Raw genomic sequence first — 57,671 nt, 5'->3', positions numbered from 1 at the left:
TTTTCAGATCCGTAACAGTACCGCTACCTTGTCCATCGCGCTCGCAATGGCGGCCGTTTTCCTGCCGGGGAAATATTCCTTTTCCCAGAAAGCCGGCAACCAGGCAACCGTCGCCGCGGGGGTGGCCAGTACCGATATCACACCGCCATTTCCCATTCGGATGGCCGGGTATGCGGCACGGCTCAGCACTGATGCCGACAGCGTATTGCAGCCCATATCCGCCAAGGCGCTCGCATTGGGCAGCGATGAGCAGCACCCTACCGTCCTTATTACCGTAGACCTGGTAGGCATTCCATGGCGCATCACTAAAAAGGTCACCGATTTCCTTGCAAAAGAAAAAGGGATCGATCCTGCACAAATTGCGATTTATGCATCGCACACGCACGGAGGTCCCGAGGTCGGCAACCTGATCAATATCCTCCAATACAGGAACGGGCACTTCAGCGATTCGCTTTTAGCCTTAAAGCAGCTCATCGAGATCACCCGGTATACCGAACTGCTTACCCAAAAGCTGAAAGACCTGGCGGTAGCAGCCTTAAACAACCGCCAGCCCGCTCTCGTATCCTGGGGGCAGGGACAGGCGCAGTTTGCCGCCAACCGCCGCACAAAAGACGGCCCTGTAGACCTGGCGCTGCCCATACTGAAAATAACAGACCCCAACGGCGGATTGAAAGCCGTTTTCCTCAACTATGCCTGTCATGGAACAACCCTGGGGGGTGAGGAGCACAAAATTCACGGCGACTGGATCGCGGAGGCACACCGGCTGATCGAGGCAAGACACCCCGGCACAACGGCGCTGATCGCATTGGGCTGTGCCGGAGACGCCAACCCTTCGCCACGCGGAGCCCTCGAAAACGTTCAGCAGCATGGTAAAGAAATTGCCGACAATATCGACAAGCTGTTAACAGCGCAGCTGCAACCGCTCCTTACGCCACCATCCGGCTCTATGAAATGGATCCGGTTACCCTTCTCCAAAGTGCCTTCTGCAAGCGAGCTGGTGGAATGGACAAAAGATGAATCGGTGAAAGGGTACTATGCACGCCTTGCGCTTGAAAGACTCGAAAGAGGCGAAGCCATTCCCCCCGTTGTTGATTATCCCCTGCAGGTATGGAACTTCGACAATAAGATGGCAATGGTGAACCTGGCGGGCGAAGTAGTGGTCGATTATTCCATAAGGCTTAAAAACGAGTATGGTGCAGAACGGCTTTGGGTAAACGCTTACGCCAATGATGTACCCTCCTATATTGCTTCCCGCCGTGTGATCGGCGAAGGTGGTTACGAAGCAGAAAGCAGCATGTACTGGTACAACAAGCCCTCGCCTTTTGATCCCGGGGTAGAAGACATGATCATAACCGCCGTGGGTGCCTTAATGCCCGGCGCATTCAAAGACAAAAGACCCGGCAGTAATCAGCCGGAGCTGGTTCAGCAGGAGGCAGACGGGTCCTATCGCTTATCATCCTGGCTGGCCGCCGCCGAAGGCAGCCGCATCAAATACATGCCCGAATGGAGAGCCTTTGGCTGGTTTGACGCAAAGGACAAAGCCATATGGAACGTAGATATTGCAAAAGCCGGCAAATACGATGTTTACCAGGTGTGGTCCGTTGCGGATGCCGTTGCAGGCAAATCGTTCGAACTGACGGCAGGCAAGAAACGCATAAAAGGCAAAGTAGATAAAACAGGATCCTGGTACACCTACCGTACAAAAAAGATAGGCGCCCTGCGGCTGCAGCCGGGCACAACAACCCTGGTATTGCAATCCGGTGCCGCAGCAGATACTGGCTCCATGTTTGATCTGAGAGAGTTAAGGCTGGTGCCTGTAAAATAAACGCACAACAATGAATCGCAGAAAATTCATGACGGATACGGTCACCTCAGGTGCAGGTCTTATGCTGGGCAGCCTCCTGATGGGATCGACCGGCCGGGAAGCCCCTCCCACGGATACCGGGGCACGGACAAGAGATTTTATGCAGGAAGTGCTGAAATACCGGAAGATCGATGCACATGCCCACGCAGACGAAAACCAGTACAAAACCGAGGTGAACCTGGATTTTGCAGACCGGCTCGGTATTGACAAGCTGATGATCTCCAACTTTGTCCGGCCCTTCAGCGAAGGCAGGCCCGACGATTTCAGATCGAAGAACAATTTCATCATAAAGTGTATGAAGGAGCACCCGGGCAGGTTTATCGGTACGGTGGCGCTGAACCCGGCTTTTCAGAAGGAATCCCTCGAAGAGATCGACCGCTGCCGGGATGCCGGCATGACGGGCCTGGGAGAGCTTTACAACCAGGTAAAGATTGATGACCCGCTCTATTACCCGGTCATTGAAAAATGCATCGACCTCAACTGGAACATCATGATGCACTCCCCGGTGGGGCACTCCCGCGTAAAGCTATATCCTACCGAACCCAGGAATATTTCCCTGCCGGAAGACTTCGCACGCATTGCCAAAAGATATCCCGAAGCATTATTCCAGTTTGCCCATATCGGCGGCGGCATTGACTGGGAGTATGCCTGCAAAGTGCTGAAAAACGTACCCAATGTGTTCATCGAAGTGTCCGGGAGCAACAACGCAGCCGGCATGATCGATTTTGCACTGCAATATGTGGGTGAAGACCGGCTGGTGTTTGGCTGTGACTATAGCTTTTACCAGGGCGTGGGCCAGCTTTTTTCCGCCAACCTTACGGATGCACAACGGAGAAAGATCTTTTTTGAAAATATTGCAAAACGGTTAAAAAAAGCAGGTATCCATGTTGATTGACAGCAATGCATATATTGGCCACTGGCCGTTCCTGAAGTTGGAATACAACACACCCGAAGCCCTGCTGGGCAGGATGCAGGAGTTTGGTACGGACGTATCAGTGATCAGCAACCTGAACGGCATTTTCTATAAGAACACGCAGCACGCCAACGAAGAGCTGCGGGATGCCATCCGCAGCAAAAGGGCTTACCGCGACCGGTTCATTCCCTTCGCGGTCATCAATCCCATATACGGCGGCTGGCGCGATGACTTTGAAACATGCGCCACCACAATGGGGATGAAGGGGGTCCGGCTCTATCCCCAGTACCACGGTTATGACATCGCTGCTCTCCCCTGTATTGAACTGGTGAAAATGTGCCGCGATAAAGGCTTACCCGTTGCCTTTTGCCTGAGAATGGTAGACAGCCGGACAAGCTCATGGATGGATCTTGATAAAGAGTGGACATTAAAAAATATAGTACCCATTGTCAAAGCGGTTCCGGACGCAAAATATATGATCGTGAATGTAGCCGGCAGCATGGCGCTGAGCGGGGAAGAAATGAGCCTTTTCAGAAAGGCAGATCTGCTGATGGATTCATCAGGAAGAAGTATGACCAACTGGAGCGACCTGCTCAAACAGTTTGGAACCGGTAAATTCTGTTTTGGTACCCACTCCCCCATCCTGGATTATTTCTCCGGCCTGCTGCGCATTGAATCGCTGAGAAAAAACGAGGCAGACGAACACACAAAAGAGCTGTTGCGGTCCGGAAATATAAAAGGATTGCTCGGATCTTAGCAGGTGGATGCTTCCTTATTTAGAAAACAGGAGCAACCGCAGGTTTTTAATAATAATCATCATCACTCATGAATATTGACCGAAGAAAATTTGTTACCCGGGGCGCGGCCGGTATGGCGGGCATGCTGATAGGCGGCAGCTTAACGGGAAAATCCGCGGCCGGCATACCCGCAGCAGCAGCAACGCCTGCCTCAGGCCCCCAGCCATACGACCTGATGAAGGAAGTAATGCAATACCGGAAGATCGATACCCATGCACATATATACTGGACGGACGACAGCCCGGAAACACAGCTGGATTACGGGCGCCGATTGGGCATCGACCGGCAGGTCATTTCGCGATACCTGGATGTGATGCCCGGCACGCCGGATCAATTCAGGAAGTTCAATGATCTTACCATAAAGGCCATCAAAAAATATCCCGATCACCTGATCGGCGGCTTTGTGCTGAATCCCGTTTACAAACAGGAATCCTTAGATGAGATCAAAAGATGCACTGACGCGGGAATGGTTGGCCCCGGAGAGCTCTACTACCAGGTAAAGATCAACGATCCCAGGTATTACCCCGTCATCGAAAAGCTGATCGACCTGAAGATGATCATCCATTCGCACGGAGAGTGCCAGCTCGGCGTAGGCGGATACCGGATGAAATACAATGGCCATAAGCAGCCGAATACTTCCATCCCCGAAGACTTTGTGGCGATCGCCCGGCGCTATCCCGAAGGCATCTTTCAATATGCCCATATCGGTATGGGCGGCGACTGGGAATATGAATGTAAGCTATTCCGGGATTGCCCCAACATCTATGTAGACACTTCCGGAAGCAACAATGCCGAAAACATGATCGACTTCGCCGTTGAACATCTTGGCGAAGACCGCCTGTTTTTTGCGTCGGACAATTCTTACTACCAGGGCGTGGGGAAGATACTGGCAGCCAACCTAACCGAGCGGCAAAAGCAAAAAATATTTTTCGATAATTATAATAATCTTTTAAAAAAAGGAGGTAGAGGTGTTGATTGATATTAACGCATACACAGGACACTGGCCTTTTATGCAGCTGCAGTATGGTACCTGCGCAACGCTCCTTGCGAGGATGAATAAATTTGGAGTGCACCTATCAGTGATCAGCAACCTGAATGGCATCTTTTATAAAAATACTCAATCCGCCAACCGGGAGCTGTATGATGAGCTGAGGTCACTGGGGCAGCACAGCAGCCGATTCCTTCCGTTTGCCGTTATCAACCCCACCTATGCCGGCTGGCAGCATGACCTGGAGGAGTGCGTGAAAAAATTCGGTATGAAGGGCGTGCGCGTATATCCGAAATACCACGATTACGAAATAAACGACCCATCGCTTGTTGAGTTGGTGAAAAAGGCGCGGGATATGGATCTGCCGGTGGCTTTTAATTATAAAATGGTCGACAGCCGCCAGCGATCCTGGATGGACATCGACTATGTAGCGTATACGCCCAAACCGGAATGGTCCTTAAAAAATATCTTCCCGATCATTAAGGCGGTTCCTGATGCAAAATACATGATCCTGAATGTAACCAACAGCATGCAGCTGGAGGAAGCAGACGCCGCCTTATTTCGCAAGGCCAACGTACTGATGGACACTTCCGGAAGAACGATCAACGACCTGGGGAATCTTTTAAAAACACAGGGTACCGGGCGTTTTGCCTTTGGAACCCATGCACCCATACTGGATTACCTCACCGGGATGTTGCGGATCGAGGCCTTGCGGGAAAGCGAAGCCAGTACAGTTACAAAAGAGCTGTTACGGTCCGGTAATGCAAAAAAGTTCCTGGGGTTATAACGGATCGTGCAAAATAGTTTTTATTATAAATAGCGACCAGCTTATTTCCAATACAGTCGGTGAGGACATTGACCGGGACAAAACAAAAAAGGGGTTTGCCACCGCGCCGCCGTGGTTCCTGTCCCCACGAACCATGAGCTGCAAATAAAAAGACATTATTTTCGGATCATTTCAGGATTACGGAGAGGATCCCATTCATTCATCTGCAAAACAAAAAGCATAATGGCAAAAAAACTATTCCTGCTAAAATTGGCATTACTGGCATTATTGCTCCCTTCCCCGGCACAGCATGCGCATGCCACGCGCATCTTCGGGGGACAGTATTCAGAAGCGCGCATTCGCAACCTCCGGAACAATTGCCACAAATATGAATGGGCGCGGCAGCAGCTCAATGAAGCCGTTAAAAATGCCCGGCCCTGGCTGGCCAAAACCGATGAAGCCCTGTGGGCAATGGTGCCGGGCCAGGATCTGCCAAGGACCATCGATGTAGGATATGATAAATTTGCCAAAGGCCCCAAATTTGTAGGATGTGTTGTTTGCGGGGATCAGATCCTCCAATACGGCAATTACCCCTACAATCCCGATTTCGAAAAAAAACCCTGGAAACTGACCTGTCCCTCCTGCGGATCCGTTTTCCCGACCAACGATTTCGGCAAATATTATCAAAGCGCCCTGGATGAGCACGGGCTCTTTGATCCCGCCAAAGGCGATACCAGCCTGCTGTTCAATACCGATCATCCGGATCCCAAAGACCCGTTACACAAATATGGCGTGGATAACGGCTTTGGCTACGTTCACAACGGCCGGGCTTATAAATACATCGGATACTATACCTGGAAATACTGGCGGTACATCCACGGCGGGCTAACGGCGCTTGCCAACGCTTTCCTGTACACCGGCGATCAGCGTTATGCCCATAAGGCGGCCATTTTGTTAGACCGGATCGCTGACCTCTATCCCTCTATGGATTGGAAGCCCTATGCCGACCGGGGATGGTATCACTCAGACGGATCAACGGGCCGTGGAAAAATAGAAGGCTCTATCTGGGAAACCGGAATCGTACAGGGATTTGCCGATGCTTATGATAAGATCCTGAGCGGCACTCAAAATGATCCGTCGTTGTATGCATTCCTTAAACACCAGGGCGAGCGATACAAACTGCCGAATCCCAAAGGCACACGGGAATTGTTTGTTGCCAATGTTGACGAGGGCATCCTGAAAACCACGTTCCAGGCGGTGCTGGACCAGCGGATCCGTGGCAACCAGGGAATGTACCAGCATACGGTGGCATTGTGTGCCCTGGCGCTGAATACCGAGCCGTTCACCACCAGGTGGCTGGATTGGCTGTTTGCACCCGATGGAGGGGCGATCCCCGAACTGATGATTAACCGCTTCGACCGGGATGGCACTTCCGATGAAGGCGCGCCGGGCTATGCATTTATCTGGGGCCGGCACGTTTCCGCACTGGCGGCGCTGCTCCTGACCTATCCCGGGTACACGAATCATAATATTTTCCGCGATTTTCCGCAATTCAAAAATGCGTATACCGCCGCCTATCGCATGGCCGCTCTTGGCAAAGCCGTTCCCAATATCGGAGATGCCGGATCAACCGGGCTGGTAAGCCTGCAGGGCGCCGATCCTAAATTTATGGCACAGGGATACCTGTACACCCGGGATCCGGCCATCGCTGTTGCCGCTTATCGCGTAAATGGTCATTCGGCAAAAGGACTGGGACTGGATATTTTTTCAGAAGATCCCGAATCAATAAACCGGGAGATACAAAAATTAGGAGAGCAGGCAGGCGCACGCCCCATCGGCGGATATCTTATGAGCGGGTTCGGGCTGGCCCTGCTTGAATCGGACGCAGGTGCATCTGGTATCGCTTTAGCCAATAATTATGGGCGCACCATGCATCATGCCCACAGCGATATGCTGAATTTTGACCTGTTTGCATTCGGGCACTGGCTAACGCCGGATCATGGCTATCCGGAATTTGCAACCAATATACCCAACGTTACAGAATGGACCAGGAGTTCTGTTTCCCACAATCTGGTATTTGTGAACAAACGGCCGCAAAAAGCCGTTTGGGGAGGACATACCCGGCTGTTTAAACAGTTAAAAGGGTTTGGCGTATTTGAGCTGGATGGGAAAGCAGCTTATCCCGATATACAGGAATACAGCCGTACCATGTTCCTGGTAGGTGGTACCGGCAATGGCACTGTCGACAGCAATGCCTATGTTGTCGACATCTTCAGGGTAAAGGGAGGCCACGATCATGTCTTCAGTTTTCACGGCCCCCCGGGCACCGTCAACACCGACGGGCTCCGGCTCCAGGTTCAGGAAAAAGGCACTTACGCCGGTGAGCAGATCGCCAAAGGCACCAAGGCCGCCGGATTTCCTTACGGCTACTCTTTCCTGTACCATATAAAAAAAGATACACGCCCGCCGGCCCGTTTTATGGTAGACTGGAAAGCGGCACCGGGATACCGCGGAATAACCGACAGGGACAATATTCATATCCGCATGCACGCAATGAGCCCCGCCGATGATGTGGCGCTGGCCGACGGCGATCCTCCTCAAAATAAGCCGGGCAACCCCAAAAAGCTCAGCTATGTGCTGATGCACCGAGCGGGCACAGATCTGAACAGCAGCTTTGTCTCCGTTCTTGAACCTTACCGGGATCAACCATTTATCAGATCTGTTCAGCGCCTGGATACCGGCAACGATGAAACCATCGCCATCCGGGTAGAGAAAATGAACGGCGCTACCGACTACCTGTTATACAATCCTTCCACAAAAAAAGAGATGCAGCTGCCCAATGGCATTGCAATGAACGGTGCCATCGGTTATATCCGGGAGCAAAACAACCATGCTGCCAGGGCTGTTCTCGTAAACGGCGCATCGCTCAGCTATAAAAAAATAAACCTCAAATCGGCCGGTGCAATCGGGGGCAAGGTTGTAAAGATGTACCGGGGGCTTGGCGGCGAGGGATGGATACTGGCAGCGGCAAAACAGCCCATTGATAAACGTCTGATCGGCGAGCAGATCGTTATCGAGACAACGGGAGCGCGCGACGCAAGCTACCGGATCCGGAACGTCAAAAAGGAAGGAACATTCACCCGGATATTTTTTGGTCCGGCAACTTTTGTAAGTACGATAAGGAATGGCGGCAAAGAGAAGGGCCTGACAGCGCCGGGGAGCGTGCAAAAACGCAGTTACGACTTTGAAGAGGGCGCACGGTTTAAGATCGCCACCCATACTTCGTGGAGCTCAAAAAAATAAAGACAAAGCTGTTCCGGAAGGATATATCCTGTTTTCCGCACCGATATTCCCTGACCTGCAGGCAGCGATCAGGGCGGTTGGCCGGAACCTGTGGAGACACGCGCCACCCGGGAAATAAAAATGTTGTGACGCTTTTGGAAACTGCCCCGTCAAATCTTATCTTGTATGCTGTAATTCTATAAAAATGTTTTTACTGATCTTTAATATTCTTTTCTGCATCGCCTTTATCGGCTTCGCCTGGGTGAACCTGAACGACAAGGATGCCTGGCTATGGGTAAGCATTTATGGCATCCCGGCAATCCTTTGCGGACTTGCTGTATTTCACAGATATTTTCCGGGAACATACCTCGTAATCGCCGCGCTCTGTTTTGGTTATGCAGTAAGTATCTTCTTTTCAAAAGATGGCGTAAAAGACTGGATACAAAAATACAATGCACCAAGTTTGGTAGAATCGATGAAAGCGAGCAAGCCCTATATCGAAAAGGCAAGGGAGTTTTTTGGCTTGCTGATCGTTGTGGCGGTCCTGCTCGTCAACTATTTTATAACACGTTAACCAGGTACGGATGTTTTCCTTTAATATTGCCCTGTTGCGCACAACGCTGTCGGAACTGTTGCAGAAAGAAAGCGGTGCTGAAAGTTTTGACTGGCTGATCGCCCAGGACGTGACCCCACAAAATATCAACCGGAATTTTTCCCTGGCGGGAAGAAAGTTCTCCAGAAAAAAACCGGATAGTACCCCTGATCACTTCATTTACATAACCGGGAACTTTCCCCAAACCAACTGGAACAGCTGGAGCATACTGGATATGGCCAGGCTGTACCAGCTGCTGCAACTCGAAGCGATCAGCAGGCAGGATTACATTCCTCTCATAGAAGCGCTGTTCCGGCAGGCAGATCTGGGAGAGCTCACCCTTTTATACAAAGCACTGCCCTTTTATGCTTATGCAGAGGAATGGATACCGCGTTGTGCAGAAGGCATCCGGAGCAATATGGGGACCGTACTGGACGCCATCATGCAGGAAAACAATTATCCTTCCGAACAGCTGCCGGAGGCGGCATGGAACCAGATGATCTTAAAAGCCGTGTTCACCGGCAAGGACCTCGCCCGGGTATATGGTCTGCAACAAAGGAACAATCCGGCATTGGCCACTTCCCTGTTCCGCTATGCCGAAGAAAGGCTGGCCGCCGGAAGGGATATCGACGGGGAAATATGGGGATTGACCACTCCCTTTTTTCCGGGAGAGACAGAAACTTTAAAATCAAAATTCTTAGAACAAACAAACGGATATGTGCTGCGGAAATAATGAAATTGAAAAACGGACGGAGCTCCCGGACGCTGTAGATACGGAACTGATAAAAGGTATGTGCTTTTTTGATCCCCATGTACACATGACCTCCCGTACCACGGACGATTACCAGGCAATGGCGGATAACGGGATCGTAGCGCTGATCGAGCCTTCTTTCTGGCTGGGCCAGCCACGCACCCATGTAGGTACCTTTAACGATTATTACAGTTCGCTGTTAGGATGGGAACGCTTTCGCTCAAGCCAGTTTGGCATTAAACACTATTGCACCATCGGGTTGAACTCAAGAGAAGCCAATCATGAGGCCCTGGCAGAGGAGGTAATGGCGGTGCTGCCCAATTTCATTTATAAAGAAGGCGTTGTGGGCATCGGGGAAATCGGCTTTGACGACCAGACAGCGCTGGAGGAAAAATATTACCGGTTACAATTAGAGCTGGCAAAACAAGCCGCATTACCGGTACAGGTGCACACGCCCCACCGCGACAAAAAGAAAGGCACGCAGCGAAGCATGGATATTGCAATAGAGCACCAGCTGGATCCGGCTATGGTCATTATCGACCACAATAATGAAGAAACCGTGGAAGCAGTATTAGACCGGGGATTTTGGGCCGCTTTCACCATTTACCCGTTTACAAAAATGGGAAATGAACGTATGGTGGAGATCGTAAAACAATATGGCGCCGAACGCATCATGATCAATTCCGCTGCCGACTGGGGAATCAGCGATCCCCTGGCTGTTCCCAAAACGGCCATGCTCATGAAGAAAAAAGGCATTCCTGAAGCAACCATAAAAGCGGTCACCTATAGCAATGCGATCGCGGCATTTGGACAAAGCGGGCAAATAGACCCCCACGATTTCGCCGATGGCATGGCCATCAACCAGGCCGAAAAATTTGAGAACAACTCGGTTTTAAGAGGCGGACAACAGCCCCGTATTGACAAAAACTCCATCATTATAAAGTAATGCATCCTTAATGTGAAGCGGCTATTTCATTACATAACACTGTGCCGTCCGGCCAATGTGATCACCGCTATGGCGGATGTGCTGGCAGGCATCAGCATTGTACTGTTTTACAGCAACGGTGACGGACCCGCCAACTTTTATTTCAAGGCGGCATTGCTGCTACTGACAACTGCAGCCCTGTACGCCGGGGGCATCGTTTTCAACGATATTTTTGATGCCGACACAGACCGGGTCGAACGGCCGGAACGCGTTATTCCAAGCGGCATCATATCCAAAAACGCGGCACTCCTGTTCGGGATCCTTTTATTTGCGATCGCTTTGATCAGCAGCGCACAGGTCAATGCGACGGCATTTATGGTCACCTTCGCCATTGTTGCGTGTGCACTGCTGTACGACTACAAAAGCAAGCACCACCCTATTCTGGGTCCGTTAAATATGGGGGCATGCAGGGGGCTGAACCTGTTGCTGGGCATCTCGCTGGTGCCCGGTGTCCTGTACTCCAATATTTATTTGGGCATCGGTCCGCTCGTTTACATTTTTGCGGTCACCACCATCAGCCGGGATGAAGTACATGGCGGTAAAAAGAAAAACCTTGCCATTGCCTTTATTCTTTACCTGCTCGTTTTTATGATCCTGTGCATCCAAAGCAGCTATACCCGGGTATATACCGGGCTTTGGCTGTTGCTGCCGTTTTGCATCAGCATCCTGCGGCCGTTATATAAGGCATGGCAGAATCCTTATGCAAAAAATATCATTAAAGCAGTAAAAGCAGGCGTGCTCAGCATCATTTTTTTAGATGCTACCTGGGCCGCTATCCATCACCAGTTCCTTATTTGCGGCATCATTCTTTGCCTGCTGCCGATCTCAATCTTATTAGGAAAATACTTTGCCGTTACATAACTTTATGTATGATTATTGAACAACGATTTACAATACGCTATCATTACAATATCCACTTCATTACCGGTGTTTTTAATGCAGACAACCCTACATTTGGAGACATACTATCCGCCCACTCCAACAGCGGGTTTTCACCTTCCCTGCTGTTTGTAATTGACAGCAATGTAGGCGCGCAGCATCCGCAGCTGCTGTCCGCTATAAAAAACTACCTGTATCAAAACATGCCTGGCAGCAACAGTCCGCATTTTCTTATTATACCTGGTGGCGAAAAAGCCAAGGAAAGCAGCAACGCCTACCAGGCCATACTCAACGCGATCCATCAATACAATATTGACCGGCACTCATTTGTGGTGGCTATCGGCGGCGGAGCGGTTTGTGATGTAACCGGGTTTGCCGCAACCGTGGCACACAGGGGCATCAAACTGATCCGCATTCCCACCACTACGTTGGCGCAGAATGATGCGGCAATTGGGGTAAAAAACAGCATCAATGCATTTGGCAAAAAGAACTTCTTAGGCACCTTTTCCACGCCAGTTGCGGTGATCAATGATGGCGCATTTCTTAAAACGCTTTCCTCAAGAGTATGGATATCCGGGATCTCCGAGGCAATAAAAGTAGCCCTGATCAAAGATGCCCGGTTTTTCGAGCGGATGGAGCAGTTAGCGCCTGCCTTAACGGCAGGCAACGAGGACGCCATGCTGGAAACCATTATCCAATGTGCAAAACTGCATTTACAGCATATCGCAAGCGGCGATCCGTTTGAGACCGGTTCATCAAGGCCACTGGATTTCGGACACTGGAGCGCACACAAGCTGGAGCATATGTCGGGTTATAAATTATTACACGGGGAAGCCGTTGCCATAGGTATGGCGCTGGATTGTACGTATGCAAATATGATGGGCTATTTAAGCAGCGATGCACTCAACAGGATCCTTGATCTCTTATCCGGCCTGAACCTGCCGGTAACCCATCCCCTGCTGGAGGACACAGAAGCATTACTGAACGGGCTCAACGAATTCAGGGAGCATCTGGGAGGGGTATTGACCATCCCTTTATTAAGAGATATTGGTGAAACCTGTAATGTTTCCATTATAGACGAACCGACCATGCGGTGTGCTGCAAAAAAATTAGCAGCCGTTTCACAACCCACTTCTTTAGTATAAACAGCATGATCACCGATTACGGGCATCTTACCTATTGCAGCAATATTCATTCCGGGGAAGATTGGGCTGCACATTTTGAGCAGCTTCAAAAATATTTTCCGGAGGTCAAAAAAAAATGCAGCCCCCGGTCTGCTATGGGTATCGGCCTGCGGCTTTCTGCAATGGCAGCCCAAACGCTTTCCCAAAAAGGAGCATGCGCCCGGTTTAAGCAATGGCTGGATGCGCAAAATGCCTATGTATTCACGATCAATGGATTTCCCTACGGGGGCTTTCATCAAACGGTTGTAAAAGACAGTGTACATGCTCCCGACTGGACCACTGCAAAACGGGTAACCTACACAAAACGGCTGGCCGGCATATTGGCAGCATTGATACCGGCAAAAATGGAAGGGAGCATTTCCACCTCCCCTTTGAGCTACCGCTACTGGCATAAAACAGAGGCAGCAACTGCCCGTGCCATAGAGCGGTCAACATCCAACCTGGTTGCCGTTGTGGAGCATTTGATACTGCTGGATCAAAAATACGGGAAAACCATTTTTATCGCGATCGAGCCCGAGCCCGATGGTATTTTAACCAATACCCAATCCTTTATCCACTGGTATAAAGAAGTATTAATGCAAACCGGCGCAAGCCAGCTGGGTCAAAAACTGGATATACCGGTCTCAAAGGCACGTACCGTTTTAAGAAAATATATCCGGCTTTGTTATGATGTATGTCATGCCGCCGTTAATTATGAAGACCATTTTACCAATATCCGCCTGTTACAAAGATCCGGGATCAAAGTCGGGAAGATACAGATCAGCGCTGCGCTGAAAGCGGTTTTCACCCGGAAAGAAGAAAACAAAAGCGCCCTGGTAAACGCAGTTAAGAATTTTTTGGAGCCCACATATTTGCACCAGGTTATCGGCCGCCGTGATGGCAATGAGCTGGTATCCTATCCCGATCTGCCGGAGGCGTTGAAAAAGATCGATACTACGCCGGTTAAAGAATGGCGCATCCATTACCACGTACCTATTTTTACCAGAAGAATAGCACCGTTATCCACTACACAGGAGGATATCCTGACCGTTTTAAACATTCATAAAAAGATGCCGCTTACTCAACACCTGGAAATTGAGACCTACACATGGGAGGTATTGCCGGCCTCTCTGAAAAAAGACATCGCAGGCTCCATTACCAGGGAAATGAAATGGGTAATAAAACAATTGAGCACATAATTAATCTAAAGTCACCCGCTCATTGATTCAAATTGAATTGTATGAATTTGTGTAACCCATACTAATTGGACATTTAAAGTACACTTAAAAATGGTATCATCCAAAAAAGGACCTGATAATGAACCGGCATCAAAATTATTTTTATCAATTTACGGGCCCGGCAATGAGGACCCTGCCCCAGAACGCGGGCCAGGGTTTATGTCTCCACAAACCATTTTAACAGGACAGCCATTTTAATAAAACAGATACCGGTCTATTATAAAAAGGACGCCCGGAATCGGTTACGGCACGATGCCGGTAAGCAATTCTATTGGATTCAGTACAAAGTTGCAGATTCCGCTTTTAGCGGACCGTTGAGCTGTATAATTTCTATTTTTGGTTTTATACAACTTGATCAAAATGAAGTCGTAATTTATTCAAAGATGAAAGATCCGTTATGGCCGCGATGATTGTGTGTCGCACAAGTTTTTTACCCGGCATGATATTTCTTTGAGATCTAATTCTAAAGTCGCTCCTATGTTATTAATTATCATCTCACCCCAGGGTTTACAGATGTTGCCAAATAATATCATAAATGGCCGTTGGCTCCACCTCTTGTTTTGATGAAAGATCTTTTGTAATCAATATTGGTTTGTACTCATCTGCGATAAAAGGGCTTCCGTGTGAGCCTTTAACTAAAGAGGCATCTAAAGGAATGACGTCCATTACATAACGTATTCCCAGTTTCTTTCTAAGCAGTTTGTAGGCTGCCCTTGCTTTTGAAGTCATGAACATTTCTACGGGATCGTAACCGGGTTTTTTATGTATGTCAACACATCTTGCATAGTCAGGTGCCAGTTTATCGTTGTTCCAAAAATAATAGGTAAACCAGCTACTGTTGTCTGCCACTACTACCAGATCGCCGGAACGCTCATGATGAATATGATAGTTCAATTGTTCTGTTTTATCTAATACACAGGCGATTCCGTTCGTGGTTTCAAGCAGGCCTTTTATTTCGGTTATCAGTGTTTTATCTTGAATGTATACATGTGCTACCTGGTGATCGGCTACTGCAAATGCTTTTGAAGCGCCGGCATCTAACAACTCCAGCCCGCGTTCATTTCTTATAGCTATATAACCGCTACGGCGCAGTATCCTGTTTATATGTATGGGGTTGTCAACAGGGGTAATGCCATATTCCGACAACACAATGACAGACGCATTTTGTTGCTGGTAATAATTGATCAACCGCATCGCCACTTTATCTATTTTGCCGCATTCATCTTTTATGAGCGCTTCATCTGCACCAAATTTTTGCAGGCAATAATCTAAGTGTGGCAAATAAATCAGTGTTAATGTAGGATTGTGTAACTGATCTGTTTTTATTGATGCTTCAGCGATCCACTGTGAGGATTTAATATTTGCACCCGGTCCCCAGAACTGAAAGAGCGGAAATGGCCCCAACTCCTGCTGCAGCCTATCCCTTAAAGAAGCCGGATGCGTATAACAATCAGGCAGCTTACGTCCGTCTGCAAGATAGTTGGGTCGTGGGGTAGCGCTATAATCAACCGATGAATACATGTTGTACCACCAAAACATATTGCTAGTTGTGAAACCGGCATCCCTTTCCTTTGCTGCTTCCCAGATCTTTTTCGCCTGCACCAGTTTGTTCGATTGCTTCCAGAATTTTATTTCGCTATCGATATGATCATACCAGCCGTTGCCTACTATGCCAGTATCAGACGGCCACTTTCCGGTGAGGTAGGTAGATTGAACAGCTGTGGTTACAGCGGGCAGCATAGGCTTTATTATGCTCAGGTTGTTCTGCGCTGCATACCTGTTAAGCGACGGGAGCAGATGAAGAACAGATTTTGATAAGCCTACAATATTCAGTACAACGGTCTTTTGCATTATTAATTCAAGTTAATCGTTAAACTGGAGGTTTATTCAAAGCAAATGTGGAAATAAACATTACCAGTCCTAGCTGTTGTCATTACTACACTGTCATTTATCATTCTCCGGCGATCCTCTTACAACCTGTTTCTTTTAAAATATCATCCACAATACAGTAAATTCTTTGTACCAATTAATCATTTAATAATCACTCCTTATACGGGACTACATTGTTCACGTATAATATTTATTCGCCTGGTTAACGCTCCATGGACAATATAATCATTTTCCCGGTGCTTGTATTAACAGCAACCTCGCCTTTCGGAAGGCTTATCAACTGGCTGATTGACCCGCTGGTAGTCCAGTGTGCAAAGGGCTGTCCCTTCTGATCCAGAGCTATAACATGCCCGTCATCAGTTCCAACTACAATATCCATTCTGCCGTCATTATTCAGATCAGTTTGTACCATAGATAAAACGGGTTCGCCAAGGTCACGCCGCCAAACCGGTCTACCATCAGGTTTAAGTGCCACAATATTTGAGCTCAGCGTACTCACAAGGATTTCCTTTTCCCCATCGCCATCTACATCCATAAATCCAACGGCTGTAGCGCCGTCACCTGTGCTATAGGTCCAGCGGCGTTTGCCATCGGCTTCTACCGCATAAAGGTTTCCGTCAGCTCCGGCAATATAAGTAGTAAGTTTTCCCATACCTGATAGGTCGGCTGCAGCTACGGCATTCGCACCAGGGCCGCCACGGACGGTCCATTTTTGTTTTCCATCAGAAGTAATGGCGGGCCAGCTGTAATAACTGGTGCCGGCAATTACTTCTTCTCTGCCATCTCCGTCAAGGTCTGCTGCAGCACCAGTGGTAGAAGGATGAATGCTTAAGAACTTCCATAAAACCTTTCCGCTATTATCGTAAGCATAATGATACCAGTTGGCAGCACCCACGATCAGTGAACGGTTTTTATCACCTTTAAGATCGGCAGACATAAAATAAACAACGGCCTTTTCTTTTCTGTATACAGGGATCTGACCTTCCCATATAACCTTGCCAGACTGATCCAGCACAACAAAACGTCCGTCGGTATTTCCGGCAACAATCCGTTCAGCGGCATTCTTCTCCAGTTTTCCGGCCCATACTGCACTAATATTGCCACCCACATTATATTTCCATCGCACCTTTAGGTCCGGTGATAAGGCATAAAGCATTCCGTCACCTCCGGCAGTATACAAGCCTTCTTCACCCGCAGCTGCAGGGCGGAACACAGTTGCTTTTTCAGGAGTGAACGCATACTTTTCAACGATCTTGCCGGAGCCCAGGTTAACCGAAACTTTAGCCGTAACCGGTGAAGGTTCGGGGAACTGTATATTAAATTGTTTTGGCAAATTTATACCTTTAACAAGGTGCTTTCCTGCACCGATACTAACAATAAAGCTACTGCCTCTTTTCACCTCACTAACCGGTTGTCCATCCAGCAATATACCACCGTTTGCATTATTATAAAAGGTGATTTGTGTTTGTTTATCTGTTGTCAGGGTAATTCCGTCCGCTGAGAGTTCCGCTGATATGGAGTCTGCAGCTTGAAATATTTGTTTATCTTTCAGGATAAGTGTTCGGGCTCCACCTAGTACAATGCGCTCTTTTGTGATCCAGTATAGCCTGGCATCTGTTTTCAGACCGGCCAGTTTAACAAAGCCTGTTCCTATCAATGCCTGGGCACTTCCGGTACCTAATAATAATGACGCCTCGGTTACCCTTACTGCCTTTATTGGGGTTTTGCCTTCTGCGCCTGCGCTCATAACATTCATCACATACAGTTTATCCCCCTTCTTAAGGGTAGCAGTACGGGTTTGCTGTAATGAATTAACTATCGGATCCGCATATGGATAATCGGTCCAATTTTTGCCTACTGCAACATCTCTGAAATTTCTCAAGCCGGAACCATCCAGGTTTTGAATATGAAACTGCACTCCCTGTTGTGTCAGGCTAAAGGTATTATTTTTAAATGAAGGTTTTCCAAGCGTATGCCATAATGTGCGCACACTATACGATTCCCCGCTGTTTGCTTTTACTTCGTCAATAAAAACAAACGCGCGTTCTTTGTCCCAGATAATACTACGCGTCCAGTCAGTACCTCCATAAGCGGGGGTGGTGGTGCGTGTCATACCCACGCGGGGTAAATCGGCAACCAGTTCCCGTTTAATGAATGGAGGCATTTCCGTTGCCTGGCCATCACGGAAGATCAGCAGGGTATTGTGGTATTTGGGAGAAGACTTTATATAATCTCCATCGGCCAGCCAGATGCGGCCATGATCTGATAGCCTTAAAACTGAATTTCCATCCTTATGTCCATGGTAACCAACATTGATGCCATCAATGACCATATATTGTTTTTGCGGATCGAAAGACGACCGGAACGATATTTTATCAAAAGTCTGTTCTCTGGGAACAGTTCCTTTTCCATTCAGTGAAACATAAAACAATGAATCTAATGGCAGGCATTTGGTACCTAACAAATCAACCGGCTCAACAGGGATCACATTAACAGGTAAGCTATCCCTTTCAGTAAGCGATTTTCTGATAGTCTCCCTGCTTTTGAGAAGCGCCCAGGAATATCGGCCATCACGTTGTACGGTAGTCAGAAAGGTCCATAACGCAAAATGGGATTGCGGATTAGAACCCGCCATATCTCCATACGCACATTGGCGCCCAAGGTTATCCATCGTCATAATGGGAATGTCACCGGCAATTTTTGCATAGCCCGAATCAAACCAGCTGAAATCAGGTCTCGTTGTTGTATAATAGCCTATATGCCGCATGGCAAGCCCGAGGTAGGCGCCACAATCTTCCTGTGATTTCCATGATCTCATCTGTATCCGAAAACAATCATCACCCATGCCTAACCATTTCGGTCCACCGGCATAACCGGGATAATATTTACTGAAATACCGGCCTGCGGCAGAAAAACCCTGCCCGGGGAAAGTGTGATGATTATGTCTTATAATTGATGTTTTGAAAGCGGGGATATATGCATACTTCTCATAATAGTGAATGTAGTTCAGCATAATACCCATTATTTTCCGGCGATCCTCATCGCTTAATGAGCCGCTTTCTTCTACATTATCCCATGCTGTCATAAATGGTGCAAACTGCATATCGGCCCCGCTTCCCCAGGGGCTGTCAAAGTCGTTCGGCTTATTGACCCTAAGATCATATTCCAGAAAAACCAGTTCACGAAAAAGCTTTGCCTGTCCTTCTTTACCATATAGATTGTAGGCATTAGCCGCCTGTGCAATAGTAGGAAAGAGGCCGTTATGCTTACCGGCAATAAATTCAACAGTAGACCTATCAAGTATTTTTGCAATATCATCGTCAGTCAGATCCGGAGATTGATCCCTGATGCCTTCTGCCTTCAGTATACGGGATATATTCAACGTAGCTCCTTTAGGAAGGTCTGCACAGAAACGTGTAGCAGCTTTTTTAATACCGTTTATATTGCTGCCGCCCAGAACAATTACGTTAGCACCGGTACCCCAGGGATCTGAAACAGTTTGCACTACATATGCATTTGCACCCGGATAGTTATTGTCAACTGCACAGTAACCACGGAAATAGAGATGCGCAACCAGCCCGTTTGTCTGAAGGTTTCCAAGAACGACCATATTTTTATCAGGCGTTGATCCCCTCAGCTCACCACGCAAATTTGCTATTTTTTCCACAGGAATAATCTCCAAGGTGGCGCCGGCAGCAGTTTTGATGGCAGATTGTACTTTTTTGGCCAGTTCCAAAAACCCAGGTATAGCTGGCGTAACAATAATCCCGTTAGGCCTGCCCTGGTCCGCTAATAATGTCTGAACTAATAATGGCTTCCGCTTTGGAAGATCATCTAAATATGTATTTTTATCTATTTCTTGTGCAACAACGCAATCGCAGGAAATGAAAAACACAAGCGATATCAGTGTAAAGAGCTTTTTCACTAATTTATCACAGTTAAATTAAGCCTACCAATCATCCCTGTTTTGCGGCCCAGTACGGGCAATAGCCACCCGGGGATATGGGACCACGCAGCAGCTGGCAACCACCGTATTTACTGTCCCCCTCCGGTTTTAAATAAAGGGCACAATTGTCGCAGCGGTTATCCTCCATCGGTGTTTTTTCCACATACCCGAGATTCTTCCTTTTGTCAAAATCCTCCTGTGTCATTTCAGAGCTGTCGATGATCGCGCTGCCCTGCTGCTCGGGTACGGTAGCAGGTTCGCCTGTCTTTGGTGCTTCCGCCGGCTTTTCGGCAGGTTGCTCATTATTGCCACATCCCTGTAGCAGCACTGCACCGAAAGCTGTTGTAGTTGCTGAAAAAAGAAATCGCTTCAAAAATTTACGTCTGTCTTGCATAGAACTTTTAATTTAATTGATAACTGCACAAATGGGAGTTACTCACAAAATAGATCTTGTTATTGTAATAAGCGCCGCCAGCTTCGATCATCACCGGCGACAGGGCAACGGTTTCCAATTTATAGGAGGATCTGTTTACTTTTAAGATCCCCTTTCTGCAGATCAGGTAGCGTTCCCCGGTAGAAGGATCCTTCACAAATACCCTCGGCGATTGCACGGTTACCACCGGGCCCAGGGCATCCGGTAGCGTCTCTTTATAGATAACGCTCCGCTTGATGGGGTCGAAAACAAAAAACAGGCGACTATCTGCAATTCCAAATACAACCGCACCGGCCTTGTGTAGATCACTATAGGTTTGGGTACCCGGGAAAACAGGTTCCTGCCAGATGGGTTTTAGTGTTTTTGCATCAAAAAGATACAGTACTGCTTCTTTCGCCTTTTTCAAACCGCCGGTACCGGGCGCAGTCGTAGTGCCGGCAAGTACCCTATGGTCGTCCAGGGCGGCCATACTCATGGTAGACTGATCGGGGATCAGCTGGCTGTCCGCCAGCGTGTTTATGGTTCCCCCGCCCTTATTATAGATCAGCATGCCGCCTCCGGTATAGCCATACTCCGGCGTACCGGTCATCAATACTTTGCCCAGCTGATCCAGTACCAAAACACGGTGCGGCCGGTGAACATTTTGTTTATCGGCGCCCAATACCACGGGGTTTGCCGCTGTGCCATCATTGCTTACCGGCTGATCCGTATTGTATTGTACCAGCGCACCATATGGATACGAAGCAAAATAAACAGCATTCTTAAATGCCGCAGAAGCATTGAACTGCCCGTAAGCCTTGTGACGTTTAAATGTATTTGCAGCCGGGTCAAACTCAAAGAACCGCATGGGGAATGTAGTACCGCCGATCAGTTTTCCACCTAAGGTTACGTCCACCGCCATTACAAGACTTCCCTCGCTGGCATATTTAAAGTTCACTTTCTTTTCACCGGCGCCATGGGTCACCACCAGCTCGCGAAGACCAAAATCGATGCTTTTGATAACCGATCCGTCCGGAAACTTTTTATAAAAAAGAGATTGACTTCCGGCGATATACGGTTTCTCGTTGGTCACTTTAAATTCTTCAGTGGTAAACACCGCAACTCCATCGGAGAGCTTTATGCGCTTCCCGCCTTCTTCCATCGATGCTGTTCCATATACGGCGCCATCCCGCGACCGGTACAAGGAGGGCCATCCCTTCAGCCGTTTATCTCCCTGCAGCAGCTTCCGGGTCTCTTTTGTTTTTGGATCAAAGGCAATGATCTGCGTTTCCGTAGACCCGATCCCTATATATATCCACCCATCCGCATCCGCTGCAATGGCCCTGGGATATTGCTTCCAGGGCTCTTTGTTCACAAAACCATAATTCACCAACTGCCTGGTCTTGGGATTGTAGGCAACCAGCCCGCCATTGGGATAGGTGGCCGCCCAGATCAGGCCCTGATCGTCCTCCGTAAAAGCCATCGCCGTAACATCAAAAGCTTTTTGCGAAAAGGTAAATTCATTTTTTACCGGGTCGAATGCCGCAAAATGATTGTTGAAATAGGCATAAAATTTATTATCGGAAGATAAGATCGATGCATAGGGCGCATCGCCCGGAGGAAACGGCAGATCAAACAGGCGTGAAGCCCCTGAAGCCACATCGATGGACAATAATCCATATCCGCCCCGGTGATCAAACAGCCAGGCCAGCACAACATTCTTTCCTCCGGCGCCGGTGGTGGCCACTACGCCCCTGTCGTTGCTTTCGGGGCAGGCAACACCATAATCATAAAAACCGCTTCCCAGGTCCTGTGCGCTGCTGCAATAACAGCCTACAAGGCCAAAAAGAAAAAGGCAAACGGACCGAAGACCTATATACATTTCAAACAAATTAAGATCAATGATGAACCGGGTTATCTATTTTGCGATGGGGCGCTGTCGATGAGTTCTGAAACATCCGTCCCACCGGGAGCTCAGAACGACATCCAAAACCTGGAGCCGCCGGGGGCCGTTAAACAGTCCTTTTTTACCTGATAAAGTGATGAGACAGCAAGTCCCGACGACTGACGAACAATAACTTTCCGGATTTCCGGTTCATCTTTCGTTCGCGGCTTTTGGTCAGCCCTGGTAAAAATATTACCCCCCTATTTTTTTGCCTCCTTTATTTTCAGGTATTTCGCTACCGTATCCGCAACATCCTTTGCAGGGCTGGTCCGCAGCTTTTCGATTGCGGATAAGGTTGCCGGGCTTGCTTTGATTTTTCCGGTACGATACACTTTACCCATACCTTTGATGATGGCATACTTCCATCCCGGGTTACCGGCCAGTGCCGCGGCATCCATCTGCTTGAACAGTGATGCCACTTCCTGGGAATTGTTGCGCGCAGCAATGATGCTTGCATAATCTTCTACCAGCGCCCCTTTATCCGGAACAAACTCATTAAAAAACGTTTTACGGTCCATCAATGCGTTGAAGAACGCCGTAGTACTGCCATCCGGGCTGCTCAATATGGCCGTTTTGTACCAGGGGTTGCTTCCGCCATACTTTTCAGCAACCTGCAGCAAAACATCCCTGACCAGCTGTTTGTTCTTTGCATTTCCGATACTCAGCGTAGCCTGTAAAGAAACCCTTGTCGAGGGATCATTAACGGCGATCTGCCCGATCTCCGGGGCCAGCTCGGGATAGCGTTCCGCCAGGATCACACCATGCTCCCGCACACCCGGGGTTGCATCTGCCAGGGCGATCTTTACAGCAGCGGCATCCAGGGCTTTTAATCCATCCAGGGTATAAAGGGCATGCAGCCGCTCCAAAGGATTATTGGTGGTTTTCACCGTTTGCTTTAAGGCATCGACGACCGTTTGATCCTGTTTTGCAATGATCAATCGCTGCGCCTGCAGCCGGTACCATTGGTTACCATTACCCAGGTAGGGTAAAAGCTGGGCCGCGGTCATCGAAGACAATTTTGCAAAGTCGGTGACCGGTTTCTTCCCTTTAGGCACGATCCGGTAGATCCTTCCCATATCACTGCCGCGCATAAAGTCCATATCTTTTTTCAGGCTGTCCGGGATCGACATCGGCGTTTCAATATGCTGCCGGTAATAATCGATAACGTACAAGTACCCGTCGGGTCCTACGGTAAAGCCAACAGGCCGGAACCAGGAGTCGGTGGTCGCCAGGAATTCCCGGTCCTTTTCGCCCGCCGCCCGCTTAGCCGTATATACCGGGCTCTGCATATCCAGGGTTAAAATATCCCGGTGCACCAGGCTGCCCGCAACATCGCCGGTGAACACATTCCCGTAAAACTCTTTAGGGAAAGCATCAGCATCATACACAGTTCCGCCGGAAGCGCCGGTAAAATGATCTCTTGCATATTCGATCTGCTTGGAACCCTGTTTTTTAAAGTTCACATTGCGCGCATCGGTACGCGCCTGGCGCCAGTACGGCGTTTCGGTTCTTTGATACATGATGGGATCGTGATCTGAAATATTGATGATCGCCCTTGGATTTTTTAAATATTCAATGCGATGCGTGTATCTCCAGGGGATCACCGACTCCTGGATGTGGATGGAATTCTCCGTAAAGAACCGGTGGCCCCAGTCGTTAATGGTTTGTCCAAACTGCCCCGGGCCTGTTTCCTGCTCAAATTTTTTCTGATCCAGCCGGAACCGGAAATCGGCCCCCTGCATATTGATGGGCGACACATTGGGCTCATCCGGAGCGCTTACTTCCCCCGCCTGTCCGCGATTATTTGCATAGATCCAGTTATCAACCGAGTAACGCAGGCTGGTGATCTGCGCTTCCGAATTGGCTTTGTAAAAGCCGGTGTACAACACCTCTTTTATATCGGCCTTATAATCACTGTTGGTGTCTTTCAAAAACAAAATATCCGGCGCTGCTGTTACGATCAGCCCGCCGTTCCAGGGTAGTACACTGGTCGCTTCAGAAAGTTTATCAGCAAAAACGACGGAAGAATCGATACGTCCGTCCTTATTCAGATCCAGCAGCACCCGCACATTCCCCTTTTCTTCTCCGGGCTTGGGTGGAAAAGGATAGTCGGGCATCCCAATGGCATACGCGATCCCGTTTTCATCAAAAGCAAGATCCACCGGATCGGTAATATAGGGCTCTGCCGCAAATACCTGTATCTCAAAATCCGGGTCCAGTTCAAACTTTTTCAACGCCTCATCGGTAGTAAGCGGTTCCGCATACAGCGGTTTTGAACCCTGTTTTCCGTCGTTGTTCTTACAGGAAAAAAATACGATCAAACAAAGGGAACATACTACTGAAAATAAACTAAGCTTTCTTTTCATAAACTACTATATTGAATATAAATTTTTGACCAGGGAGTCAGGAACCGGAGACCAGCGCGATCTTCTTTCCGGATCACAAAGCAGTATTTTTTGGCAACAGAAACTACAGCTTCCGTTTAAGTATAAGATTTTAGCGGTGATATCGGCAATCATTATATCTTGTGGTATTTTAGTCCTTTTTTCAACTAAAATCGATACGCAATATAATTGCAAAAGGTAGAAAAAACAATTATTTTGCGGAATTTTTGCGGATATTTATTTTATTTTACGCAAACAAACCGACTAAATAAGGAAACGATTCTTTTAGAGACCGCATAAGAAATACAATTAATTTTTTAAAAATCAATTGTTTACGAAAAATCAATCACACAGGGGCTGTAAAAATGAATTTTTGCGGTTTTTATATGCAACTGGATTGACAGTTTACCGGATGATTTCATTTTCAAAATACCTACAACAATGATCCTGATTGCAGACGGAGGCGCCACAAGGACCTCCTGGAGTTTTCTCAATGACCGGGCGGTCTTTAATTTTGAAACAGAAGGATACCACCCTTTTTTTGTAGACGCGGGGTATATGGCACAATCTTTAGAAAAAGCGCTGCCGGACACACTGGCCCTGCAGCGCGATCAAATAAAAGAGGTTTGCTTTTACAGCGCCGGTTCCGGTTACTCAAAAGAAGCCGATGCGGTTTTGGAGAACGGGATCGCGGCAATATTTCCCAATGCCGGTATTTCTCTTGAAACGGACCTGCTGGCGGCCGCCAGGGCGCTGCTGCAAAAAGAAGCGGGCCTTGCCGCCATACTGGGAACCGGCAGCAACAGCGGGCTCTATGACGGAACCCGGATCACCTGCAATATCGAATCCGGCGGGTTCCTGCTGGGCGATGAAGGAAGCGGGGCCCATCTTGGAAAGATGGTCATTACCGGCTTTATCAGGGGCGATATGCCGGACGGTCTTAAAAAAAATTTTGAAGGCCGGTACAAGCTGGCACCCGAACAGCTGATCAATGAAGTGTACACTTCAAAAACGCCCAACCAGTATTGTGCCCGGTTTGCGGAGTTTGCCGGTGACCATATTGACGATCCCTATTGCAGGGAGCTGGTCATTGCCAACTTCGACGATTTCTTTAAAAAGATCATCACCCATTATCCGGACTATCAGAACCATTCCATCAACACAGTGGGATCCGTAGCCTATCACCTGAAAGCTGTTTTTGTTGAGGTGGCTGCCCGGTACGGGTTAAAGGTGGGCAATATATTGCGTTCCGCTATTGAAGGGCTTGTCCGTTATCATCATTATATTCTTTAAAATCAAAGATCAGTTTCAACTGTAATAAATCGCCGTAAAGCTTATTTGCATTAAAAGGATTTAGCGCAGCCTGCGGCCCCTGCTGGGTATCGAATTTTGTTCCGATCGCATTGATGCTGTGTAAAAAAGAAAGATCACCGGGCGGGTATTCGATTGCGGTTTTACCCGGAAACTTTGGTACACCCGGGGTAAACATGCGCAGGAAGATATCATCCGATGCCACATACACAGTAAAGCCTTTGCCAGCTGCCGCGCCGATCTCCGCCCAGTATGTGCCTGAATGATACCCTTTAAATTCCGGATATACAAAACCCGATTCGCCGGTAATGGTATTGTTATATGCTTTTTCCCAAAGCCCGAAAGCAGCGCCTTTCAGCCTGTTCTTATATACACGGTAAGGCCCGTTGCCCAGCCAGCGCATTCCGGTCACTTCCTTTTCAGGAAAATCAAAAGAAATACCGGCAAACAGGTTATTGTTCTTTGGCTCATAATTCACTTCGAGCCGCAGCAGACCATCGGCGGTAAGGATCCATTGAAAATTGTTGCCGCTTTCATATAAAGCCGAGAGGTACACGGTATCCTGCCGTTTGTACCCCGTTACATTTTTCAAGATCTGCTCCCTGCTGATCAATACCGGGCCGTTCGACAGCGGGATGACCGTACCATTCCTCATTACACGGGTGAGCAATGCCGTCTTCTTATCAAAGTGGAATTGAAGCGCCCCTATGGTTGCCAGCCAGTGATCGCCGGCATCCGAAAGCTGCGGGACTCCGTAATGGGTTATGGGAAGCATTGCAGTAATGCTTTGCTGCGCTTTTTTTACCGGCCATGTCCATTTATTGATCAGCCGTCCATAGGGATCCGTCGCCTTTATAAACAGCGCATCATATTGCTGCCAGTCCTGGGGAAGCGGCACCTGTAACACCGCTTTCTGTCCCGGCCCGGCTACGACATGCAGCTGTTCCGTTTTGCTTGTCGTCGTTTTTCCTTTCCGGCCGGGATAAGGATAGATGATCCAGCCGGCCTCTATACGGCATTGATCCAGGTTTGTAAAATCGTACCGGTTCTCAATATGAAACTGCCCGTTAAAATCCGGAGTAATATATCGTTTCTCAAAAAACAACGGTGCCCATATTTCCCGGACCGTATAGTAACTTCCTTCCTTTTCAAGATAAGGCCCCAGGATGCCATCCGGTGCATGGTTCCCATCCGTATCCAGGCTATCCTTCCGATCCCTTCTTTCTAACGCTTCATCGGCATAGACCCAGATAAAGCCCCCTGCACAAAGTGGATCATCCCACATTTTCTGCCAGTAATCTTCCAGGCCCGCTCCTGCGCCGCCATCATACAGGCCATGCAAAAATTCCGTAGGTAAAAATATTTTTCGCCGGCTGTGGTTATCATGTGCCAGGTAATTGTAGCTTATATAATGCGCAGTATTGAATTTCCCGAACTGCTGCCAGGGATGCAATACCTCCCTCCGCTGGATATCGAGCTTACCAAACACATCATCCAGCTTATAATTATTACCGCCCTCATTGCCATTATCCCATAATATAATACCGGGATGATTGACATCTCTTGTGACCATCTCCGTCAATAGCTTCAACCCGGTCGTATCATCATAAGGCGGCTTCTGCCAGCCGGTCAGCTCATCCAGAACAAAAAGCCCCAGCGAATCACAGGCATCCAGAAAATGTTTCTCGGGCGGGTAATGCGACATCCGCACGGCATTCATGTTCATGTCCTTTATGGTATTCACATCACGGATGCTCAGGGCTTTTGAAGAAGTGCGGCCATACTTCGGATGAAACGTGTGGCGGTTGACCCCTTTTAGCCGGACGCGCTTCCCGTTCACATAAATACCGTCCTCCGCGCGCACCTCCACCGTTCTGAAGCCAATGGTTTCTTCATAATGATGCAGCAATTTTCCCTTCCGGTCCAACAACTCGAACGCAGCACGATAGCGATTGGGAAATTCGGGCGTCCAGGACAGCACATTGCGGACCTTACCGGCAACGCGTACCGTTGCCCCATCGATCGCCGCGGTCAGAACAGACGCTTTCATCACGCTGCCCCGCTTTACCGGCAACGGGGTCAGCTTCACCCGTACCTGAGCCGCCTTTTGGAAATTGGTCAAATAAACATCGGAAGCAAAGGTCCCATCCCCTCTGGCATCCACCGCAACGCGCCGGATATTTACCTCAGGCTTCGCTTCCAGGTACACCGGCCTGAAAATACCGCCAAACATCCAGAAGTCTGCGGTACGCTCCGCTTCGTTGACCGAAGCATTATCCGAATTTTTTTTCACCTGTACCTCCAGCTCATTCCTGCTTCCGAACTTCAACAGGTCACCGATCGCATACCGGAACTCATAAAAGGCGCCCTGGTGCACCGGGCCGGCCGGCTTCCCGTTGATACGGACCGCGGCATCGGTCATCACGCCTTCAAAAACGATATGGACGTCCCGGTGCTTCCAGTCTTCCGGAACGGTAAATGCGTACCGATAGGTGCCGGTTTCGTTCAACCGGTCTTTTAACGGAACATGCCCGTAATTGTAAGCGCCGAATCCCTGTTGCTCCCAACAGGAAGGCACCGCAATGGTGGTCCACTTACCGCTGCGCTGTCCTGCCGAACAAAGAAAATCCCAGTCAACGGTGTTATCCGCACCGGTGCCCGATAAATATTTCACCTGCGTTTCCTGTGCCCGCAGGCTGGTCATGCCCGCAAACGTCAAAAACAAAAAACAAACAGAACGCGTTAATTTCATTTGTATCTTTTTATTCGGATCATCATCAAAAAATTTCAGCATCAGCCATGGCGCATGTTCCCGCGCCCTGTTTCATCATCCTGTCATTTGCTATTCCCGGTGATTGAAATCATTGGGCACTAAATCCAGGCTACCCAGGAAATCCATACAGGCGGCTTTGGCAGCGTAACTTCTGCCCGGCATTGCACGGCATTGCTGAACCGGTTCAATAAACGGTTTCTTATCATGACTATAAAGCAAAAAATTTAGGCTCATCAGCGCCCAATACTGATTTTCGCCCAGCAGATAGCGGGTCAGGCAATCCTTCGCTTTGGCATCCTGATCCAGTTCGTAGAGTATGGCGGCAGCCGTTACCGCCACCGGCGGATACACATCATCCAGCAGCGGCAGCAACCGGGCCTTACGGGATTTTAAGGCAGCCAGCGGTTGCGCGCGCAGGCCGGTCACCGCCCAGTAACGAACGATCCTGCCGGTATCATTCAACAATGCCAGCTGCTTTTTCAGCGCGTCTGCAGTGCGAAACCCGGACAGCGAAGCCGCGGCATAAATCTTATGAAAGGGATATGCATTTGCGTCTAAACGATATTCATACGGCGTGGTATATGTTGAAAGGGTATCCATCTCTCCTTCGGGCAGGAGCAGAATATCTTTGACTGAAAGCATTTCTTCTTCCAGGTGACCACGCATTTGCTGCAATCGTGATCGCATATCCGTTGCTGCCGAAAGATTCCGCGTCTCCCAGGGGTCCGTTTTTGTGTCGAACAAAAATTCGGCGGGCCTCGGCTCAAACAAGCTTTTTTGCAACGGATCCAGAGCGCCTTTCTCCAGATCACTTCTCATCAGCTGCTTGATGGCGCCGATCTCCATATACCGGATATAACGCAATTGCGGCATCCAGGACATAAAATTCCTTGCATAGAAATAGCGGCCATCCGTTACGGCCCGCACCAGGTCCGGGCCATTGTCCGACCTGTCTGAAGAAAGCACCAGGTATTCCGGCGCTTTTGTTCTATCGGCACCCAAAAAAGCCCTTCCCGTCATATGCGCGGGCTTTATGCCTCCGGCCAGTGAGATCATGGTTGGCGCAAGATCTGTAAAATCGATCAGCTCATCGGTAACGATACCCGTGCCCCAGGGGGATAACTGCTTGTACATCTCGGGGAACCAGATCACAAAAGGAACCCGAAAACCGAAGTCGATACCGTTCGTTTTTCCCCGGGGTATGCCCTCCCCGTGATCACCATAAAAGACGATAATGGTGCTGTCTGCCAGCCCATCTGCTTTCAGCCGCGCCAATAATTTCCCGATCTGTTTGTCGGTGAGCGAAAGGGAATTGTACACCCGTGCCATTTCCCTTCTCATTTCCGGCGTATCGTGGTAGAAAGGAGGCATTTCAAACGCGTCATCGGCAATGATCGCTTCTTTATCAAGGTTACTCAAAACGGCTTTTACATAACGATCGTAAGGGTTCGTCATGGTATTGGACTGGTGCGATGCATTGAAATTAAAAACCGCGAAAAAGGGTTGACCCGGTTTCCGGTTCCACCAGCCTGCTTTTCCGCTGCTTTCGTTCCAGGCCTCTTTTATATAGGCGGGCTCTTCTCTTATATTGTAATCCGTCTTAGCCGCATTGGTGGTGTAATAGCCTGCCTGCTGCAGATAATACGGAAAACCTTTCATAAACCCGGGCACCGGGAAAGCGCTGCGGTGATGCCCTGTTCCCGTACAATAGGTTTTTACACCGGTAATGATCGCCGTGCGACTGGGAGAGCAAACCGTACCCGTTGAGAACGCATTGGAAAACCGGACGCCCTGTTTTGCCAGCTGGTCTATATTGGGGGTATGTGCCGTCTTATTGCCATAGCAGCCAATGAACTCCGGCGAAGTGTCTTCAATGGTGATCCAGAGTATATTTGGCTTTTGCTGCGCCCACCCTGTAAGGCCCCTGCAACAAATCATTAGCAAAAGACAATATTTCAAATATGGATTCATACAATTTTAATTAAGCTTTTATTGAACCGTTAAGAAATGAAGGTCGTTACATGACGCTAAACTTCCCAATGATCCGTTATACAAAACACCTGCGAAGCTCCGCTAACCGTCGATAAGATCCCTTTCTCTGTGTCCGCACAGGCCAGGGGCGAAAAGCCCGTTTGTATCTCACGAAGCGGATAAATATTATTTCCCCGCTTCAATATATTGCTTATTCATATTTAATACTGTTTTTTTCTGGGTTCAGTTTTTGCATTTTCCCTTTATATGCAAACACCCCGCTCAATCCTGGGGCAGCATTACTTCACCTTTTATTCCCTTTGCTGACCGGGCCAGGTCTACTGATATTTCACCGGCCGGACGCGGCATTTTTGCTTTTACTTATTCCAGGTTGCCCAAACAGGAGCAATACGCACCGACCGGAACCCCGGGCTGGCCGGCTCTATTCCGCAAACAAGTGCCAACAGATCATAATTCGGACTGGCGCTCCAGGCATGGCAATCGGACCGTGCCGGCCCCGGCTTTTCAGCAAAAGTAGTCAATCTCCGCGCCAACATGTCTTCCAGGGTTGCAGCATTTTTAAATAATCACTGCCTTGGCCTGTTTTCTTTAACGCCCGGAACAAATAAAAGCGGTAATACAGGGTGGCCCGCACCAGGCTGGTATCGGTAATAATTTTATTAAAAAGCGTTGCCTGCTTTTCCGCAGGCAGGGCATCCTACAGGATGGCCATCATATTGGCAGGCCGGCTGAAACTGCTATGGGTGATATCATCTGCAAACAATTGTTTGGGCTCCTCCCAGCATTGCCTTCTTACCGCGTTCAGCAGCGACTGATACAGGGCGGTATACAGCTCGATTGATATTGCCACTACAAATTTAAAAAGGATCCTGTTGCGATTTCTGACATCCCTCACTGGTCATCCGTCTTTGTTGTCAGGCCTGCCGGAAGATCATTTTACCGGCTGCAGCCAGATCGCCTGTCCGCCGGAAGCCGGCAGCGGCGTATCGATCACGGATGCCGCATCTACCACTACCTGTTTTATAGAAACCCTCGTGCGCACCGGCGATGCCGGATCGTCGTAGTAGATCTTCGCCCGGTATTTCTTTCCGGGAGGAAGGAAGGAACAGGAGATCCGGAGTTTCCGGGCATCGTTGTTGGTAATGCTTCCCACAAACCAGTCTTTTTTACTTCTGCGGGCAACCGTCACATATTGACCAATGGCGCCATCCAGCACTCTTGTATCATCCCAAACAGTAGGGACCCGGTCAAAAAATTCAAGCTCAGGTTCGTCCCGCGAATCTTCCGGCCGGTCGTACCAGTACATGAATTGCAACGGGCTGTAATAAACCACCGACAAGGCGATCTGGTGCGCGGAAGTCGTCTTTAGCACACGCGCATTCTGCGTCTTCGCCAGGCTGGGTTTTAATTCCGGGCGGTGGTAATAGCAAATGGTATAGTCTGCCGGTCCGCATAAGAACCGGGTAAAGGGCAGGATGGTGTTATTGGTAGCATCGGGCATTTCTTCATTGCCCCTTACGCCCTCCTGCGTCAGCAGGTTCGGGTAGGTTCTGCTAAAACCCGTGGGGCGGTATTCGTCGTGAATATCGACCATCAGCTGATACCGGGCGCATTTTTTTACAGCCTCATGCAGCCAGCGCGTCCAGCGATATGAGCCTACGTTTACAAAACCGAATTTGATCCCCGCGATCCCCCATTGGTGATACAGGGGCAGCAGCTGGTCCAATTGCTTTGCCAACGCGATCTGGTTCACATATAAAAAAACGCCAATGCCCCGTTGCCGGGCGTAGCGGATCACGTCCTCCATGTTCAGCTCATTTACAGGGTTGCGCAGGGGGTCCACATTGACCCTGGAAGCATCGGCAGCGGAATCATACTCATGGCCATACCAGCCCGCATCAAAATGAATGTATTGCAAATGCCGCTTTACAGCAAAATCTACCAGCTTCTTTGCCCCGGATGTAGACAGCGTTATTTCGCGCATTACTTTTCCCGGCCGTATCCAGGAGGTATTTGCTATTTCATTGGGCGGGTTCAGGTTCAGGAACAGGTCGTTGTTCTCCAACAGTGCCCCGGGTTTTTCAGCCAGCAGGATCATCCGCCAGGGTGTGGAAAACGGAATAGAGCGTTCTACCGCATCAAACATGGCGCAGGCAATGGTATTGGGCTTGCGGGCATCCAGTACAAATTTTGTACGGCAGTAATCCACCACCCCTGCCCCGGCCAGCGCTGCATACAGTCCGTTACGGAGCTGCAATGTAAGCGGGCGTTCTGCTTCTCCCGGCCACTTGTTCAACGGCAGCAGTTGGTAGGCAGCCTGGGCTCTGCCCGCGAACCAGGCAAGTGTGCCTTCGGGCAACTGAAAGGTGGTCAGATCCTTTTCAATGCGCAGGCGCTTATCCGGAAACGAATCCTTAAACAGATACCTGAAAGCAAGACCTTCATTATAGGCGCGCACTTCGATCTGCAGCTGCTGACTGGGCACTTCCTTCTTCCCGAAGGTGTAGATCCTCGCATTGTAATGATCCCGGATCACGCTGCGCTCTCCATATACCGGTTTCCAATCCGTATTGTTCCGGACGGACCGGGTGTCTTTGAGATCCAATCCATCTGCCCAGCCATCAACGCCTAATGATGAGGACAAGAGCACCGCCTTCTTTTCATAGGTTAACCGGTACGCCGGGCTGCCATTGTCATTGAGCTGCAATCCAAAAACAACTTTCCCGTCGGGTGATGCAAGCGGGCCTTTTTGTGCCCATATACCCGGCGCGGAAAGCCCGGCCAGCATCAAAAATAATATTCGCCGGTAAGATATAAATAAGGACTTCATGTGCATGCCGTTTCTTGTTTTTACAGATAGAAAAGCCCCTGCCGCAGTACAACCGGTTGCTATTCCACTGCAAGGGTCGTTTTTGCCGGTACCAACCCGTCTGAAAGGGCCTTTACCGTTACCGTTCCTTTAACGCCTTTTTTTGCTTTTACAATAACCAGTGCCATTCCATTATAAGTGTTCCTTTCGGGACTTTGAAAGGATTCGAAGCTGGTAGCATCCCCGTTATCCGTAGCCACGATCTCTCCCGGGCCCTCCACCACAAACCGGATCTTCGGATGCGTGCCGGGCACCGTCAGCCCTTCCTGATCTTCCACCCGCAGCGTAATAAAAGCCAGGTCATTTCCATCATTGGCTATTTTTTTTACGTTGGCGGCTAAAGCGAGTTTTGCCGCCGCACCGGTCGTTTTCATCACATCGGTTGCCCAGTGTTTGCCGTTCTTATAGGCCACCACTTTCAATTCGCCGGGCGTATAAATGACCTGGTCCCAAACCAGGCGAAAGTCTTTCGAAGGCATTTTCTTTTTACGTCCCAGGCTCCTGCCGTTCAGGAACAGCTCCGCCTCATCACCGGAAGTATATACATGCACCGGCACTACCGAGTCCGTACGCTCCTTCCAGTTCCAGTGCGGGAGTATATGCGCCATCGGCAGGTCCGGCCGCCAATGCGACTGATAAAGATAAAAACGATCTTTTGGAAACCCAGCCAGGTCAATGATCCCGAAATAACTGCTGCGGGAGGGCGGTTTATTTTTCTGCAGTTCAGCCAGTGCCTTTTCCAGCTCAGCACGTTTTGAAGGATCATTCCTGAAGTTCAGCAAATTGGTTTCGTCGGAACCATAAGGGGTCGGCTCACCCAGATAATCAAAGCCGGTCCACACAAACTCACCTAAAAGATGCGGGTATTTTGCATTGGTCCGGAACTGCTCATCCGGCGTGCAGCCCCAGCCCGGATGGTCCAGGTCATAGGAACTGATCTGCCAGTTCCTGCGGTTCGTTCCAAAAAAATATTCTCCCCGGGAGCTGACGCAGCTGGAGGTTTCGCTGCCGATAGTGGGCATGCCGGCATAACGCGGATCTGCATCCCATTTGGCCTGTTGTCCAAAAAAATAATTCACCCCCATCAGGCCCAGTCCCTGAACCGCCCCCGAAGACCTGCCTCCATCGGGATCGTTATAGCCATTGGAAACCGGTCGGGTGGGATCTTCCCTGCGCATGATGTCCGCCAGCTCTTTGGTCATCGCTACATCCCGTTGATCCATTACTTCATTGCCGATGCTCCAGATAAATACGGAAGGATGGTTCCGGTCGCGGCGCACCAGGGCCACGAGATCTCGCTCATGCCACTCGTCATACAGCCGGTTATAGTCGTTCTTTTTCTTGCCATGCTTCCATGCATCAAAAGCTTCATCCCAAACCAGGAGCCCCATTTCATCGGCCAGGGCCAGCAGCTCCGGAGCCGGCGGGTTGTGGGAGGTACGGATGGCATTCACCCCCATTTCTTTCAGCAATGCCAGCTGCCGCCGCAGCGCGCTGGTATTGATGGCGGCGCCCAATGCTCCCAGGTCGTGGTGATTACAAACACCCTGGATGGGCACCCTTTTCCCGTTTAGCAGGAACCCGTTCCTTGCCGTAAACTCCAGGGTCCTGATGCCGAATGTTGAATAATAGGTATCGGTCTTCTTGCCGTTCACCCATACGGAGGTCACGGCAAAGTAGCGATGGGGTGCTTTAAGACTCCATAACCGGGGATGCTTTATTGTAACCGACATGGCTACAGGATCTTTCTTTCCCGGTTGAAGGACCAATGTCTTATTGGGAACGACAGCTACTTTTTTTTGAAGCGCGTTGCCCCTGCCCGCTTCAAAAATATCGGTCCGCACCATTGCTGTTACGGCCTTCTTTCCTTCGTTGGCAACGGTTACGGACACCTCTACATTGGCGGATGCTGCCGTTACTTGCGGTGTGGTAATATAGGTACCCCAATGATCCACATGCACCGGATCTGTTTTTACCAGCCATACATGCCGGTAAATGCCGGCACCCGGGTACCAGCGGGAATCCCATTTTTCGGTATTCAGCTTCACCGCCAGCACATTTTTCTTTCCAAATAAAAGATACGACGACAGGTCCATTCGGAAAGAAGTATAACCATAGGGCCAGGTGCCCACATAATGACCATTGAGCCAGATCTCCGCGTAGGCCATTGCGCCATCAAAATCGATAAATATTTTTTTACCGGCGTCCGCAGCAGGAACGTTAAAATATTTGCGATACCACCCGATGCCCCTCCAGGGCAGCTTTCCCGTTTCACCTGCCAGCTCTATGCGGAAGGGCCCTGTAATGGCCCAATCGTGCGGCAAAGAAACCGGTTGCCAGTGCCGGTCGTCGAAGCCCGGTGTTTCGGCCTGCGATGGCTCTTCCAGCCGTGTACCGTCCGGCTGCAACCCATACCGTTTAAACAGCCACCCGTCGTCAAAGGGCTGCGTATGTGCATTTCCCAAACGGGTGAAGGCCGGTTGTGCAAGCCCCGCCTGATACAGCAGTAAAGTAAAAAAAACAGCAGCCAACCAGCGGGCCAGGGAAAGAGAACGCATGTGCAAATTGTTTATGTTTATAAAAATCTTTTTTAAGATCTCCTATTCCACCACGATCTCATCGCAGAACAGCCAGGCAGCCTGGCCTTCGCCCGGGTGTCCCTTCGGGCACAGTCCCAGGTTCTTTGCCGTAATGCGCAGGTACCGGAATAAACGCCGGTCAAAGCGGGCGGCAAAATCTTTTGTTTGTACCGCCGGATCGGCCACCGGTACTGTATTGGATACCGTAGTCAGTTCTGTATAGTTCCTGCCATCGCCGGACACTTCAAACTTTACCCATTGCGGAAAAAAGATCCATTGACCATAGCTTTGGAGACAACCCAGGCTTACCTGACCGGCCTCTATGGGCTGGCCAAAATCGATCGTTGCTTCCAGGTCGCTGCCGTTAAATGCATGCCATTGCCGGCCGGCATCCTTTGTGCCGCGCAGGCCATCCGTCAGCGTTGCCGGTCCGTTGGCGGGATAATACTTACTATAGGCCATTGCGTATTGCACCTTTCTGCCGGTTGCCTTATTAAAGGTAAATACCTGCTGTGCCGGCTGCACATGTACCATGCTGTTGTTGATGGCCAGGCCGGCCTTCAGTACGATGGACCGGGTTACCGCAAAGGGTTGTTCATAGTGCTGGCTGCCGGTACCGGGATCGGATCCGTCCGTGGTATAGAAGATCGTGCCGTTCTCATTTTCGGTTTCCAGCCGTACCATCAGCTTCCCGTTGCTGATCTCCGGTTTAATATCTACCCTAAAATTGCCTTTGGAGTAGCGGATCCCCTTTTGATCAAATGTAACCAGGTGCGCCTGCAGCCGCTGGTTAAAGTTCTTCCAGTTGCGGGCGGTTTTCGGGCTCCACACCACTTCGGAGAGGGCCAGCATCCGGGGAAGGATCATGTATTCTACACGGTCAAAGGTCTGGATCTGCTCTGTCCACAGATTGGCCTGGGCGCCTAAAATATATTTCGCTTTCCCGGCATATAGTTCTTCCGGAACCGGTTCATAGCTATATACTTTCTTTAGCGTATTGAACCCGCCAAACGCCGGGGGCTCTGTTTCGGAGTCGCCCTGGTAGTAGTCAAAGTAAAGCGGGCCGGTCGGGCTCATAACCACATCATGATTCATCTGTGCCGCCTTGATACCACCGGATTCACCGCGCCAGCTCATTACGGTAGCCTCCGGCGCCAGCCCGCCTTCAAGGATCTCGTCCCAGCCGATGAGCTTGCGCCCATGGGCCGACAGGAATTTTTCCATACGGCGTATAAAATAGCTTTGCAGCTCCTCCTCATTCTTCAGTCCTTCCACCTGCTTCCGGCGCTGACACCGCACACAATGCTTCCAACTGGTCTTGTCTACCTCATCCCCGCCTATGTGTATGTACCTGGAAGGAAAGAGCGCCATCACTTCTTTGAGAATATTCTGCAGAAATACAAAAGCGCTGTCATTGCCCGCACAATAATTCGCGGCAGCATCTTTTCCATAAAAACTGCCCGGGTCCTGAAAAGAGGCCCGGTGCGGCAGGCAGGAGTATTCCGGATAAGCGGCCAATGCTGCTTCCGAATGTCCGGGCATTTCAATTTCCGGAACAATGGTTATATGCCGCTGGGCTGCATACGCTACAATTTCCCGGATCTGTTCCTGCGTATAATAACCGCCATAGGTGGCTTTGCTGCGGTCCGCATCAAATTGAATGCCGGCCCAGTTCCAGGGTTTGTTATAATCACTGATCCGCCAGGCAGCCTGCTGTGTGAGTTTGGGATACTTCTTTATTTCGATGCGCCAGCCTGCACCGTCTACCAGATGCCAGTGGAATACGTTCATTTTATAGGTGGCCAACAGGTCGATGAATGCTTTGACCAATTCCGGTGAAAAAAAATGACGGCTTACATCAAGCATCATTCCCCGCCATCGAAACCGGGGAGCGTCCTCGATCTCCATACAGGGGATCGCTATCTCCTGGTTGGTACGGATGGCCGGCAGCGTCTGTAACAGCGATTGCATTCCATAGAACAACCCGCTTGCACCGGCCGCCTGAACCAAAATGGCAGCAGGCTTTACTGATAACCGGTACCCCTCCTCCGGAAGGTTTCCCTGTTTTACGATCTCAAAACGGATGGTCTTTGAAGCACCGTTTGCCGGTGCTAAAGAAAGCCCGCTTACCTGGCGTACGCCCGTTCTGAAAAAACGAACGATGTCCTGCACCGCTTTTTCCCTGGAGCCGGCAATCAGGGCAACCGTTTGATCCAGCCGGAAACTTCCGCCCGTCAGCTGCAGGTGCGCGGGTTGCGGAATGATCGACGGACCGGTCTGCGCCGGGGCAGTAAGAGGCGCCAAAAAAAGGAACAGGAACATCCATGGGAACCGCTTACTGGTCATTATTGTACTCATATTATTTTTTTACCTGGTGCCTTGCCGGCAGATCTTCATCACGTCTGTCCCGGTCCATTACAGAGATGGATCTTTCATTTTCCGGCCGGTCTGAATGGCATCTGCAATCATTTGCAACCGTTCCTCTGCCGGGCAGATCTCCATATCGCTGCTGACAACGGCAATAAAGTTCGGGAATTTATAAATGTGATGCGGTCTCCTGCAAAAATCAAGGGTCTGCCCCTTCTGAAAAATGGTTAAATCCGAAAAAAATGGTAGATTCAGGAAAGCGACTTCCGGAACGCTGATGGCGACCGGCGGATATGTTTTTTAAAATACTTTACAAAATAAGAAGGATCGTCGAAGCCCAGCCGGTAACCGATCTGGTTTATATTCAGTCCCGAATGCAGCAGTAACCGCTGGGCCTCCAGAGTGATCCGCTCCTGTATCATCTGCGACGGTGTTTTGTTCAGGATCTGGCGGGTAAGATCCGATAAGGTGCGGGCAGAAATATGTAACAGGCCTGCATACCCCGACACCGTAAGCCCCTTTGTATAGTGCTGATCCACCAGGTTTACAAAATGATTCAGCAGTCGTCTTTTTTCATCGGGCATAAAGGAAGTGTTGCCGGCCCTTTTCTCAAATTCATTTTTACTGCGCTGCGCCTGTATCAGAAGCGCTTTCAGGTATATGCTCAATAACGCTTCGCGGGCAAAGGTCCCTTCATTGTTCAGCTCTGTTTTTATCAGCTGAAGATATGCTTCCAGCAGCATTGCTGTTCCTTTATCAACGGGGCAAAAAGGCGCCTGATACGGATTGCCAAACAGGTCAAGCCCTGCCGGAAAACCAACCCCACCGTCTTTACTTCCCACGAACAACTCGTTAAAATGGATCAGCACGCCTTCATAATCCGTTCGCTGATCAAAATAATGTACCTGGTCCCGGGCGATAAAAAAAAGCAGGCTTCCCTGCACGCGGTGTCCTTTAAAATCAACAAAGTGTATCCCTGAGCCTTTCTTAAACCAGATGACCTGGTAAAAACTATGAATATGCGGCCTGGTCGTATCCTTTTGATGTTCCGTCAGATAACTGCGAAGATCGTGTATGGCCAGCTGTGGCTGATCGGGCCGGTGCTGGTTCAGGTGATACTCTGTAATGACCCGGTCTTTTTTCTTTACCATAATTGAAGCGGTGGCGATCGCATCCGAAAGAGATCCTGCTGTTCTTCCTGTTTACCACGGCAGGTACACGGCCTGCCCGGATCCTTTTGCCATTCCGCCGCTAAAATACGAAATACCGCCGGGCAAAACCGCCCTGCAAATACCGCATATTTGTGATTGCGCATAATTACCATGATTTTTCCGATATCTACCATTGGCCTTTTACATCCCCGCGGCAACTTTGCACGATGGAAAAGGGAGAAAAAATCATCATTGCAGGGGGCGGACTGGGTGGGCTTACCCTGGCCTGGTTATTATTTCAAAAGGGGATCCCTGCAACGGTTTTAGAAGCTTCATCAAGACTGGGCGGCAGAATACAAACTATAAAAGGGAATTTGGATACGCCGTTGGAACTGGGAGCTACCTGGTTCTCGGATCTGCACCCAAACCTGTTGTGGCTGCTCAACAACCTGGGTCTGAAAAAGTACCCGCAATATTCGGAGGGCATCTCGCTGTTTGAGACCCGGTCATTTGAACCTCCGCAACATTTTTTTGTACCCGCATCTGAAAGCCCTTCTTACAGGATCGCAGGAGGAACGGGGGCGCTGATCGCGGCGCTGCTGCAAGGGCTTCCGGCGGAAAACATAGTCACCAACGCGCCCGTTACCGCCATTACCGCATCGGGCCATGAGCTTTTCGTCAAAACTGCCGATGGCGGGATGCGCGCAGCAGGCAACATTGTTGTTTGTATGCCGCCGCAACTGGCCGCATCAAAAATAAAATTCACCCCCGCGCTACCCGAAGCGGTGCAGCGCGTCTTACCGGAAGTACAAACCTGGATGGCCGGCGCCCTAAAATTCACACTGGAATATACCGAACCATTCTGGAGAACCGAAGGCTATTCCGGTATGCTGTACAGTCATGCAGGCATCATTACCGAAATGTACGACCATACCAATTTTGAAGAGGATAAATTTGGTTTTACCGGGTTTTTAAACAGTAGTGCCGCCGCCTATCCCCAGGCGATCAGAAAGGAACTGGTGCTGCAGCAACTGGAACCATTGCTGGGACAAAACGTGCAAAGACCTGCCGGTTATTTTGATAAGGTATGGGCGGATGCGTTCGTCCTGCAGGGAAACCCCGTTTTTCAACGTCCCCATCATCATAACGGCCATCCGTTATTGCAGCTTCCCTATATGGAAGAACGGCTGTTTTTTTGCGGAACAGAAACCGCCACGGCGTTTGCGGGGTATATGGAAGGTGCGGTCATTGCTGCAAAAAGGCTGGCAGCGCAATTGACGTAAGGTTGCAGCCGGATCAGGATGCGTTGCGTTTCTTGTGTACGATCACAAAACCGGGCGCTGCACAGGACAAACGCATCAACCGGCATGCTTTACGATCCTGCCGTATTCAATTACTGCTGATTAATGGCTGCACGTTGGTAATCCAACCAGATCATCGCTCTATGCGATAAAAAAATACATTTGCACCGTCAATAATGATTTTTATAAACCGGATCTCATAACGCCGTCTGTTGTATGTGCATAAAAAAGAAAGACCATCATCGCAGCATCCGTTTGCAAAACCTGAAGGAGGTGGCCTGCTCCAGCCTGAAACTGGGAACGATCGGCTTTGGAGGCATCGCCGGAATGGCGGCTACGATCGAAAATGAAATGGTGGTCAGGCGCAAATGGATCGACCACCAGCATTTCATGGATGTTTTAAGCACCTCTTATATCATCCCAGGCCCCAATGCGGTAGAAATCATGATGCACTGTGGCAAGGAGCGTGCAGGACGGCCGGGACTGATCATCGCAGGTATTTGCTACATCTTTCCGGCGATGCTGATCTGCCTGCTGTTCGGGTATTGGTACCAACGGTACAGCGCGCTACCCAACGTTCAGCACTTTATTTTCGGTATCCGGCCGGCCACCACTGCGCTGGTTGTAGGAACGGTGATCCGGCTTTCCAAAAACACATTTGCCGGCAACAGGACACTCCTGCTTCTTTGTTTGCTGGTGTTTGCGGCATCGCTTTGCGGCATCAATGAAGTATTGCTGATCCTTGCAGCGGGGGCGCTGAATTACTTTATCCACCGCCCTAAAGACCGGTCTTTTTCATTTGCAGCCTTACCGCTCAGCCCCTTTCTTCTCCGGCTTGGGGATGCCTATTCCTGCGAGAAGCTCTTTTTTATTTTCCTGAAGATCGGCGCAGTCCTTTATGGAAGCGGGTATGTATTGTTTGCCTATATGGATGAATCCATTGTCCGAAAACATCATTGGTTAACGCACCAGCAGCTGATGGACGCCATTGCCGTTGGACAGATCACGCCGGGACCGATCCTGTCCAGCGCTACTTTCGCAGGATACCTGGTCCATGGGGTAGCGGGCGGCCTGTGGGCCACTGCCGGCATCTTCCTGCCCTCTTTCTTCATTTCCTTCTTTCTTCACAAGTTAATTTCGTCGGCCCGGAAAAGCCAGCGGCTCCGGGTTTTCCTGGATGGATTAAGCGCTGCTTCGGTTTCGATCATTGCCGTAGTAGGACTGCATCTGCTGGGCGCCTCCCTCGAAACCTGGCGCGGCGCGGTGGTCCTGGCGCTCTGCCTCGCATTGACGCTCTTTATGAAAAGATTAAGCACGGTTTATATTATTGTTATCGGCAGCGTCGCCGGGTTCTTACTACAGCAGTGATAACAGAGGCCCTGTTCTGAAAACGAATAAACCCTCCCTGCTTTTTATTGCCAATAGCAGGGAGGGCAAAAAGCCCGGAGGCTTCTTATCACTCCGGATCATCCGTCGTTTGTAAGGTACAGCCCGTGCAATCATTCGCCTTGAGGTGCGGACCATATTGAATATTCCGGAACGTGTTGTTATCAAACACCACATTCTCCGTATGCTGGATATAGCCTGCGTATTTGGAATGATGGATGGTATTGTATTGAACCGTAATATCTTTAATAACCGCTGTTGTTGTGAGCTTGGCATTCATTTCAATGCCATTGCCGGCGTTGTATCCGAACTCACAATTTGTGATGGTAATATTCTGTGCCGTGTCCTTATCGGGCTCGATGTCGATGCCGTCCTGTGGTGCGGTACCGGCCGTATTCAGAAAGGCACAGGAGTCAATGACCAGCCCGTTCACCCGGAATATACTCATTCCCTGCCGGCGGTTCCCGTCACAAACAACACGTTTTAAGGTTACATTCGTGCTTGCTGCGGTCGGAGAACCGCTTACGATCATACCATCGCCCCAGCATTTGGTAATGTGGGTACGTGTTACCTTAACATTATTGCTTCCCTTGATCGCTATACCATACCCCTGCTCACATTTACCGGGACAGGTACCGCCCAGGTGAATATCACGCTCACCGATAATCATTCCACCCATAATCTTTACGGCATGCGCAGTATCAACCAGGATCACATGATATTTGCCGGAATAGGTAGGCTTCGCGATCAGCTTGCGCGTGGTGTCGTACATATACAGCGTTACATTGCTCTTCATCTTTATTGATGTGTCCACATCAATATAGTATTTTCCGGTTCTTACCCGTACCACCCCGCCACCCAGGCCGGCCATGGAATCGATGGCTTTTTGAAAGGCCCAGGTGTCATTGAGGGTGTCCGAGCCGATAGCCCCTACATCATTGACCCAGATCTCGGGGATCAGCAGGTCCGGCTGCGGGCCCTCATCCACGGTTCCCGGGCGGGAGCATGCCATTAAAAAGGCAGCGGCACAAAAGCTCAGCACTATATATCCCATAGCGCTGAACCGGTTGTTCATTTTTTTCATACTTGTATGTTTAAATTTTAATGAATACGGTTGCTGTCTGACAACTTCATTTCCCAATGACAGATATGCTACTATTTTGAGGATCAATCTTTCTCTGGTCGTGCCGCCCCGATGACGATCGGAATTATTTCGGCGTCTTTTGAATGATTCCATCGGATCCTGAAACAAGTTCAGGATGACCGTAACCGTATATGTCATTATTACATTGATTTTGCAGCCAAAAGGAACTACTTAAGTTGACAGTCGCCGCGCCTGCATAAGCCAGCGGACCAGGGCCGGATCCCGACTGTTAAAACGGATAGAAAGCGTTGCCCGCGGCATATAGCTCCCCCGCAGGGTTTCTTCCCTTTTTTGCAAAAGGGAAGAAACAACCTTGTCATGCTCCATTACCACGGGGTTGCACCATCCGCCCCGTCAGCTATACCTTACCATGTATTTTTGTATAAATGATCTGCCTTTTTATGTTTTATGGGCTTTAACGGGATGTATAAACCCCGGGAGCTGTCGAGCCAGTTCCACAGATCCGTATTCAGCTTTTTTGCCAGGTCCTGCAAACCCGGATCCCGGATCAGATTATTGACCTCATAAGGATCTTTTTGAATATCATAAAGCTGGTCAATGTCCCAGACACCCTGGCTCCGGATGAACTTGTACGCATCCGTACGGACCGCGTACTGGGTGGGCGTTTGCGGGAATTCGTTCTCCCAGTAATATTCGTAAAATATCTTATCGCGCCAATGTACCGGCTTTCCCTGGAGCAACGGTACAAACGAAGCACCCTGCATCTGCGCCGGCTCGCGGATGCCGGCCAGTTCCAGGATGGTGGGGCCAATATCGATGTTCAATACCATCTGTTTTATTTTTGTGCCGGGCGCTATCAGGCCCGGGCAGCGCGCCAGCAGCGGCACGCGCATCGATTCTTCATAGGCCGTCCGTTTATCGATGAGCCCATGCTCTCCAAATGCAAAACCGTTATCGCCCATATAGATCACCAAAGTCTCTTTATCCAGGCCATTCGCTTTTAAATAATCCAGCACTTCACCAATGCTTTTGTCAACCCCCATCAGCGTTTCCAGGTAATCCTGGTAAAACTGATCAAAGTCTGTCTGGCCATGGTACATATAATCCACCCCGTGCCAGCTGTAACGCTGTGCCCTCACCCATTGCGGTATATCTTTATAATTAAAAATGGTGCCCGCAGTGTCCGGCATGATGCCTTTGGAAAACTTTTTGCTCGCCGCAGTGGTAGTGCTGAACATCGATACCGGGTAGGCAGGGCGCAGGTTACGGTACCGTCCCCTGTCGCGCGCCGCCGGCAGGAATGTTGAATGAACCGCCTTGTGCGAGAGGTAAAGAAAGAAGGGCTTTTGCTGATCCCTTTTTTTCAGCCAGTCAAGCGCCAGATCCGTTAATACATCGGTAACATAACTGCTGTCTTTATACTGCACATGTTTTCCATCGATGTTCAACAGCGGATTGTAGTATTTCCCCTGTCCGCGAAAACTTACCCAATGGTCAAACCCGGGTCTGGGATCATCATTATCCCCGCCCATATGCCATTTTCCAAAAAAGGAGGTCTGGTAACCCTGCTCCTGGAGGTATTGCGGAAAAAAGATCAGGCTTTTGGGTGCCGGGGCCGCATTGTCCACTACCGTATGGGTGTGGGCGTACTGCCCGGTAAGGATGGAGGCCCGGCTGGGAGAACAAAGGGCGGTCGTTGCAAAAGCATTCTGAAACTGCGCGCCATCGCCGGCCAGCTTGTCCATATTGGGCGTTTTCAAACCCGGAACCTTCCCGGTAAAACCCATAAAATCATACCGGTGATCATCCGAAAGAATAAAAATAATATTCCTCGGCTTTACGTTGGCTATTGTCTTATAAGGGAGCCTCCGGGCGCCCTGGGCATTTAGTAATCCGGGTAAAGCAAGGCTACAGATCCCCGCAGTAAAAACAATAGTTTTTACAATACCCGTTCTTTTTTTTCTCTTTTTATAATGCATATAGCTCATTATTTTTAACCATTCAATCCTGTTTTTTAATCTCCCGGAACAATGGCCAACCGGCTCATCTCACGATTGGTCAGTGCCCGGTCAAATACCGCCAGGCCGCCTATCAATCCTTTAAAAAAGTTGCCCGCTCCGCCGGTCAGCTGAACCGACCCCACGGTAAATTCGGAACCGTTATCCCCGATCCCATCTGGGAAATAATAGGGATTTTTAACCTGTATCAGTCCGTCCGGATACCCTTCAAATCCCCGGGTATGGCGGATCTGCTCCGGCCCGCGGCGTTCGAATACCCCGTTTAAATAAGACCGGATGTATTTGCCATCATAGGTAAACGCCACGCAGCTCCACTCCGCCTTGGGCACCAGCTGCTTGCTTGCCGAATATTCAATACAATATGGGAACGGAGGGGTCGCTTTTCCCGTTTTGGAAATATGGCCGCAGACCTGGTTGCCCCCATTGTAATGCGGCAGGTTTACAAACAATCCGTATTGCCTTTTGCCGCCATCGAGGTATTCATTCCACATGCCAGCCACAAAGCCGACGCCTGACCCCGACCATTTTACCCAGGCGATCACCGTAACCGCGTTATTCCGCACATTGAGCGCGCCGGTTGCTGTATAAGGGATCGATAAATAACGGACACCGTTTAACGCGATGGCGTATCCTGACAAAGGACCTTCCGGTACTCTTTGGATGCTGCCGCCCCGTTCTTTCAGGCGGAACTTTTTCCTGCCGGAAGAAACCCGGTCATGCCCCGCTTTTTCCTTAAAATCCCACAGGGCAATAAGGCCGGGACAATTCTCAAGATCCGCCCGCAATACACGGTCCGTTACACGCTGCCCGGATATGTGGATAGCGCCTGTAAAGAACAAGGCTGCAACAATGGCCGCTGCCCGGATCCCTATTATCGAAGTGCTGATCGTTCTCATTATTTAAGGCTCCATTAAAAATCATTTTATTTTCCCCATCCAAACCCGCCGCAGACCTTATTTTCCGGCCAGTGAAGACATCATAGCCTTCAACTTATGGCCCAAGCCCACGGCTCTTTGCTCCGTGTTATCCTTCTATACCGCGAACTGAAGTTCACTGTTGATAGTTGGTCGAGTCGATGTCTCTTACCCCTTCGAACGCAACACACAAGGCCATCGGTCTGATCCTTCTTTCAATTCCCGAATTCATTCCGGAGATAGAACCCGCTAATACCATACAGAGTGCCGTAGGCACGGTACATCTCAGGCAGACGGATCAATGTCGTAAGCTTTGCGTTTCGCTTAAGTTGACGGTTATGGCAGCGGCACCGACCGGAGCTGTAATAACGGCCCCTGCTCCTGCTGCTTTGTTCCCGTACTTAAACATCCCCATTCCATCTCCCTGCTGTTTTATTTCCAGAGCGCGTTTTGCTCCATCGCCCTGTTCAGGGTTAACTCGTTCAAAGGGATCGGGAACCACTTATGTTTTTCAGCCACATTGGTATAGGCTTTTACCGCGTATTTCAATGATCCGGGCATGGTGGCTGTCATGTCCGCTTCGATCTCCTTCATGCGCGGTATAAAGATTCCCCAACGGATCAGGTCTGCCTTTCTCAGTCCTTCAAAGCAAAGCTCCCGGGCGCGTTCATCCCGGATAAGGTCCCGGAAGGAATCCTGGTCCAGCCCTGCCACATCTACAGTGCCGGTAGCAATGCTTGCGGTACCGGTGGCTTTCAGACCGGCATACCGGAAAACAGCTCCGGTAATGGCCGGATCGGAGTCGCCCGATTTTTGCGTGGGCGGAGTTGTTGTGGAGCTCCCGGGAGTGGTTACCGTGTACAGGTTATTGCCGTTAAATACCTGTACTCCTGCCTGGTAAGCCGTATTAGCCTGCCAGGGTTCACCAATGGTCACAGAAGGAATGCCCGTGTAGCCCGTCCCGGGATCGGTAATGCCCACACCCGTTACCTTACCCGTATTGGGCGATACCGATGCGATCGCTTTGGCCCCGGTACCTCCGCCCCCCGAGAGGGTTACGGGCAGTACAGTAACTGTTTTGAGATACCCCGTATTGCCTGCTGCAGCAAGATCGATCCTGCTGACCACTGAAACGGAAGCGGCCGGCGCATTGGGCGACAATCCATAAGCACGCCTCCGCAAGGCATTTACGGCATTGTAGGCCTCCGCCGTGGGCCCGTTCAACTCATTGTCGGCTTCGGCAAACATCAGCAGCACATCCGCATACCGGATCACCGGAAAATTGGTGGGACTGTACTCCGTATTCAGGGGCAGCACGGTTTCGTATTCCCGGCGCCATTTGCCTTCGGTGCGCGTATAGATATCTGTGGGTGGCATGATCGCCCGCACCGTTCCCTTATTGCCCACCAAACTATATGGTGCTATCGCCCAGTCCCTTCTCCGATCGCCGGGCTGAAACAACCGGTACAGGTAAGCGGTTGCACCGCAATAGCCATAGGAATACCCTACATCCTTATCCGTATTTCTTACCCCCATGTAAATAGACCAGCGCCCGCCCAGCCGTTCGGTGCCCATATTGTTGCCATAAAAATCGATCTCCCATAACACTTCTTTATGGGCATTGTCGAAAATATCGGCAGACTCGTTGATAAAGACCTGCTGATAATCGGGGTTCAGATTATGCACATGCGTCTGGATCACACTGTCGGCCCAGGCCCTGGCTTCGGCATACTTAGCAATATCTTTTAACGGCTCTCCCGCCATTTTCAGGTATACCCTGGCCAGCATTGCCTGGATGGCGGTCTTTGAGATATGGACCGGTGTGCCATTGGTGGTATAGTCGTTTACCAGCGGCAGTGCCTCTTTCATATCCTTTATCACCTGCTCATATATATCCCTGGAAGGACTTGCCGGGTTGTTCACCTTCCGGCTGTCCACGGTGGGCTCTAAAAGCAGGGGCACGTCTCCCCACAGGCTCACCAGGTGAAAATACATAAAGGCCCTCAGGAACAGCGCTTCGCCCCTGATCACATTTCTTCTGCCTTCATCCATCTCCGGCTTATTGATATTGGCCAGCAGGTTGTTGGCCCGGTTGATCCCATCATAAAGATTGTTCCAGGTATTATTGATCTTGGGTTCTGATTCCAGAATATTATAATTCGCGGGGTGCGGAACGGCGGTATTCAGTTTATAAAACCCTTCATCGGTTCCGGTCACCTCGTAAAAAGACATAAACAAGCCATAGGTGGCCACGGTAGTCAATGAGCTGTACACCCCTGCCAGCGCTTCATTCAGCTGTTGTTCGGTATTGTAATACTCTTCGGGTACAAAAAAATCTGTCGGTTTGGTGTCCAGGAATTTCTTGCAGGAAGGAACGCCTGCAAGAAGAAGTATGAGCACCGCTATCATCGTTCTATTCATAACGTAATTTTAAAATGAAACATTTAACCCAAATGTTATTGTCCGGGCGTAGGGATACACGGAGTAATCAAAGGCCGGGCGTAGGGCTGAGCTGCCAAATTTTGAAACTTCGGGATCGAACCCTTCATACTTCGTCCAGGTGTAGAGGTTCTGCGCCGACACATACAGCCGGCATGCGCTCAGGTTCATTTTGCGGATCAGCTGGGGTGAAAAATTATATCCCAGCTGCACCGTTTTGAGTTTTAAATAAGACCCGTCCTCTACCAGCCGGCTGGAGTAGGTAAGATTATCCGGCCCGCCGCCACCTGCCCTGAAATATTTGTTGCCCGGATTGTCGATCGTCCAACGGTCTGCATAGGAAGCGTACATATTCTGACCGTTATTATATCCCCCTCCCTCAAAAATAATACGGTTTGCGTTGAATACATCACCTCCCACGGAAAAGTTAAAGAATATATTGAGGTCGAAATTCTTGTACGACAGGTTATTGGAGAAACCCCCTGTAAAGTCAGGGTTCGGATCACCGATCACCGTAGCATCATCCGCATTGATCACACCATCCCCGTTCGTGTCTTTGTACCGGATATTTCCCGGCTGTATAGCATTTGCAGCCCCATAGGACGGCAGGCCTGCTTTGAGTTTATAAGCCCCCGCATTGTCCTGGTCAAAATCGGACAGCTGGTAATTGCCTTCCCAAATATACCCGTAGAACAGTGCAATGGGTTTTCCAACTTCTGCAATGTACAACGGCACACTGGAGGTGAGGGTATTCCAGGCAGCCGTTGTTTTCCTGTCGGTTTCGCCGTCCGATAATGCCAGTACCCGGTTCCTGTTAAAGGAGATATTAAAATCCGAGCTCCAGCTAAAATCTTTTCTGACGATATTCTTTGTACCCAGTGTCAGCTCCAGCCCCTGGTTGCGTACCTTTCCTATATTCTTTAACGCTGTTGTGAAACCGATGGACCCGGGCACCGCTGCATCTAAAAGAAGGTTGGAGGTAATTTTCCTGTAAACATCTGCTGCCAGCGCGATCCGGCCTTTGAATAATTCCAGGTCCAGGCCGATATCACTTTGTGCCGTGGTTTCCCATTTGAGGTTCACATTCCCTAACTCGGAAAGTACGGCTGCGTTTTCGGGCGTATTGTTATAGCTGTAGCCCCCGGTGGGAGGAAGGATCACGCGCGACAGGTACGCAAAGTCCGACACCCTGTTGTTACCCGTTGTTCCGTAGCTGACCCTTATTTTGGCATCGGAGATGAAGCCGGCTCCTTTCATGAAAGGCTCTTCGCTCAGGCGCCAGGCAGCCGCTCCGGAAGGGAAATAGCTCCACCGGTTCTGTACGGCAAACTTTGAGGAACCATCGGCCCGTAAGGACCCTGTAAGCAAATATTTTGACCGGTAGGCATAATTCACCCTTCCCAAAAAGGAAGCAAGGGTATATTCGGAGGATGTGGAAGTAATGGAAACCGGTATGCCTTCATCGATCCCGGATATGCCCAGGCTCTCATTGGGTATATGGTTGGCGGCTGCCCCGTAACTGGATATGCGGGTGCCCTGCATCGTAAACCCGGCCAGTACATTCAGCTTGCTGGCCGCACTTAACATCCGGTCAAATGTAAGCGTATTCTCACTCACCCAGCTTGTTAAACTATTATAGATCACAGAACCGCTTACGCCGTTATCCTTGCCCGACTTGGTGAGGGGGCTTCCCAGCGGTGTCTGGGTATTATTAAAGGTCTCCCTTCTGCCTTTTGTTTTGGTGAGCCCGCCGGTGAGGCGCAATTTAAAATACCGGGCAAACGAATAATCGGCATAGGCATTGGCCGTGAGTACTTCCGATATTCTTTTGCGCCATTCGTTTTTAGCGGTTTTCAGGGGATCAAACCCACTCAAAACAGCAAGAAATTCTTCATCTTCCAGGTTCTCTTCCGCCTCATCCATATGGTTCCTTCTTACAGGCCGGAACGCCCAAACGCTGTAGAGCAGGTTGCCGGAGAAAAAACCATTTCCCCCCAGGGATGGACTGGTGCCAAACTGGTTGAGGTAACTGTAATTAACATTGATACCGGTATTGAGGTGCTTATTCACTTTCTGATCCAGCCTTAAACGGCCCTGGTACCGGTCGTAGCCCGAATTGACAATAATACCATCCTGGTTGAATGCCGAAACGGAAACACTGTACTTAGTGGCATTGGAGCCGCCCATTAAAGAAAGAAAATAGTTCCGGAAAGGCCGGGCGCCCAGCAGGGAATCCTGCAGGTCAATACCTTTTATATTGCGGTAATCTTCGATGGTCTTACCCTCCGTGAGATACGTAGAATCTGCATAAGCGGGGTTCCGTTCGGAAACATATTTTATGTACTCATAAGGGCTCATCAATTCCATTGTTTTGGTGTATTGCTGAAACCCGTAATACGCATTGAAATTAACGACCGGCTTCCCGATCTTTCCCTTTTTGGTAGTGATCAGGATCACACCGTTGGCGGCCCGGGCACCATAGATAGCGGTGGACGAAGCGTCTTTGAGCACTTCGATCGATTCGATCTCCGCGGGATTGATCGCGTTATTATCCGGGTTTTCCATCGGGAAGCCATCCACTACGTAGAGGGGGGAATTGTCCTGGGTAAGGGAATTATTTCCCCGGATCACGATGTTGACCGATGCGCCCGGCTGGCCATCATCCGAGCTGGCGGTAACACCAGCCACACGCCCGGCAAGCGCTTCCTCAAAGGACCGGACCGGCGCTTTTTGAAGATCGGCCATCTTAACGGAACCCACGGACCCCGTCAGATCCTTCCGCCGGGTTTCTCCGTACCCGATCACCACTACTTCATTCAGCTGGCTTTCGGTTGCCGTTAAGGATACATTGATCACCGTCCGGCTGCCCGGCACAACTTCCTGCATTTCAAAACCGGTAAATGAAAAGACCAGCGTTCCCCCTCCCTGCGGAACCTGTATGCTGTAGGCGCCGGCGGCATCCGTATGGGTACCGATAGCCGTGCCCTTAAGGATAACCGTTGCGCCGGCAAGCGGTTGCTGACCTGCTGCCGATGTCACTTTCCCGCTGATCACTGCCTGTGCCATGCTCTTTTTGACACAAAACAGGGAAAGAAGCAGGACGATTAAGATAAAAGATTTTCTGTTCATTGCAATTGGTTTGATCGCCGATCGGCTTTTGTTTTTTATCATTCAGATTTTCTGTTTTTGTTTTCCGCCGGAAGCATCAATGAGGAACCACTGCTGCCGGCCTCACGTTCCTGCCTTTCCGGTGGGTGATGTTATCGCCTAAATCGGCCCGCGCTTCTTCTGCATATTGCAGCATCTTCTCTTTTATTTCGGGATATTGATCCTGTACATCATATACGGTACCCGGATCATGCACCAGGTCGTACAGGGCCATCGGCACATCCACCACCGGCGTTGGCCCGCGGTCGCCATCCTTGCCATGAGGTACCTGGTAGGTCCGGGATTTATGCGGCAGCACCAGCTCCCAGTTCTTATACCGGATCAGCTTTAAGTTATTCACATCAAAATACACATAGAAGACCTCCCTTGGGGTAACCGGTGATTTACCGGTAAGCAGGGGCAGGAAATTCAGCCCGTCGATCTTTTTCTCCGGCAGCACCGAACCGGTGGCTGCCATCACAGTAGGCAAAATATCCATATTGGTCAGTAGCTGGTTGCAGATGCTGCCCGCTGCTACCTTGCCCGGCCAGCGGATGAAACAAGGCACCCGGGTACCCCCATCCCAGGCCGTGCCCTTGCCTTCGCGCAGGCCGCCCGACGACCCGGCATTGTTACCAAAGCAAAGCCAGGGGCCATTGTCGCTGGTAACGATCAGCAAGGTATTTTTTGCCAGGCCGGTCCGTTCCAGCACCTCCATTACCTGGCCAACCGACCAATCAATTTCGCTGATGACATCGCCAAACAAGCCGGCCTCCGTTTTGCCTTTAAACTTTGCCGATACGGCAATGGGAGCATGCGGCATGGGATGCGCCAGGTAAAGGAAGAAGGGTTTATTTTTCGCTTTCTCAATAAACTGCACCGCTTTTTGGGTCAGCACCGTAGTCAGCGCCGACTGATCTTCCAGCGTGCGGATGGTCCCTACCTGTTTATCGCCTTCCAGTACTGGAAGCGGGGGAAACCGGTGACGCATATCGGAAGTATCGGTCACCGGTCTTCCTTTATAGTCTACCGGCCACATATCATTGGAATAAGGCAGTCCGTAAAAATAATCGAACCCGTAATGAATGGGAAAGAACGGGGCTTTATTGCCCAGGTGCCACTTACCCAGCATACAGGTGGCATACCCGTTTTTTTTCAACAGGCTGGCAATGGTTTCTTCAGCGGGATTGAGCGCCCTGTTATTCCAGGGCATGATGGCGCCGCCGCCCATGCTGATCCGGCTTGGATAACACCCGGTAAGCAAGGCCGCCCGGGAAGGACTGCAGACACCCTGGGCTGCATGAAAATGGGTAAACCGCATCCCTTCATTTGCCAGGCGGTCAAAATTGGGCGTGGTATAGCCCGTGGCCCCATACGGGTCTGTATCCCCATACCCCATATCGTCCATATTGATGATGATGACATTGGGTTTACCTCCCTTCCGGGACTGCTGCTGTGCCTGTATCTGCCCAGCTGTTATACAAATTGTAAAAATCAACAGTGTGTATCTTATCATGATCCTCTTTTTTTCTTTTCAATGCCTGTAAGCTCGGCAACCGGGTGCTTCCACCCCAGCGGCCGGTCTATAGCCGCGTCCGTAACACCATAGCCCCTGAAAAAAGGCAGGGTTTCCCGCGTATCTATCTGGCCGGTGTTCCGGATCTCTATCCCGTTTACATCCACAGCGATCACCGGTATGCGCGGATCCGGATCTTCTGACCGGAGCATCAGCCCGTTGACCTGGATGTTTTTTACATGCCGGATGAACAGGCCGGATGAAGGCAGCTCCTCCCACACCGTAGGTTGCGGATATCCTTTTTCATCTTCCGGCACCTTTGCAGCATCCCCGATAAAGCCACCTGCTCTTAGCCCTCCTTTGTTATGGAACTGTATATTGGAGAGCGATACATTTTCAACATAGTACCCCGGAATCGCCGTAATGGATGAGGAATAATTGCCGGTATTGTACGCCACAACATTGCTGATCACAATATTGCGCATCCTACCCACCGGCGGCTGTGGTGCCTCTTCTATATGCTTCCGCGCCCGGTTTCCCAACCGGATGTACAGGGGGCACTGTACGCCTTCGATCGTTATATTACTGATGCTGATGCCTTCCATTACGCCGCCATCCACCAACTCCAGCGACAGGCCGGCTATCCCCCCGGGCATGCCAAATATCGGCGCGTTATGCCGGCTTGGTTTTATGATACAGTTGGAGATGGAGATATTCCTGAATCCCCCGGTTGATTCGGTACCGGCTTTTATGGCATTGCAGAAGCTTGAAACAATACAGTTGGTGATCACCACATCTTCACACGCGGCCGGCCCGGTGCTTTTCAATACAACGGCATCATCATCAGTATCAAAAACCGAATTGGAAAGCGTGAACCTCCGGCATCCGTCGATGTCGATGCCGTCATTATTCCGGTTGGCATGGTTGTACACGTTTACCTGGTTCACCAGTACATCTTCACAATCCAGGTAATGCTGGTTCCAGATACCGGAATGCAGCATCCTTATGCCTTCTACTTTTACCCTGCGGCAGGAGATCAACAGGATATTACGGGGCCGGCCATCCAGATCGCTTTTTACTTTTGCATCCGGGCCCGGCTCCTGCTTTGCACCGTTGCCATCAATCGTGCCGGTGCCGGTAATGGCAATATCGGATGCTTCATTGGCATAGATCAGCGCCCGCCATCCTCCTGCATCCTTTTGTGAGCGGTAGGCCGGGCGCGGCTGCAGCGGAAAATCTTCCCGGTTAGTGCCGGCCAGCAGTACAGCGCCGCTTTCGAGGTGCAACTCCACATGATCCTTCAGGATCAGGGTACCGGATTTAAATACCCCGGCGGGGATGATCACCCGGCCACCCCCATTTTTATAACAGGCACTAATCGCCTTGTTGATGGCAACCGTATTTATAAACCCGCCCCCGCTCCGGGCGCCAAAATCGGTGATCAAAAAATCTTTTGCTCCTGCGGCCTTCGCAGCCAGGCAAATGCCCAAACACCACAACATTTTTTTTAACGCAGTTATCATTCTATCTTAAACTTTAAAATCCGATAATACTTTTTTGCCCGTCTGTACGGCAGGCCCGCTATTCATCACCGCCAAAATAACCGGCATCCCAGAAACGATACCTTGGCAGCGCGTTCATCTTTAAACGCTTTTTAAAATCGCGGAAATCTCTATGGCCCTGTTCCGACCACAACACTTCGCTTAATGCAGTCATTCTTGGAAAGATCATATACTCCGCCGTGCTCGGATACCGGATATACTCCGTCCACAGGTTTCCCTGTGCCCCTAATACAGCATCCGCGCTATCCAGCCCGTTCATTTTTTTGGGAACCGGCTCATACGCATACACCGCTTCCAGGCTGTTATATCCGAATATGGCAAGGGTGTCTTTTCGTTTCGACTGATAGCAGTTAAAATACAGCGGTGCGATGGGCGTCATGATCATTTTATGCCTTCCCGGCCCGGTTTTCTTTTTTTTCTCCTGCCAGTTCATCACAACAAGCGATGTATCGTTCACACCCGCCGCCGCCTCTTCCCAGCCCATGGCTTTTTTGCCTCTGGCCTTAAGATAACAGACCACCTGCTTTACAAAATATGCCTGAAGCCCCGCCTCATCTTTTAAACCATGCGCCCTGATAAAAGCCTGAGTAGCGCTGTCTGCCTGCCACCATTTTTTACTGCATTCATCACCCCCTATGTGGATATATGGTGCCGGAAAAAGGGCGGCCACCTCGTTAAAGACCTGCTTCAAGAACCGGAATGTGGCCGGAGTGGGCGCCAGAACATTGTTCAGCCGGTTGAAGGTGCCCCATTCGGTGGCAACGGTCCAGCTGCTGTCCGGGCCGGTACTCAGCTCCGGGTAGGCCGCAATGGCTGCCCGGCAATGACCGGGCACATCAATTTCCGGAATGACGGTAATGCCCCGGACGCCTGCATAGCGCACGATTTCCCGTACCTGCTCCTGCGTATAATACCCGCCGTACCGCCTGCCATCATACCGCGCAGGCCGGTCCTTGCTGTGTCCCAGGAGGGTTGAATCGCGCCATGCCCCTATTTGTGTCAGCCTGGGATAGCTTTTGATTTCAATGCGCCAGCCCTGGTCGTCGGTCAGGTGCCAGTGAAATACATTGAATTTATAGTGACATAAATAATCAATATACTTTTTGATAAAAGCCACTGAAAAAAAATGCCGGCTCACATCCAGATGCATTCCCCTGTAAGCAAAGCGGGGATGGTCCGTAACCGTGAACAGCGGAAGCGCAATATTTCCGGCCTTTGAAAGCGGAAGCACCTGCAGCAGTGTCTGTATGCCATAGATGATGCCCGGCCGGTCATTCGCCCGGATGATCACCCCTTCTTCTGTTGCCTCCAACACGTAAGCACCGGGCATCTTATTTACAGAAGCATCCCTTTGTAACCAGATCCCGTTTTCGCCGCCCGCCGCGGCCGCGGTCTCTACGGGAAGGGCCAGGCCACATTGTTTTAAAAGCTGCTCCTTCAGGTAAACGGCCTGTTCCGCAAAGAAGGGCGCCGCATTGATTTTTGTTGCCGGTGTCAGATGAACGGCTTCCCCATTTCGTGTTCTCAGCTCCACAGGCCTTGGGATTAGATTATATAAGGTCTGTGTGGATACCGGCACAACGCCGCCGACACCCTGGGCCTTCGCAGTAAAAGAAACCGGCAGGAATAATACGACCAATAAATACAATTTGATTTTCACCATGCAACCTGTTAATAATGCTGTCTGAGCAAAACGCTGCAACAACATTCATTTATAAGACACCGGCTGAAATAAAAAGGGGGGTATTCTTATTAAATTTTATTTATAAAAAACAGATGGACCGGTATATGGTATTCCTCTGATTCCCGGGGGCAGGAACCAGGGCGGAAGATCCCGCAGCCTGAAATGTACCGTGCCTACGGCACTCCATCTCCTATTAGCTTGCCTTGTCTCCCGAATGAATTCCGGAGCTGAAACAGGGAGCAGGCCGATGGCCTTAGGGAATCTATTCGAAGGACAAGAGGCATCGCCCCGACCAACCATCAACTGCGGATTTCAGTTCGTTGTATAGGAGAGAACACAAAACAGAGAGCCATCGGCTAACGGCTATGATGCAGATACAACCAGGTCAGAAGATCCCGCAGCCTGAAATGTACCGTGCCTACGGCACTCCATCTCCTATTAGCTTGCCTTGTCTCCCGAATGAATTCCGGAGCTGAAACAGGGAGCAGGCCGATGGCCTTAGGGAATCTATTCGAAGGACAAGAGGCATCGCCCCGACCAACCATCAACTGCGGATTTCAGTTCGTTGTATAGGAGAGAACACAAAACAGAGAGCCATCGGCTAACGGCTATGATGCAGATACAACCAGGTCAGAAGATCCCGCAGCCTGAAATATACCGTGCCTATGGCTCTCCGGCTCCTATTAACTTGTCCTATCTCCGGAATGGATTCCTGAGTTGAAACAGGGAGCAGGCTGATGGCCTTATGGATTCTATTCGAAG

The 57,671-nt window shown here is 50.1% G+C and carries 35 protein-coding genes (1 of these 35 cut by a window edge); 15 read left to right on the top strand and 20 right to left on the bottom strand.

Going from position 1 to position 57,671, the window contains the following annotated elements; genetic code table 11:
• The 12 genes from B160_RS0102395 to eboE form a co-directional block, all read left to right on the top strand.
• Positions 1 to 1,825, top strand: the 3' portion of a protein-coding gene (locus B160_RS0102395; RefSeq protein WP_245562137.1) for a carbohydrate-binding protein. 20 nt of this gene lie to the left of the window's left edge; the window shows 1,825 of its 1,845 coding nt (coding positions 21-1,845); its start codon lies off the left edge, out of view; its stop codon occupies positions 1,823 to 1,825.
• A gap of 10 nt (positions 1,826 to 1,835) precedes the next feature.
• Positions 1,836 to 2,759, top strand: a complete 924-nt coding sequence (locus tag B160_RS0102390) for an amidohydrolase family protein (protein ID WP_018626257.1) — start codon at positions 1,836 to 1,838, stop codon at positions 2,757 to 2,759.
• On the top strand, positions 2,749 to 3,534 hold the full coding sequence (locus B160_RS0102385; RefSeq protein WP_018626256.1) for an amidohydrolase family protein: 786 nt from the start codon (positions 2,749 to 2,751) through the stop codon (positions 3,532 to 3,534). Before B160_RS0102390 ends, B160_RS0102385 begins: the two co-directional genes overlap by 11 nt.
• Positions 3,535 to 3,602: 68 nt before the next feature.
• Positions 3,603 to 4,553, top strand: coding sequence for an amidohydrolase family protein (locus B160_RS0102380; protein ID WP_018626255.1), 951 nt, complete (start codon positions 3,603 to 3,605; stop codon positions 4,551 to 4,553).
• Positions 4,543 to 5,349, top strand: a complete 807-nt coding sequence (locus tag B160_RS0102375) for an amidohydrolase family protein (RefSeq protein ID WP_026309465.1) — start codon at positions 4,543 to 4,545, stop codon at positions 5,347 to 5,349. Before B160_RS0102380 ends, B160_RS0102375 begins: the two co-directional genes overlap by 11 nt.
• A 222-nt stretch (positions 5,350 to 5,571) precedes the next feature.
• A complete protein-coding gene (locus B160_RS0102365) occupies positions 5,572 to 8,631 on the top strand; it encodes a heparinase II/III domain-containing protein (protein WP_018626252.1) in 3,060 nt (1,019 codons plus the stop codon).
• Positions 8,632 to 8,815: 184 nt separating this feature from the next.
• Positions 8,816 to 9,184: a transmembrane 220 family protein gene (locus B160_RS0102360; RefSeq protein ID WP_018626251.1), complete on the top strand. Its 369-nt coding sequence runs from the start codon at positions 8,816 to 8,818 to the stop codon at positions 9,182 to 9,184.
• Positions 9,185 to 9,194: 10 nt separating this feature from the next.
• The gene (locus B160_RS0102355) at positions 9,195 to 9,935 is read left to right on the top strand and encodes an EboA domain-containing protein (RefSeq protein WP_018626250.1); all 741 of its coding nucleotides are present in this window, start codon (positions 9,195 to 9,197) and stop codon (positions 9,933 to 9,935) included.
• Positions 9,919 to 10,899, top strand: a complete 981-nt coding sequence (locus tag B160_RS0102350) for a TatD family hydrolase (RefSeq protein WP_018626249.1) — start codon at positions 9,919 to 9,921, stop codon at positions 10,897 to 10,899. Before B160_RS0102355 ends, B160_RS0102350 begins: the two co-directional genes overlap by 17 nt.
• A 12-nt stretch (positions 10,900 to 10,911) precedes the next feature.
• Positions 10,912 to 11,799 carry a UbiA-like protein EboC gene (gene eboC, locus B160_RS0102345; RefSeq protein WP_018626248.1) on the top strand — a complete coding sequence of 296 codons (888 nt, stop codon included), beginning with the start codon at positions 10,912 to 10,914 and terminating at the stop codon, positions 11,797 to 11,799.
• Between the two features lie 8 nt (positions 11,800 to 11,807).
• Positions 11,808 to 12,962, top strand: a complete 1,155-nt coding sequence (locus B160_RS0102340) for a 3-dehydroquinate synthase (protein WP_018626247.1) — start codon at positions 11,808 to 11,810, stop codon at positions 12,960 to 12,962.
• Between the two features lie 5 nt (positions 12,963 to 12,967).
• A complete protein-coding gene (gene eboE, locus B160_RS0102335; protein WP_018626246.1) occupies positions 12,968 to 14,179 on the top strand; it encodes a metabolite traffic protein EboE in 1,212 nt (403 codons plus the stop codon).
• A 546-nt stretch (positions 14,180 to 14,725) separates the two neighbouring features.
• On the opposite strand, the gene B160_RS0102325 is transcribed toward eboE, so the two are convergent.
• From B160_RS0102325 to B160_RS0102305, 5 genes are all read right to left on the bottom strand, one after another.
• Positions 14,726 to 16,069 carry an alkaline phosphatase family protein gene (locus B160_RS0102325; protein ID WP_018626245.1) on the bottom strand — a complete coding sequence of 448 codons (1,344 nt, stop codon included), beginning with the start codon at positions 16,067 to 16,069 and terminating at the stop codon, positions 14,726 to 14,728.
• Between the two features lie 241 nt (positions 16,070 to 16,310).
• The gene (locus B160_RS0102320) at positions 16,311 to 20,033 is read right to left on the bottom strand and encodes an outer membrane protein assembly factor BamB family protein (protein ID WP_018626244.1); all 3,723 of its coding nucleotides are present in this window, start codon (positions 20,031 to 20,033) and stop codon (positions 16,311 to 16,313) included.
• 31 nt (positions 20,034 to 20,064) lie between these two features.
• Positions 20,065 to 20,448 carry a high-potential iron-sulfur protein gene (locus B160_RS0102315; RefSeq protein ID WP_018626243.1) on the bottom strand — a complete coding sequence of 128 codons (384 nt, stop codon included), beginning with the start codon at positions 20,446 to 20,448 and terminating at the stop codon, positions 20,065 to 20,067.
• Positions 20,449 to 20,455: 7 nt separating this feature from the next.
• Positions 20,456 to 22,348 (bottom strand): NHL repeat-containing protein, encoded by a 1,893-nt coding sequence (locus B160_RS0102310; protein ID WP_018626242.1) that lies wholly within the window; start codon positions 22,346 to 22,348, stop codon positions 20,456 to 20,458.
• A gap of 263 nt (positions 22,349 to 22,611) precedes the next feature.
• Positions 22,612 to 24,777 (bottom strand): PVC-type heme-binding CxxCH protein, encoded by a 2,166-nt coding sequence (locus B160_RS0102305; RefSeq protein WP_026309464.1) that lies wholly within the window; start codon positions 24,775 to 24,777, stop codon positions 22,612 to 22,614.
• Between the two features lie 459 nt (positions 24,778 to 25,236).
• On the opposite strand from B160_RS0102305, the gene B160_RS0102295 reads away from it, so the two are divergent.
• Entirely contained in the window at positions 25,237 to 26,088 is an 852-nt protein-coding gene (locus B160_RS0102295) for a hypothetical protein (RefSeq protein WP_018626239.1), read from the top strand.
• On the opposite strand, the gene B160_RS28230 is transcribed toward B160_RS0102295, so the two are convergent.
• From B160_RS28230 to B160_RS0102245, 7 genes are all read right to left on the bottom strand, one after another.
• Entirely contained in the window at positions 26,048 to 28,858 is a 2,811-nt protein-coding gene (locus tag B160_RS28230; RefSeq protein WP_071596994.1) for a glycoside hydrolase family 2, read from the bottom strand. The genes B160_RS0102295 and B160_RS28230 overlap by 41 nt on opposite strands.
• A gap of 90 nt (positions 28,859 to 28,948) precedes the next feature.
• Complete coding sequence (locus B160_RS28225) at positions 28,949 to 30,850, bottom strand: sulfatase-like hydrolase/transferase (RefSeq protein ID WP_157557857.1); 1,902 nt, start codon at positions 30,848 to 30,850, stop codon at positions 28,949 to 28,951.
• Positions 30,851 to 31,568: 718 nt separating this feature from the next.
• Positions 31,569 to 31,721, bottom strand: a complete 153-nt coding sequence (locus tag B160_RS31505; protein WP_157557856.1) for a hypothetical protein — start codon at positions 31,719 to 31,721, stop codon at positions 31,569 to 31,571.
• Between the two features lie 81 nt (positions 31,722 to 31,802).
• Positions 31,803 to 33,701, bottom strand: coding sequence for a glycoside hydrolase family 97 protein (locus tag B160_RS0102265; protein ID WP_018626233.1), 1,899 nt, complete (start codon positions 33,699 to 33,701; stop codon positions 31,803 to 31,805).
• Between the two features lie 59 nt (positions 33,702 to 33,760).
• Positions 33,761 to 36,298 (bottom strand): beta-galactosidase GalB, encoded by a 2,538-nt coding sequence (gene galB / locus B160_RS0102260; protein WP_018626232.1) that lies wholly within the window; start codon positions 36,296 to 36,298, stop codon positions 33,761 to 33,763.
• Between the two features lie 42 nt (positions 36,299 to 36,340).
• Positions 36,341 to 38,677: a glycoside hydrolase family 20 protein gene (locus B160_RS0102255; protein WP_245562136.1), complete on the bottom strand. Its 2,337-nt coding sequence runs from the start codon at positions 38,675 to 38,677 to the stop codon at positions 36,341 to 36,343.
• Positions 38,678 to 38,937: 260 nt separating this feature from the next.
• Positions 38,938 to 39,837 carry a helix-turn-helix domain-containing protein gene (locus B160_RS0102245; protein WP_018626230.1) on the bottom strand — a complete coding sequence of 300 codons (900 nt, stop codon included), beginning with the start codon at positions 39,835 to 39,837 and terminating at the stop codon, positions 38,938 to 38,940.
• Positions 39,838 to 40,064: 227 nt separating this feature from the next.
• Here B160_RS0102245 and B160_RS0102235 point away from each other — a divergent pair, with 227 nt between their 5' ends.
• Together B160_RS0102235 and chrA are read left to right on the top strand one after the other, a co-directional pair.
• Positions 40,065 to 41,120 (top strand): flavin monoamine oxidase family protein, encoded by a 1,056-nt coding sequence (locus B160_RS0102235; protein WP_018626225.1) that lies wholly within the window; start codon positions 40,065 to 40,067, stop codon positions 41,118 to 41,120.
• Between the two features lie 234 nt (positions 41,121 to 41,354).
• The gene (gene chrA, locus B160_RS0102230; protein WP_018626224.1) at positions 41,355 to 42,506 is read left to right on the top strand and encodes a chromate efflux transporter; all 1,152 of its coding nucleotides are present in this window, start codon (positions 41,355 to 41,357) and stop codon (positions 42,504 to 42,506) included.
• An 88-nt stretch (positions 42,507 to 42,594) separates the two neighbouring features.
• Here the strand turns inward: chrA and B160_RS0102225 are convergent, their stop codons facing one another.
• From B160_RS0102225 to B160_RS0102180, 8 genes are all read right to left on the bottom strand, one after another.
• Positions 42,595 to 43,608: a right-handed parallel beta-helix repeat-containing protein gene (locus tag B160_RS0102225; protein ID WP_018626223.1), complete on the bottom strand. Its 1,014-nt coding sequence runs from the start codon at positions 43,606 to 43,608 to the stop codon at positions 42,595 to 42,597.
• Positions 43,609 to 44,033: 425 nt separating this feature from the next.
• Positions 44,034 to 45,608, bottom strand: coding sequence for a sulfatase family protein (locus B160_RS0102215; RefSeq protein WP_157557855.1), 1,575 nt, complete (start codon positions 45,606 to 45,608; stop codon positions 44,034 to 44,036).
• Positions 45,609 to 45,643: 35 nt separating this feature from the next.
• Entirely contained in the window at positions 45,644 to 46,543 is a 900-nt protein-coding gene (locus tag B160_RS0102210) for a LamG-like jellyroll fold domain-containing protein (protein ID WP_018626220.1), read from the bottom strand.
• 450 nt (positions 46,544 to 46,993) lie between these two features.
• Positions 46,994 to 48,982 (bottom strand): RagB/SusD family nutrient uptake outer membrane protein, encoded by a 1,989-nt coding sequence (locus B160_RS28220; protein WP_040679246.1) that lies wholly within the window; start codon positions 48,980 to 48,982, stop codon positions 46,994 to 46,996.
• Positions 48,983 to 48,991: 9 nt separating this feature from the next.
• Entirely contained in the window at positions 48,992 to 52,129 is a 3,138-nt protein-coding gene (locus B160_RS0102195; protein ID WP_018626215.1) for a SusC/RagA family TonB-linked outer membrane protein, read from the bottom strand.
• A 76-nt stretch (positions 52,130 to 52,205) separates the two neighbouring features.
• Positions 52,206 to 53,663: a sulfatase family protein gene (locus B160_RS0102190; RefSeq protein ID WP_018626213.1), complete on the bottom strand. Its 1,458-nt coding sequence runs from the start codon at positions 53,661 to 53,663 to the stop codon at positions 52,206 to 52,208.
• Positions 53,660 to 55,165 carry a glycoside hydrolase family 28 protein gene (locus B160_RS28215; RefSeq protein WP_211218032.1) on the bottom strand — a complete coding sequence of 502 codons (1,506 nt, stop codon included), beginning with the start codon at positions 55,163 to 55,165 and terminating at the stop codon, positions 53,660 to 53,662. The genes B160_RS0102190 and B160_RS28215 overlap by 4 nt, the downstream gene beginning before the upstream one ends.
• Before the next feature lie 79 nt (positions 55,166 to 55,244).
• Positions 55,245 to 56,888, bottom strand: a complete 1,644-nt coding sequence (locus B160_RS0102180) for a beta-N-acetylhexosaminidase (protein ID WP_018626210.1) — start codon at positions 56,886 to 56,888, stop codon at positions 55,245 to 55,247.
• Positions 56,889 to 57,671: the final 783 nt, after the last annotated feature.

It is taken from the genome of Niabella aurantiaca DSM 17617, from assembly GCF_000374125.1.
Classification (GTDB): Bacteria; Bacteroidota; Bacteroidia; order Chitinophagales; family Chitinophagaceae; genus Niabella; species Niabella aurantiaca.
The sequence above is the reverse complement of the archived record's forward strand: the minus strand, read 5'-3'. Positions and strand labels throughout refer to the sequence as shown.

What these genes read in the sequence shown, in the direction of transcription:
- B160_RS0102390 (WP_018626257.1), top strand. Translation starts at nt 1,836, where the DNA reads ATGAATCGCAGAAAATTCATGACGGATACGGTCACCTCAGGTGCAGGT.
- B160_RS0102385 (WP_018626256.1), top strand. Translation starts at nt 2,749, where the DNA reads ATGTTGATTGACAGCAATGCATATATTGGCCACTGGCCGTTCCTGAAG.
- B160_RS0102380 (WP_018626255.1), top strand. Translation starts at nt 3,603, where the DNA reads ATGAATATTGACCGAAGAAAATTTGTTACCCGGGGCGCGGCCGGTATG.
- B160_RS0102365 (WP_018626252.1), top strand. Translation starts at nt 5,572, where the DNA reads ATGGCAAAAAAACTATTCCTGCTAAAATTGGCATTACTGGCATTATTG.
- B160_RS0102360 (WP_018626251.1), top strand. Translation starts at nt 8,816, where the DNA reads ATGTTTTTACTGATCTTTAATATTCTTTTCTGCATCGCCTTTATCGGC.
- B160_RS0102355 (WP_018626250.1), top strand. Translation starts at nt 9,195, where the DNA reads ATGTTTTCCTTTAATATTGCCCTGTTGCGCACAACGCTGTCGGAACTG.
- B160_RS0102350 (WP_018626249.1), top strand. Translation starts at nt 9,919, where the DNA reads ATGTGCTGCGGAAATAATGAAATTGAAAAACGGACGGAGCTCCCGGAC.
- B160_RS0102340 (WP_018626247.1), top strand. Translation starts at nt 11,808, where the DNA reads ATGATTATTGAACAACGATTTACAATACGCTATCATTACAATATCCAC.
- eboE (WP_018626246.1), top strand. Translation starts at nt 12,968, where the DNA reads ATGATCACCGATTACGGGCATCTTACCTATTGCAGCAATATTCATTCC.
- B160_RS0102325 (WP_018626245.1), bottom strand. Translation starts at nt 16,069, where the DNA reads ATGCAAAAGACCGTTGTACTGAATATTGTAGGCTTATCAAAATCTGTT.
- B160_RS0102315 (WP_018626243.1), bottom strand. Translation starts at nt 20,448, where the DNA reads ATGCAAGACAGACGTAAATTTTTGAAGCGATTTCTTTTTTCAGCAACT.
- B160_RS0102310 (WP_018626242.1), bottom strand. Translation starts at nt 22,348, where the DNA reads ATGTATATAGGTCTTCGGTCCGTTTGCCTTTTTCTTTTTGGCCTTGTA.
- B160_RS0102305 (WP_026309464.1), bottom strand. Translation starts at nt 24,777, where the DNA reads ATGAAAAGAAAGCTTAGTTTATTTTCAGTAGTATGTTCCCTTTGTTTG.
- B160_RS0102295 (WP_018626239.1), top strand. Translation starts at nt 25,237, where the DNA reads ATGATCCTGATTGCAGACGGAGGCGCCACAAGGACCTCCTGGAGTTTT.
- B160_RS28230 (WP_071596994.1), bottom strand. Translation starts at nt 28,858, where the DNA reads ATGAAATTAACGCGTTCTGTTTGTTTTTTGTTTTTGACGTTTGCGGGC.
- B160_RS28225 (WP_157557857.1), bottom strand. Translation starts at nt 30,850, where the DNA reads ATGAATCCATATTTGAAATATTGTCTTTTGCTAATGATTTGTTGCAGG.
- B160_RS0102265 (WP_018626233.1), bottom strand. Translation starts at nt 33,701, where the DNA reads ATGAAGTCCTTATTTATATCTTACCGGCGAATATTATTTTTGATGCTG.
- galB (WP_018626232.1), bottom strand. Translation starts at nt 36,298, where the DNA reads ATGCGTTCTCTTTCCCTGGCCCGCTGGTTGGCTGCTGTTTTTTTTACT.
- B160_RS0102255 (WP_245562136.1), bottom strand. Translation starts at nt 38,677, where the DNA reads ATGAGTACAATAATGACCAGTAAGCGGTTCCCATGGATGTTCCTGTTC.
- B160_RS0102245 (WP_018626230.1), bottom strand. Translation starts at nt 39,837, where the DNA reads ATGGTAAAGAAAAAAGACCGGGTCATTACAGAGTATCACCTGAACCAG.
- B160_RS0102235 (WP_018626225.1), top strand. Translation starts at nt 40,065, where the DNA reads ATGGAAAAGGGAGAAAAAATCATCATTGCAGGGGGCGGACTGGGTGGG.
- chrA (WP_018626224.1), top strand. Translation starts at nt 41,355, where the DNA reads ATGTGCATAAAAAAGAAAGACCATCATCGCAGCATCCGTTTGCAAAAC.
- B160_RS0102225 (WP_018626223.1), bottom strand. Translation starts at nt 43,608, where the DNA reads ATGAAAAAAATGAACAACCGGTTCAGCGCTATGGGATATATAGTGCTG.
- B160_RS0102215 (WP_157557855.1), bottom strand. Translation starts at nt 45,608, where the DNA reads ATGCATTATAAAAAGAGAAAAAAAAGAACGGGTATTGTAAAAACTATT.
- B160_RS0102210 (WP_018626220.1), bottom strand. Translation starts at nt 46,543, where the DNA reads ATGAGAACGATCAGCACTTCGATAATAGGGATCCGGGCAGCGGCCATT.
- B160_RS28220 (WP_040679246.1), bottom strand. Translation starts at nt 48,982, where the DNA reads ATGAATAGAACGATGATAGCGGTGCTCATACTTCTTCTTGCAGGCGTT.
- B160_RS0102195 (WP_018626215.1), bottom strand. Translation starts at nt 52,129, where the DNA reads ATGAACAGAAAATCTTTTATCTTAATCGTCCTGCTTCTTTCCCTGTTT.
- B160_RS0102190 (WP_018626213.1), bottom strand. Translation starts at nt 53,663, where the DNA reads ATGATAAGATACACACTGTTGATTTTTACAATTTGTATAACAGCTGGG.
- B160_RS28215 (WP_211218032.1), bottom strand. Translation starts at nt 55,165, where the DNA reads ATGTTGTGGTGTTTGGGCATTTGCCTGGCTGCGAAGGCCGCAGGAGCA.
- B160_RS0102180 (WP_018626210.1), bottom strand. Translation starts at nt 56,888, where the DNA reads ATGGTGAAAATCAAATTGTATTTATTGGTCGTATTATTCCTGCCGGTT.